General features: G+C 43.4%; 47 protein-coding genes (1 of these 47 cut by a window edge). 21 read left to right on the forward strand and 26 right to left on the reverse strand.

From position 1 onward, the window contains the following. The first annotated feature begins 20 nt into the window (after positions 1–20). On the forward strand, positions 21–1001 hold the full coding sequence (locus tag JMX82_RS05695; protein ID WP_201539815.1) for an Hsp33 family molecular chaperone HslO: 981 nt from the start codon (positions 21–23) through the stop codon (positions 999–1001). A gap of 116 nt (positions 1002–1117) precedes the next feature. On the opposite strand, the gene JMX82_RS05700 is transcribed toward JMX82_RS05695, so the two are convergent. The 11 genes from JMX82_RS05700 to JMX82_RS05750 form a co-directional block, all read right to left on the reverse strand. Beyond that, positions 1118–2587, reverse strand: a complete 1470-nt coding sequence (locus JMX82_RS05700) for an esterase/lipase family protein (protein ID WP_201539816.1) — start codon at positions 2585–2587, stop codon at positions 1118–1120. Positions 2588–2815: 228 nt separating this feature from the next. Continuing rightward, complete coding sequence (locus JMX82_RS05705) at positions 2816–5017, reverse strand: PhoX family protein (protein WP_201539817.1); 2202 nt, start codon at positions 5015–5017, stop codon at positions 2816–2818. Between the two features lie 249 nt (positions 5018–5266). Then, positions 5267–5911, reverse strand: coding sequence for a fumarylacetoacetate hydrolase family protein (locus tag JMX82_RS05710; protein WP_227676394.1), 645 nt, complete (start codon positions 5909–5911; stop codon positions 5267–5269). A gap of 268 nt (positions 5912–6179) precedes the next feature. Further along, positions 6180–6905 carry an ABC transporter permease gene (locus JMX82_RS05715; RefSeq protein WP_045443544.1) on the reverse strand — a complete coding sequence of 242 codons (726 nt, stop codon included), beginning with the start codon at positions 6903–6905 and terminating at the stop codon, positions 6180–6182. Positions 6906–6917: 12 nt separating this feature from the next. After that, positions 6918–7652 carry an ABC transporter permease gene (locus JMX82_RS05720; protein WP_045453595.1) on the reverse strand — a complete coding sequence of 245 codons (735 nt, stop codon included), beginning with the start codon at positions 7650–7652 and terminating at the stop codon, positions 6918–6920. Between the two features lie 24 nt (positions 7653–7676). Then, the gene (locus JMX82_RS05725; RefSeq protein WP_045453591.1) at positions 7677–7877 is read right to left on the reverse strand and encodes a hypothetical protein; all 201 of its coding nucleotides are present in this window, start codon (positions 7875–7877) and stop codon (positions 7677–7679) included. Positions 7878–8110: 233 nt separating this feature from the next. Further along, positions 8111–9022 (reverse strand): ABC transporter substrate-binding protein, encoded by a 912-nt coding sequence (locus JMX82_RS05730; RefSeq protein ID WP_201539819.1) that lies wholly within the window; start codon positions 9020–9022, stop codon positions 8111–8113. A gap of 102 nt (positions 9023–9124) precedes the next feature. Then, the gene (locus JMX82_RS05735) at positions 9125–10051 is read right to left on the reverse strand and encodes a transporter substrate-binding domain-containing protein (protein WP_201539820.1); all 927 of its coding nucleotides are present in this window, start codon (positions 10049–10051) and stop codon (positions 9125–9127) included. Positions 10052–10083: 32 nt separating this feature from the next. Next, a complete protein-coding gene (locus tag JMX82_RS05740) occupies positions 10084–10884 on the reverse strand; it encodes a transporter substrate-binding domain-containing protein (RefSeq protein WP_173936682.1) in 801 nt (266 codons plus the stop codon). Positions 10885–11195: 311 nt separating this feature from the next. Then, a complete protein-coding gene (locus JMX82_RS05745; protein ID WP_045443533.1) occupies positions 11196–11993 on the reverse strand; it encodes an ABC transporter ATP-binding protein in 798 nt (265 codons plus the stop codon). Positions 11994–12559: 566 nt separating this feature from the next. Then, entirely contained in the window at positions 12560–12883 is a 324-nt protein-coding gene (locus tag JMX82_RS05750; RefSeq protein ID WP_201539821.1) for a hypothetical protein, read from the reverse strand. 449 nt (positions 12884–13332) lie between these two features. Here JMX82_RS05750 and JMX82_RS05755 point away from each other — a divergent pair, with 449 nt between their 5' ends. The 5 genes from JMX82_RS05755 (at position 13333) to JMX82_RS05775 (ending at position 17636) form a co-directional block, all read left to right on the forward strand. Next, complete coding sequence (locus JMX82_RS05755) at positions 13333–14634, forward strand: glutamate-5-semialdehyde dehydrogenase (protein WP_201539822.1); 1302 nt, start codon at positions 13333–13335, stop codon at positions 14632–14634. A 181-nt stretch (positions 14635–14815) separates the two neighbouring features. After that, positions 14816–15511, forward strand: a complete 696-nt coding sequence (locus JMX82_RS14350; RefSeq protein WP_201539823.1) for a ribonuclease domain-containing protein — start codon at positions 14816–14818, stop codon at positions 15509–15511. A 1-nt stretch (position 15512) separates the two neighbouring features. Next, complete coding sequence (locus JMX82_RS05765; RefSeq protein ID WP_045453580.1) at positions 15513–15881, forward strand: barstar family protein; 369 nt, start codon at positions 15513–15515, stop codon at positions 15879–15881. A gap of 89 nt (positions 15882–15970) precedes the next feature. Further along, complete coding sequence (gltS, locus tag JMX82_RS05770; RefSeq protein ID WP_045453577.1) at positions 15971–17245, forward strand: sodium/glutamate symporter; 1275 nt, start codon at positions 15971–15973, stop codon at positions 17243–17245. Positions 17246–17387: 142 nt separating this feature from the next. Beyond that, on the forward strand, positions 17388–17636 hold the full coding sequence (locus tag JMX82_RS05775) for a DUF2164 domain-containing protein (RefSeq protein ID WP_055123463.1): 249 nt from the start codon (positions 17388–17390) through the stop codon (positions 17634–17636). A gap of 125 nt (positions 17637–17761) precedes the next feature. Here the strand turns inward: JMX82_RS05775 and JMX82_RS05780 are convergent, their stop codons facing one another. The 5 genes from JMX82_RS05780 to JMX82_RS05800 form a co-directional block, all read right to left on the reverse strand. Continuing rightward, positions 17762–18217, reverse strand: a complete 456-nt coding sequence (locus tag JMX82_RS05780) for a hypothetical protein (protein ID WP_201539824.1) — start codon at positions 18215–18217, stop codon at positions 17762–17764. Positions 18218–18441: 224 nt separating this feature from the next. Further along, positions 18442–19188: a type 1 glutamine amidotransferase gene (locus JMX82_RS05785; RefSeq protein ID WP_201539825.1), complete on the reverse strand. Its 747-nt coding sequence runs from the start codon at positions 19186–19188 to the stop codon at positions 18442–18444. 90 nt (positions 19189–19278) lie between these two features. Continuing rightward, on the reverse strand, positions 19279–20535 hold the full coding sequence (gene glyA, locus JMX82_RS05790) for a serine hydroxymethyltransferase (protein ID WP_055123466.1): 1257 nt from the start codon (positions 20533–20535) through the stop codon (positions 19279–19281). A gap of 458 nt (positions 20536–20993) precedes the next feature. Next, positions 20994–21497 carry a chorismate--pyruvate lyase family protein gene (locus JMX82_RS05795; protein WP_201539826.1) on the reverse strand — a complete coding sequence of 168 codons (504 nt, stop codon included), beginning with the start codon at positions 21495–21497 and terminating at the stop codon, positions 20994–20996. A gap of 61 nt (positions 21498–21558) precedes the next feature. Next, complete coding sequence (locus tag JMX82_RS05800; RefSeq protein WP_201539827.1) at positions 21559–22932, reverse strand: GNAT family N-acetyltransferase; 1374 nt, start codon at positions 22930–22932, stop codon at positions 21559–21561. Between the two features lie 733 nt (positions 22933–23665). On the opposite strand from JMX82_RS05800, the gene JMX82_RS05805 reads away from it, so the two are divergent. Continuing rightward, positions 23666–25885 (forward strand): NADP-dependent isocitrate dehydrogenase, encoded by a 2220-nt coding sequence (locus tag JMX82_RS05805; RefSeq protein ID WP_201539828.1) that lies wholly within the window; start codon positions 23666–23668, stop codon positions 25883–25885. Between the two features lie 325 nt (positions 25886–26210). Here the strand turns inward: JMX82_RS05805 and icd are convergent, their stop codons facing one another. Further along, complete coding sequence (gene icd, locus JMX82_RS05810; protein ID WP_201539829.1) at positions 26211–27470, reverse strand: NADP-dependent isocitrate dehydrogenase; 1260 nt, start codon at positions 27468–27470, stop codon at positions 26211–26213. A gap of 458 nt (positions 27471–27928) precedes the next feature. Between icd and JMX82_RS05815 the strand changes: the two genes are divergently transcribed. Together JMX82_RS05815 and JMX82_RS05820 are read left to right on the forward strand one after the other, a co-directional pair. Beyond that, entirely contained in the window at positions 27929–28555 is a 627-nt protein-coding gene (locus JMX82_RS05815; protein ID WP_201539830.1) for a pseudouridine synthase, read from the forward strand. A gap of 268 nt (positions 28556–28823) precedes the next feature. Further along, on the forward strand, positions 28824–29645 hold the full coding sequence (locus tag JMX82_RS05820) for a DUF305 domain-containing protein (RefSeq protein ID WP_201539831.1): 822 nt from the start codon (positions 28824–28826) through the stop codon (positions 29643–29645). A 179-nt stretch (positions 29646–29824) separates the two neighbouring features. On the opposite strand, the gene JMX82_RS05825 is transcribed toward JMX82_RS05820, so the two are convergent. Further along, positions 29825–31828 carry a M61 family metallopeptidase gene (locus JMX82_RS05825; protein ID WP_201539832.1) on the reverse strand — a complete coding sequence of 668 codons (2004 nt, stop codon included), beginning with the start codon at positions 31826–31828 and terminating at the stop codon, positions 29825–29827. A 333-nt stretch (positions 31829–32161) separates the two neighbouring features. Here JMX82_RS05825 and JMX82_RS05830 point away from each other — a divergent pair, with 333 nt between their 5' ends. Further along, the gene (locus JMX82_RS05830; protein ID WP_060490376.1) at positions 32162–32647 is read left to right on the forward strand and encodes an FKBP-type peptidyl-prolyl cis-trans isomerase; all 486 of its coding nucleotides are present in this window, start codon (positions 32162–32164) and stop codon (positions 32645–32647) included. A 555-nt stretch (positions 32648–33202) separates the two neighbouring features. Here JMX82_RS05830 and JMX82_RS05835 read toward each other — a convergent pair. Further along, complete coding sequence (locus JMX82_RS05835; RefSeq protein WP_045443512.1) at positions 33203–35413, reverse strand: carboxy terminal-processing peptidase; 2211 nt, start codon at positions 35411–35413, stop codon at positions 33203–33205. A 554-nt stretch (positions 35414–35967) separates the two neighbouring features. On the opposite strand from JMX82_RS05835, the gene nagZ reads away from it, so the two are divergent. Beyond that, the gene (gene nagZ, locus JMX82_RS05840) at positions 35968–37053 is read left to right on the forward strand and encodes a beta-N-acetylhexosaminidase (RefSeq protein WP_201539833.1); all 1086 of its coding nucleotides are present in this window, start codon (positions 35968–35970) and stop codon (positions 37051–37053) included. Between the two features lie 123 nt (positions 37054–37176). On the opposite strand, the gene JMX82_RS05845 is transcribed toward nagZ, so the two are convergent. Next, entirely contained in the window at positions 37177–38772 is a 1596-nt protein-coding gene (locus JMX82_RS05845; RefSeq protein ID WP_201539834.1) for an OmpA family protein, read from the reverse strand. Between the two features lie 465 nt (positions 38773–39237). After that, complete coding sequence (locus JMX82_RS05850; protein ID WP_201539835.1) at positions 39238–40860, reverse strand: hypothetical protein; 1623 nt, start codon at positions 40858–40860, stop codon at positions 39238–39240. 374 nt (positions 40861–41234) lie between these two features. Here JMX82_RS05850 and JMX82_RS05855 point away from each other — a divergent pair, with 374 nt between their 5' ends. The 6 genes from JMX82_RS05855 to JMX82_RS05880 all read left to right on the forward strand — a co-directional run bounded on the left by JMX82_RS05855 (position 41235) and on the right by JMX82_RS05880 (position 46430). Beyond that, positions 41235–41843 carry a rhomboid family intramembrane serine protease gene (locus JMX82_RS05855; protein ID WP_045443506.1) on the forward strand — a complete coding sequence of 203 codons (609 nt, stop codon included), beginning with the start codon at positions 41235–41237 and terminating at the stop codon, positions 41841–41843. Between the two features lie 157 nt (positions 41844–42000). Beyond that, positions 42001–42966, forward strand: coding sequence for a metallophosphoesterase (locus tag JMX82_RS05860; protein ID WP_201539836.1), 966 nt, complete (start codon positions 42001–42003; stop codon positions 42964–42966). Positions 42967–43064: 98 nt separating this feature from the next. Beyond that, positions 43065–43625, forward strand: coding sequence for a 5-(carboxyamino)imidazole ribonucleotide mutase (gene purE / locus JMX82_RS05865; RefSeq protein ID WP_201539837.1), 561 nt, complete (start codon positions 43065–43067; stop codon positions 43623–43625). A 190-nt stretch (positions 43626–43815) separates the two neighbouring features. Continuing rightward, positions 43816–45168, forward strand: a complete 1353-nt coding sequence (locus tag JMX82_RS05870) for a 5-(carboxyamino)imidazole ribonucleotide synthase (protein WP_201539838.1) — start codon at positions 43816–43818, stop codon at positions 45166–45168. After that, positions 45168–45617 (forward strand): YaiI/YqxD family protein, encoded by a 450-nt coding sequence (locus JMX82_RS05875; protein ID WP_201539839.1) that lies wholly within the window; start codon positions 45168–45170, stop codon positions 45615–45617. Before JMX82_RS05870 ends, JMX82_RS05875 begins: the two co-directional genes overlap by 1 nt. Before the next feature lie 174 nt (positions 45618–45791). Continuing rightward, complete coding sequence (locus tag JMX82_RS05880; protein WP_201539840.1) at positions 45792–46430, forward strand: NAD(P)H-binding protein; 639 nt, start codon at positions 45792–45794, stop codon at positions 46428–46430. Positions 46431–46546: 116 nt separating this feature from the next. On the opposite strand, the gene epmA is transcribed toward JMX82_RS05880, so the two are convergent. From epmA to JMX82_RS05895, 3 genes are all read right to left on the reverse strand, one after another. After that, positions 46547–47572, reverse strand: coding sequence for an EF-P lysine aminoacylase EpmA (gene epmA, locus JMX82_RS05885; protein WP_201539841.1), 1026 nt, complete (start codon positions 47570–47572; stop codon positions 46547–46549). 72 nt (positions 47573–47644) lie between these two features. Continuing rightward, positions 47645–48757: a 4-phosphoerythronate dehydrogenase gene (locus tag JMX82_RS05890; RefSeq protein WP_201539864.1), complete on the reverse strand. Its 1113-nt coding sequence runs from the start codon at positions 48755–48757 to the stop codon at positions 47645–47647. Between the two features lie 70 nt (positions 48758–48827). Next, positions 48828–49955: an AI-2E family transporter gene (locus JMX82_RS05895; protein ID WP_201539842.1), complete on the reverse strand. Its 1128-nt coding sequence runs from the start codon at positions 49953–49955 to the stop codon at positions 48828–48830. Between the two features lie 807 nt (positions 49956–50762). Between JMX82_RS05895 and JMX82_RS05900 the strand changes: the two genes are divergently transcribed. Together JMX82_RS05900 and JMX82_RS05905 are read left to right on the forward strand one after the other, a co-directional pair. Beyond that, positions 50763–52454, forward strand: a complete 1692-nt coding sequence (locus tag JMX82_RS05900; RefSeq protein WP_201539843.1) for an NAD+ synthase — start codon at positions 50763–50765, stop codon at positions 52452–52454. Between the two features lie 247 nt (positions 52455–52701). Beyond that, the gene (locus JMX82_RS05905) at positions 52702–53976 is read left to right on the forward strand and encodes a hemolysin family protein (protein ID WP_055123481.1); all 1275 of its coding nucleotides are present in this window, start codon (positions 52702–52704) and stop codon (positions 53974–53976) included. 11 nt (positions 53977–53987) lie between these two features. Here the strand turns inward: JMX82_RS05905 and JMX82_RS05910 are convergent, their stop codons facing one another. Next, a complete protein-coding gene (locus JMX82_RS05910; protein ID WP_201539844.1) occupies positions 53988–54704 on the reverse strand; it encodes a YggS family pyridoxal phosphate-dependent enzyme in 717 nt (238 codons plus the stop codon). A 398-nt stretch (positions 54705–55102) separates the two neighbouring features. Here JMX82_RS05910 and JMX82_RS05915 point away from each other — a divergent pair, with 398 nt between their 5' ends. Both JMX82_RS05915 and JMX82_RS05920 read left to right on the forward strand, forming a co-directional pair. Next, positions 55103–56158, forward strand: coding sequence for a type IV pilus twitching motility protein PilT (locus tag JMX82_RS05915; protein WP_045443495.1), 1056 nt, complete (start codon positions 55103–55105; stop codon positions 56156–56158). A gap of 168 nt (positions 56159–56326) precedes the next feature. Beyond that, the gene (locus JMX82_RS05920) at positions 56327–57448 is read left to right on the forward strand and encodes a PilT/PilU family type 4a pilus ATPase (RefSeq protein ID WP_055123483.1); all 1122 of its coding nucleotides are present in this window, start codon (positions 56327–56329) and stop codon (positions 57446–57448) included. A gap of 148 nt (positions 57449–57596) precedes the next feature. Here the strand turns inward: JMX82_RS05920 and fur are convergent, their stop codons facing one another. Further along, a protein-coding gene (fur, locus tag JMX82_RS05925; RefSeq protein ID WP_045443492.1) for a ferric iron uptake transcriptional regulator crosses the window boundary here: on the reverse strand, positions 57597–57671 show its 3' end. Its footprint extends 360 nt past the window's final position; the window shows 75 of its 435 coding nt (coding positions 361–435); the start codon falls outside the window, past its right edge; it ends in the stop codon at positions 57597–57599.

Consider the following 57671-nt stretch of genomic DNA (forward strand, 5'->3'; position numbering starts at 1 on the left):
CTTAATACTATAAATGACCTATGACACAAGATACTCAAGTCCCTAATACGGACAGCCAGAACGCTGGCAACCATAGTGACAATGACGTACGTCAACGTTTCTTTATTGAAGATTCGCCAGTGCGCGGTGATGTGGTGCGCCTATCACGCAGCTATGCCAGTACAATAGCCCAAAAGCCTTATCCTGAAGCGATCAAGCGCTTATTGGGTGAGATGCTGACAGCAGCGAGTTTGCTTATCGGCACGGTCAAAATCAATGGTCACCTGTCCATTCAGTTGCAATCATCAGACAGCGATAGCTTGCTAAACTGGGCAATGGCAGAATGCAATCAAGACGGTATCATCCGTGCCCTTGCTAGCTGGAAGGGTGAGACTGATGAGCAAGTACAGGCTTGGGAAAATATGACTCATGCCAAAGAGGCATTTGCTGAATTGGGTTCGATGGGTCAAGGCGTGTTGTTTATTAACATTCAGCCTGAAGGCGGCGAAGCCTATCAAGGCATCGTCGAGCGCAGCCATGACAATTTGGCAGACTGCTTAGCGCACTACCAAAAGCAATCGGCGCAGATTCCAACCTTGATTAATTTGGCATCTGATGGTCTACAAGCGGGTGGCATGTTGGTACAGATGCTTCCTCGTACTGCTGAAGAAACCTATGAAGTCGAGCAAAACCAAGATGCGGGTATCGACGATGACTTGTGGACGCGTCTGAGCGTTTTGACACGGACAGTGAAAGCTGAAGAGTTGACCACGCTTGATGCCAACGAAATCCTTTATCGCTTGTATCATGAGGAAAATGTCGTCGCGCCCGACCCTGTTGCCTTATCATTTGGTTGTACCTGCTCCCGTGAGAAATGTGAGATGGCCATTGAGCAAATCGGTGAAGCAGAAGCCTTAGACATCATTGATGAGCAAGGCGGTAACTTTGAGATGGATTGCGGTTTTTGTGGCGAGATGTATAAATTTAATAAAGACGATGTGACCGCGATATTTTCTGAGTAATTAGGGTTTAGTGCAGCTCGCTTAGTAATAAAAAAACCCTCAAGTGTGTCGCTTGGGGGTTTTTAACGTCAGGGCTTGAAATTTATGACTGACGATATAAATGGTTTCGAGCACGCTTAATTGGCTACCTCATCCACTTCTGGATAAGAATAGATACGACTATCAAGCCCATACTTTGCATCATGGGCATCGCCTAGCCTGTTATCCAATAGCCAAGCAATAACTTGCTCATGTACTCTATCGCTGTAGATTAAATTCATGTGATTGACTCCATAAAAAATCGCCTTATGTCCCTCTGGTACTGCTAGCGTATGCTCTTCGGTATATTCGCCGAGCGCTGACTCTACTGAGACCAACCCGTCCCCAAGCAAACTTGTGGTCTTAGATTCATAATGAGTTTCAATCAAAGCTGCTGCCACTAAATAGGTATTCACATGCAGGGGCAAACGCGTGGGATGACGAAACTCTGCTGGCAGCACACTGCGCCCTTCGGTAGACTTCCAATCAGCATCGCGAATACTGCCGTAACGTAAATCTATAATACCGGCGCTACGCAAGTCGCCCAATTTAGCCAATGATCCTGCAAAAGGCAGCTTAGCGATTTTATCTTGAACAAAATGTCCAATCTGCTCCAAGCTTGCGCCATGATGCGGTGAGCCTAAGGTGACAAGATTACCCACCCGTTTGACCCAGCTAAAGCCTTGCTCTTTACCGTAAAACAACGCACTACGGCTCAACAAACCGCCCATACTATGACCGATTAAATCTATTTGAGTGACGTCGGGATTACTCTCAACCAAATCTTGCAAGACTTTTGCAAAGCTACGTCCGTTGCTAGAAATACGCCGACCCGTATTATAGTTTAAATACAGAACCGTCGCTTTTGGCAAGTGATTGACCAACGCTTCACCCAAATTGCCTTCTCCAGATACCTGCCAGCTCAAATGACTCATACAAAGCCCATGGCATAAAATAATAATACGCCCGGACAGCGCGCCACTTTGTACACGATTGTATTCATCGTATAGCACCATCGATACTGCCAATGGATTGTGATGAGTGATAAGGTGATCGCCCATGACGCCATTTAGAATATTGACCAAGCGACGTAAGTTTTTGGGTAAAGGTTGTATTTTTTTGGGTTTAGAAACAGTGTTATAAAGACGCAGCCCTGAGGCAAGATTATTGCCCACCAATTGCATCGTATAACGCACCGTGCCATAAATCCGCCCTGTGATACCGCGCTGCCAGTGCTCAATATTGCCTTTATTAAACCGCCCTAAAGGACGCAGCAGAATCTCACGATGGATAGCCTCTACAATATCAGTGACTTCCACCACGCCCATCGTTGCCAACTGAGCCAAGCCTTCAAAAAAATCAACCAACGTAATAGGCTGATGCGGTTTGCTATAGCTGTTGTCCACCGTCTCGGCGCTCAGCTCATCGACATAGATATATTCAAGTTTCGCCAGCTCTTCATAGACATCGCCCTGAAAACCTTCACCAGTATCCGACTCAACAGCAGTTGGACGCCGAGTGGTGGCAAATAAATCATGAATGGTTTCTAAAGGTTTTGGACTGGTCATAGTGTTAACATATCAAGCAGTTGAAGGAATTTTCCATACTATCCTGTAATTGTCATAAACAGAAGAGAATGATTTAACTATCAAGTATCTTTATTGTCAAAGAAAGGCGCTATCCTTTAATACCAATGCTTACATATTAATAACTATCCTCCAAAATAAAAAATCCCAAGCCATGACTTGGGATTTTTTTGTTGAGAAAGACACATCATTACTCATGCAAATGTCTAACTAGACAAACGACTCTGCCAGTATGACGTCGCCATCTTCACGCGTAATCATTACGGTCGCTGAGCGCGGCGTACTGCCTCCAGCAATAGCACCCCAAGTATTACCCGGATGCTGAATATTGATAAATAAGGTTTTAAAGTCAGGAGCCATGGTAATACCTGTGACTTCACAGCCTTCAGGACCGACAAAAAAACGTTTGATATTGTCATTACTAGCAGGCATCCCAACTCGTGTTTGTTGTCCCGCTGAGGTCGTTATGGCTGTCCCATCACTGACTTTACCCGGCAGCGCCGCCAGTAACATACAGCTACTGGTATCGGTATAAGCGCCATCATCGGTCTGAATCCATAATACGCCACGCGGATCGAAGTACAAACCATCGGGAGAAGACAAATCATTGCTATCATTTAACTGTGACAAATTTTCTGCGGCCAGATCATAAGGCGTGGCAAACAAATAAATGTCCCACTCAAAACTCATGGCCGCATGATCGCCACCTGCTTCTGCCCAGCGAATGATATGACCGTTGTCATTACCTGCCGCTTTTTCACCTGCTTGATAGCTACGCGGATTAGAGGCTGACACAGGTTGGTCTTCACGTACGCCGCGATATTTATTATTGGTCAATGTGACGTATACCTCACCCGTCATAGGGCTAACCGATACCCACTCTGGTCGATCCATTTTGGTTGCGCCGACCACATCTGCTGCGGCACGAGCAAAAACCAACACCTCATCTTGTCCATTAAAAGGCAATACCGTATTGGAGGCATCCAGTCCGTTTTGACTATGGACGAGTGCTTTCCATTCACCGCTGCCATCTTCATTAAAGATAGCAACATAGAGCGTGCCGTCATTCAAATACTTATCGCCCGCTTTTAAGCCACCGCCGATATCACTATTTGACCATGTGGCTTTGGAGACAAACTTATAAATATATTCGCCGCGAGCATCATCGCCCATATAAAAGACCACCGGTTTGCCTTGTTCAACGGGGGTATAAGCACAGTTTTCATGGGCAAAACGTCCCAGTGCCGTACGTTTTTGCGGCATAGAGTTTTGGTCAAACGGGTCAATTTCGGTGATATAGCCAAAGGTATTAAAGCCATTACGATAATCGTCAGCAGCACTGGTACCGACGGCGGTCATATCCCAGCGCGAAAATTCATCGGCTATCTTGGCATCTTTGGCTTCAGGTGTGTGCCACAGATACTCCCAGCCTGGGAAATCCTCTGTTGCACCGTAGCGCTCGCGACCATAGTTTTGCCCATCACTTAATTGGCTAGCATCTTGCCCACGGGCGAATACCCCTAAAAAGTTCTCTTCGGTGGTCAGATAGGTGCCCCAAGGTGACAAACCTGCACCGCAGTTATTATTGATGCCGCGCGTCTGAAAGCCTGTCGGATCAAACTTAGTCTTGACCAAATCAGAGCCAGCAACGGGCCCTGTTAACTGCGCCGTACTACTACTCGTGAGACGGCGATTATATTTCGAATCAGTCACCATCTCATAACCCTTACCATCAGTACGTTTGGTCATCTCGACCACTGCTACCCCATGGCAATTGACTTCTCGGCGCACGTCACTCGCGAGTCGACGATTTTTAAAGATGGGCGCGGCGTTGTTATCTTGGATCACATGATAGCCAAACGGACTCAGCTCATTACTGTTTACATATTCATGATTCATCACCAGTAGACCATTCTCTGCCGCTTTGGCATCATAAGCGCCGCCCTTTTTACCGAAGAACCACATGCCGTCATGGTTATCACCCATGCGCCACTCGAATGACTCTGCCGACTGCTCTCGGTTGTCTTTCCAATCGTCGATACCAGATATCAGTGGCGTACCCAGTGGCAATATCATCTCGGCTTTATAGCCTGCTGCCACGCTCATCGTTTCGGCAGTTGAATGCGCCACTGCCGTAAATTTCAAAGTCTCAGGACGTTTGAGATCGCCCTGTGCAGGGATAGCCGCGTTATTATCAGTATTCTTGATAGGACTGCTGTCATCATCATCGCTACAGCCAACCAAAGGTAGCGCCCCAAAAAAAGCCGCCGCCGTCAATCCTGTGCCACCTTTCAGGATACTACGACGATTTAAACGACGACTAATAATGGTTTGAAAATCGATATTGTCAGTCGGATTAGAGTCTTCAACGACTTCATGGGCAAGTGGTTGTTTATTATTCAATAATGTCATTATCAGTCACCTTGCTATTAGGCTGGATTGGCGGAGAGTTGATCGCGGCTTTACAATTATCACCACAAAAATACGAATTACGCCTAAGTCTACCGAGAGTTTATGACAGAACGTTGAAACATAGATGACATTCTCATGACAGCACTTTGTGAGCACCTCATAAAACGAAAAAATCCCAAGCGTTAACTTGGGATTTTTTGATGGCGTCGCTGCATTTGACGACTGATAAAATAGTACTGCTATAAAAACTTATTGAACCTGCGCCTGCCATTCATGGGCACCGAGCTTCAATTTTAACGCATCGCCTGCTTGTAATATGCCAACGCCGCTCGGCGTTCCAGTCATAATCACGTCACCTGCTTGTAAGCTAAAGGCATGGCTAATCTCTGCCAGTAATTCATAAACTGGAAATAGCATCAATGCACTATCACCATCTTGCTTCAACTCATCATTGATATAAAGCTGATATTCGACATGGCTAAAATCACCAAACGCTTGCGGATCAATCCAATCAGCAAGCACACAGGCACCATCGAAACACTTAGCACGCTCCCATGGATGACCTTTTTCTTTGAGCTTACTTTGCAAGTCACGTAAGGTCAAATCCAGCCCCAAAGTCACGCCACCTATCGCTTGCTGTGCTTGTTCAAGCGTGGCTGCCGATAAGTCTGCTGCTAATTGCACACACAGCTCAGCTTCATAATGGGTCTCACCATATATCGCTGGATTGGGACGGACGATATCATGACGCACACTGACCACTGACGATGCTGGTTTCATAAATAAGATGGGTGATTTTGGTATCTCATTGCCAAGCTCGCGGGCGTGTTCCGCATAGTTACGGCCGACACAGACCACTTTGCCGATGGATGCACGTACGCTATCGTTAACCATTGCGATACTCGTGTCATCATTGACGCTGGCAGCAATCGCATTGATTAAAGACATATGGGGTGATTTGCTCATACTAGGCACTCACAGCAGATTATTGATAGGTTGGTCATACATACTGCACTATCTGTCGCTATTTTTCTAGGGCTTATCTTCATTTTAAAAATAGTCATAAAAATGAGATAAATGGCAGTTAAACAAAAGAATAGCGGGTTAATATTAAGATATTAACCCGCTATTATTTTGTTTAGCATTATTTTGAGCCAAACCATTAAGGTATGGTGTTGGTCATTACATCAGGCGGTACATAGCTTGTGTGGCGGTTCATTCTTTTTTCAAACAACCTAAAGCTAAACAGAATCACCCATGATAATAGAAGGTAAATAATACCAGCAGCAAAGAACAGCTCCATCAAGGTATAAGTTCGCGCACTAATGGTTCGAGCGACACCCGTGATATCCATCAAAGCGATGGTTGACGCAAGCGCACTGCCTTTTAGCATAAAGATCACTTCATTGCTATAAGCTGGAATGACAATACCAAAGGCACGGGGTAAGGTAATACGCGTAAGCTTTTGCCATTTCGACATACCGATAGCGTCAGCTGCTTCGAGCTCACCAACAGGAATAGTCTGAATCGCACCGCGAATGATTTCTGCCAAATAAGCACTGGTATTCATGGTAAAGGCAATGATGGCACACCAATACGCTTGACTGAGCACAGGTTCCCATAAGAACGAATTCCGTATAGCCTCAAACTGTCCTAGACCATAATAAATCAAAAATATCTGTACCAGCAGCGGTGTGCCACGGAAGAAGAAGATATAAGAAAAGGGTAGTATCTGTACCAGCCAGTTTTTTGACAAGCGCAACTGGGCTAAAACCAAACCAAAAAATAGGCCGATAATACCTGATATAACCACCAGCTGTACGGTCAATACTGCCCCGTTTAATAAATCAGGAATACTATCAAAAATAACCTGCCAATTCCAATCCATAGTATCTCTCCTCTATCCTATGGTCGATTGACGGTGGGTTGACTGACGGCTCAGCTTTTTAGCGTAGCGTGCCGCTGGATTGGCGCGCCATTCGAGCCACATCATAAAACCAGTAATCAACATGGTTAAACCCAGATAAATAATCGCCGCTGCCATATAAAAAGTGAATGGCTGCTGCGTTGATTGGGCGGCACGTGACGCCTGATACATGATGTCTTTGAGACCCACGACCGATACCAATGCGGTATCTTTGAGCAACACCAAAAACAAATTGCCCAATCCTGGCAACGCAATCTGCCAAACTTGTGGCAAGGTAATGCGATAAAACGTCTGAAAAGGACGCATGCCAATTGCTTGCGCCGCCTCTTTCTGCCCTATCGGAATCTCTTGGATCGACATGCGAAAAATTTCAGTCGCATAAGCGCCAAACGCAATAGACAACGCCATCACGCCACCCCAAAAGGCACTGATCTCAACATATTCGTTATAGCCGAATTTCTTGAGAATCGTCATCAGCAGCATAGAGCCACCGTAATAGATAAACAGTACCAATAGCAACTCTGGAATACCGCGCATTGTCGCTGTATATACAGTCGCAATTTTACGCAGCAGCCAGACATTGGACAGCTTAGCTGTGGCACCGAGCAGCCCTAAAGCCATGCCGATGACTAAACTGGTCATGGCAAGCTTGATGGTGACGGTAGCGCCGCTCAGTAGTAGCGCGCCAAATCCTTGTAAATCAAACACAATTATCCACTCAGTCTCTTTATATTAGCAATTTGCAAAATATGAGTTAAAAGAATCAGCATCAATCGCTGAGCGCTGCTGATAAGCGTATTTTATACCAAATAGACCTTGGTGCTTTGCGTCATAGATGGACGTCAAATCAATACGATTATTGCGGCGGAAATTGACACAGTAGAAATGAGCGCTGATTTTATCATATTCGCTGCCAGCTATGTTAATACTCACACGTAAAAGCAGTGCTTAAATAGACGCTTATCTTCTTAAAAATGCATTAGATTAGTCATATTTTTACAAACCGAACAGTCAATATCACAAGACCAAACTATTTTTTATAAAAAACAAAAAAAGGATATCGCTATTGAAGCAATACCCTTCCTATGAAATGGAATTCAAATTAACCTATTAAAAATCACCATTCTCACGGTTACGATGCAACAGTGCTAAACATATTTTAAGACTTATTCAGCAGGTTTTTCTGTCGGCTCAGTAGTGACCGTCGAGCTTGATGCTGGAATCGCAAAATATTTTTGATTGATTTTATCGTAAGTGCCATCCGCTTTAATATTGACCAATGACTTATTAATTTTTGCTTGCAATGCATCGCCTGGACGCACCGCGATGGCAAAATTATCATTGATGTCAATCTCTTGACCTTTGAGCGCATACTGACTGCCTGAGGTGGAGCCAAGCCATTCTAGCGCTGGCAGCTTATCAGACACCATCGCATCGACACGATTCGAACCCAAATCCAAAAACGCATTACTGAGCGTGTCATAAAGCTTCATGTCAGCATTCGGATAAACCTTTTCTAACCACTGCGAAGAAATGGTCGAGCGCTGAGCGGCAATAGAGTGCGCATTGATATCATCGCTATTGCTAGGATCAAAGCTGCTGTCTTTTTTGGCCAAAAACACCAAAGTATTGCTAAAGTACGGCTCCGTAAAGCTGACTTGTTGCTCACGCTCAGGCGTCACCGACATAGCGGCCACAATCGCATCATACTTACCCGCTTTTAGACCGGGGATAATACCGTCCCAATCTTGCGCCGTGATTTCACATGTTACCTTCATATCGGCACAGATAGCGTTGGCAATATCAACATCAAAACCACCAAGGGTGCCATCCGCATTGGTATAATTAAAGGGAGCATAAGCGCCTTCGGTACCAATACGTAACACATCACCCGTCGCTGCGGTCTCAGCGGCGTCTGGGCTGACATCATCATTTGCATCATTTTGACCATTGCTACATCCTGCTAAGGTTAAAAGCGCCGCCATCGCAAGCAAGGGCGCTGAAAAACGTCGCGCCTTGATGCCATTGATAACGGATGCGTTCGCGATTGCACAGTGTTGGTCAAAATGGTTATTCATGATCATCCTTGGGGTTTGTGAGTAAAATAACACTCATCTCTATGAGTGAATATCGCCATACGTGACAGCCATATCAGCCGAGCACAGAGATGAGCTATGATATTAGTTAGTCGCCGCTTCAGCTGATTCTTCTTTCACTTCAACAGCATCATCACCTTCAACCACCATCACTTCTTTTACGTCGGTGGTTGCCACGGCTTTTTGCGCAGCAGCAGTAGAGCTGGTGCCAAAATAGCTGCCTGTGATTTGGTCATAAGTACCGTTTTCTTTTAATTCAGCCAACGCTTTATTGAACTTAGCGACCAATGGATCGCCTTTACGAAGCGCGATACCCATGGCATCTTCGTCGGTGCTGATTTCTTGTCCTTTCACTTCATAGTCTTTGCCAGCATCCGTTTTTAGCCAATCGATGCCAGTGACTTTATCGGACATCATTGCCCGTACGCGACCTGAAGTCAGATCCAGATACGCATTGTCTTGGGTATCATAAAGCTTGATATCAGCATCTGCATGTTCATCCTGCAAGTACTGTGAAGCGACGGTTGAGCGCTGTGAGGCAATGGGCTGACCTTTTAATGCATCGACGCGAATGTCATCACCTTTTTTACCAATCAAGATAATGCCAGTGTGAAAGTACGGGTCAGTGAATTCAACCACTTCTTTACGCTCAGGCGTGATCGACATACCTGCGATAATTGCATCGAATTTTTGGGCATTTAGACCAGGAATGAGACCATCCCAATCTTGTGAGATGACTTCACATTTCGCTTTCATTTGTGCACACAGAGCGTCGACCAGCTCAATCTCATAACCAATTAACTTGCCATCAGCATCGGTATAACTGAACGGCTTATAGCTTGATTCGGTGGCAATTTTTATGTTCATAGGTGCATCGGCTGTGGTGTCAGCTGCCGCACCATCTTCTGGCGTGGTGCTATTATTACAACCAGCCAGCATAAGCATCGCGGCACTTAATGGCGCAAGCCAAAGCACCTTAGTTTTTAATGATGATGTCATTGATATTGTCATGTTTGCTATTCCTTCATTTTTCAATCAGAAGATTATTGACCAAAGTTCGCTTGCTCAAGACGTGCCAGCTCACCGTTACTACGGATTTCGCTGAGTGCTTTATTAAAGTCGTCTCTGAGTGCGTCACCTTTACGAACAGCAATGGCAATATTGTCGTCATTGTCAATTTCGTCACCAACGATACCAAAGCCTTCAGGGTTGTCTGCCAACCATGATTTGGCAGAGACTTTTTCCGCCAATACTGCATCGCTACGACCAGACTTTAGATCCAGATAAGCATTGTCATAATTGTCATACAACTGCACAGTATTGCCGTCTTTGCCTTCATAGTTATCTTGTAAATAAGCGCCAGGCGTGGTTGAACGTTGACCACCAAGTGTCAAGTTTTTGATCGCCATAGGATCAAAACTGCCTTTGGTATCGGTCAGCCAAACCATCGTATTGGCAAAGTAAGGCTCGGTAAAGTCGACTTTTTCTTGACGCTCAGGTGTAATAGACATACCCGCAATCACTGCATCATATTTTTGTGCTAAAAGACCCGGAATAATACCATCCCAATCTTGAGCGACGATTTCACATTTGGCTTGCATCTGTTTACATAAGGCATTGGCAACGTCAATATCGTAGCCTGCCAAGCTGCCATCAGCATTGGTGTAGTTAAAAGGAGGGTAAGCACCTTCAGTCGCGATACGAATGGTCTTGCCAGCCGTTTCTGCTGCAGTGGCGTCAGTGTTGCTATCAGTAGTTTCATTAGCCGGTTGACTACAGGCGCTCAGCATCAATGCGGCGGTAACGGTCATCGATGACCACAATAGGCGAGAATTCGACATCATACATTCCTTAAATTCTGATGGGTTTTTAATGTAGGGTTCTGATATTTTGTTCTCTGACGTCCCTGCCAGACAAGCAATATAGATAGCAGAATACACAAGCAGCCGTCATTATCGACCACCTGTAAACCTTTTGATAATACCTGAGTAAAATATCAAAAACAAACGTTTTACATACCGACTGTTATTAACGAGTAATAAACGGTCAACGCTGCTTACTAAGCAGTAATTTTATGCTTAAAATAAAATGACGATAGGGTGGTAAGAATATTACCACCCCATTTTTGCATATAAAACGGATACTAAATACGAGGCTAGTTCTGACGATGCGATGCCATAAAGTCTTTGACACGCTCAGAGGTAGGATTATCAAAAACTTGCTCGGGCGTGCCAATCTCTTCAATCACGCCTTGATGCAAGAACACCACTTTGCTTGATACTTCTCTCGCAAAACGCATCTCATGGGTGACGATAAGCATAGTACGCCCCTCTTCTGCCAACTCACGCATGACGGCGAGCACTTCATTGACCAGCTCAGGATCTAAGGCTGAGGTTGGCTCATCGAATAGTAGCACCTGTGGCTGCATGGCAAGCGCACGGGCAATTGCCACACGCTGACGCTGACCACCAGATAAATTCGCTGGATAGGCGTCTTTTTTATCAAGCAAACCGACTTTATCGAGCAGTTTTTCAGCATCGCTAATGGCTTGATCTTTTTTAATCTTTAAAACCTGCGTTGGTCCTTCGATGATGTTTTGCAAAATCGTTTTGTGCGGCCACAAGTTAAAGTTTTGGAAGACAAAACCCACGCGCGCGCGCAAGTTTTCCAATTGCTTGATATCGACCGCTTGCAGCTCACCTGACTTGGCAGGCTTAAGCATCAGCTCATCATTACCGATAATAATACGACCTTGATTGGGTTTTTCGAGCAAATTAATGCAGCGCAGCAAGGTAGATTTACCTGAGCCTGATGAGCCCAAAATAGAGATGACATCACCGTCATATGCGGTAAGGGACACTCCTTTTAGAACTGCCAATGAGCCATAGCTTTTATGGACGTCTTGTAAATCTAAGGCGATAGGCCGAGTCGGATCTTTTGCAATATCAAGCATGGTTCAGCAGACTTCCAATAAATATGAGTGAAAACACGAATAAAAATGAATAAAAAATAGCGGCATAGGCAGCATAAATAGTATCAGCATCAATCATAGCATTATTGTGATAAGGCAATGATTCGTGACACAAATAGAAAAAATGTCACATTGTCTCTTATTACACAGCAAAAAGGCAAATCCTGTATTGAACCAGATGCTCAATCAACGCTGAATCAGTGGTAAATAAATATTAATAAGCCACTAAATAGCTAGGGCGTGTCTTCATTTCAAAAATGGAGATAAAAATGAGATAAATTGCCGTCAAACAAGAAAAATAGCGTAGATAATATCGGGATATTAACAAGCTATTTGACGATGTTTGGCAATATTTATCCATTTTTAGCCCATTTAGATGACTATTGAGTGAATTGAAGACACGCCCTAATATAAAAAAGCCCAGACTGTATTTACAGCGCTGAGCCTTATTTTATCACTTTCGTGTACTGGGCGTAGTTTTATCTGATTATCTAGTTTTATTCGCTTATATCATCAACTAATAATAATCAGTTAATCAAAGTAGCGATTTAATACGTCGAGACATGTTCTTCGCTCTCAGTACCATCCAGCACTTCGGCGTCATCTGCTGTTGCCACCGCCACATCATCATTATTATCCACTGCCATGCCATCATCGGCGCTAGCAACTGCAATATCATCGCCATCACCTGCTGTCGCAACACCAGTAGCTTCATCCTCTACTGCTGTTTGTGCATCAACGGCTGGAGCAGTTTCCATAGGGGCTTCCTCTTTCTTACTGCAAGCGCCCAATGTCAATGCCGCGGCAACCAAACCAACTGTCAGTAAGCTTTTACGCGTGGTGTTGTCGATACTGTCATTTCTAATAGCCATTTTTATTCTCCATCATTATTTCATTTATTGAATTGTATTTGACGAGCAACCATTCGTACATGAATGTCTGCCCTTTAATTGCTTTTTGATGCACCGTTAAGCTCTACTATACGTATGATTAATGCTAGCTACCTTAGTAGTTACAACACAGTTCTGTTAAAACCACGTAACCGAAAGCTTGTGTTTTTGCTTTCTCTAAAACGGTGCTTGTATCATGAAATGGCAAGGACTCAGTAATGGTAAAGTCAGTAAAATGACGCGACGACAATGCTCATAAACGCTATGTAAAGCAGGCACTGTTCACAAAATCATCTTTACTATCGCCTCAATCTCCTCTATGTTAAATAGCATAATACCTGACAGGTATCAAAATCATCTTTTTGCCACATTTTCGCCTTTTTGGGCGCTTTCATTTGCTTAAAACATTTATAACATAAGGGAAATAATTTATGAGTCAATCGAATACCACAGACGTTACTGCCTATATGCAAGCTGTCGGCAAGCAAGCACGAGCGGCTTCTCGTGTGCTGGCTGCGGCAAACACTGGTGACAAAAACTCAGCATTAATGGCGATTCATGATGTGTTAAAAGAGGCCAAATCAGATATTTTGGCCGCCAATAAAATCGATATGGATAATGGACAGAGCAACGATTTAGAGGCAGCCTTACTGGATCGCTTAGAGCTAAATGATGCCCGCTTTGACGGCATGCTCCAAGGGTTAAAAGATGTCGCCTCATTACCAGACCCTATCGGCGAAGTCACTGACATGACCTATCAGCCATCAGGGATTCATTTGGGTAAAATGCGGGTGCCGCTCGGCGTGGTCGGCATGATTTATGAGTCGCGCCCTAACGTGACCTTAGAAGCGGCTTCATTGGCGCTAAAATCAGGCAACGCTATTATCTTGCGCGGCGGCTCTGAAGCGTTTGAATCCAATCAAGCGATTGCCAAGTGTATCTTGGAAGGACTACAAAAAGTCGGGCTGTCTGAGCACAGTGTGCAAGTACTACAAACGACGGATCGTGCTGCTGTCGGCGAGCTGATTACCATGACAGATTATGTCGATGTCATCGTCCCACGCGGTGGCAAAGGATTGATTGAGCGTATCAGCCGCGATGCTCGCGTTCCTGTCATCAAGCATTTAGATGGCAACTGCCATACCTTTATCGATAGTGATGCGAATGCCGAAATCGCCATCAAGGTCAGCGTCAATGCAAAAACCCATCGCTACGGTACGTGTAATACCATGGAGACGCTATTGATCGACGAATCAGTTGCGGGTGAGCTATTACCTAAGATTGCCGAAGCCATCATCGCCGCTGATGATGCGATGCAATTGCGCCTTGATGACAAGTCGCAAGCCATCTTAAATGACAATGCTAAGCTTGCTGGACATCTGTCTGCGGCCACTGCTGAGGATTGGGATACCGAATATTTAGCGCCTATCTTAGCGGTAAAAGTTTTGTCAGGTATTGACGAAGCCATTGAACATATCAACACTCATGGCAGCCATCATACCGACGTTATCATCACCGACAATTATACCAAGTCGCAACGTTTCATCCGTGAAGTCGACTCGGCGAGCGTCATGATTAACGCCTCTAGCCGTTTTGCTGATGGCTTTGAGTATGGATTGGGTGCCGAGATTGGCATCTCGACCGATAAAATCCACGCTCGTGGTCCAGTAGGACTTGAAGGTCTCACCTCACAAAAATGGATCGTGTATGGTCATGGTGAGACTCGCGCCTAACGTCTTGTCGCTTAGCCTATCATCCACTCTCTCATTTAACGTATAATCCACAAAAAAACGCCAGCTCAGTTGCTGGCGTTTTTTAGTAGTGTCAAATATGTTATATATGCGGCATCAGAACCATATGTATGGTAGAAATCATGCGGCACGATAATAAAACAGGCGATAGGAAAGTGGGCTTATGCAGAGTGGTAAAATCAAGCACTGGAATTCAGATAAAGGCTATGGCTTTATCGATGTAGACAACCAAAGTGAAGACGTGTTTTTTCATGTGAGTAAAGTGCGATTATCACAGCCGATAACCGTTGGTCAAAGCGTCTATTTTAATAGTGAGCGTAATGATAAAAACCAACTACGGGCCACTGAAGTCACTTCCGACGAATTGAGTATTTTAGCCACTCCAGACTCAAATATAACCAATCACTATTCAAATACTGGCAGCCGAAACAAGAGAAGCTTAGGATCTACCCTATTTAGTGTGATTGCCCTGATTGCCGTTGCTGTTTATTTTTTTGGTGATTTGTCGTCTGGGTTTTTGACCGATAGTATTGACCCAACGACGGTATCACAAACCTCATCCGAGAGCCAGCCAGCAAAGACAAGCGGCGTCACGGGCGATGCTCAGACAGACAATACCATTGCCCTTATTCAACGAGGCGGGCCATTTCCTTATCCTCATAAAGATGGCACGACATTTTATAATCGTGAGGGCAGATTGCCCACGCAGTCACAAGGCTACTACCGCGAATATACCGTGCCGACCCCTGGCGTGTCACATCGCGGTGCACGGCGTATCGTCACAGGTGGTCATCCGCCGACTGTGTATTACTTAACCGTTGATCACTATGATAGCTTTCGCAGACTGGACGTAAAATAATATGAGTAAAGCCATCCACTATATTAATCTGGGTTTTGACCAAGATATTAACCAAAAAACTACAGCACTAAATGCTAGCATGCCCGCTCAGACTGTTAACATACCGGTAGACGAGATACTCAATAAAACCACATTATTAACAAACTTAGCCAATGCCTGTGATTTTCCCAGCTATTTTTCACATAACTGGGATAGCGCATGGGACTGTTTAACGGACAGCGAAGTGACTCACCTGATGCTGGATCTAACAGCGGTGAAAAAAATAAACACCGAAGATTTTAATGTTTTCAAAAGCATCATCGAAGATGCCTACAGAGATTTTGGCAAGCCGCAATTATGGGTTATTATGCCGTCCGTGGATGATGCCTAGTCGCCTATCACCACACAAACCTGAATTCGAGATAAAACCATATTTATCCCGAATTCAGGTTAATTTATTTTTATAGAAAGGATTAATATATGGAAATTACCCTAAACGGCTATTACACGCTGATACTAGCCACTCTAGTGCTGCTGCTTGGGCGCTTTTTGGTCAAGAAAATTAAATTCTTAGAAGATTTTAACATTCCAGAGCCTGTTGCTGGTGGTTTGGTCGCGGCAATAGTGGTCTATATTCTAAATATCATTTGGGGATATAGTTTTAACTTTCATCAAGGGTTACAGACGGCTACCATGCTGATGTTTTTTGCCTCTATTGGTTTGAGTGCTGATTTTAGTAGACTCAAAGCTGGTGGTACGCCATTGTTGATTTTTACCATCGTTGTGTCCGTTTTTATCGTCTTGCAAGATGTCGTTGGTGTGGCCATGGCAAGCGCGTTGGGACTTGATCCACTGCTTGGATTAGTGACAGGTTCTATCGCCCTGACTGGTGGTCACGGTACGGCAGGCGCTTGGGGTATCACCTTGGAGCAAGATTACGGTGTGGTCGGTGCAACGACGCTTGGTATCGCCGTTGCCACCTATGGCTTAGTCGCTGGTGGTATCATTGGCGGTCCTGTGGCCCGTCGCCTGATTCAAAAGCTGGGGTTAAAACCAACACCTGCCAATCCCAATCCTAGTGACATCGAAAAAGTCGCTGGTGCGCAGTCGCTTTATAGCACCAAACATGACGAAGATTCAGCGAGTAGCAATAAAGAAATTTTCGAAAGACCTGACAGCATGCGCTTTATCACCGCCTCTTCTACTATTGAGACATTGGCATTGTTTGCCGCAGCGTTGGCTTTCGCCGATGTCATGACGCTTGTTGCGCAAGGCACGTGGTTTGAGCTACCTACCTTCGTTTGGGCGTTGGCAGGTGGTGTGATTATTCGTAATGTCTTAACCACTATCTTTAATTTTGATATGTTTGATCGCTCTATCGACGTATTTGGTAACGCTTCTTTGAGTCTGTTCTTAGCCATGGCGCTGCTGTCATTGAAGCTATGGCAGCTGACTGATTTGGCAGGGCCTGTGTTGATTATCTTATTGGTACAGACGGTCATTATGGTCGTTTATGTCTATTTCATAACCTTTAAGGTGATGGGTAAAGACTATGATGCAGCGGTCTTGTCAGCTGGACATTGTGGTTTCGGTATGGGTGCGACACCAACGGCGATTGCCAATATGCAGGCGGTCACGGATCGCTATCTGCCTTCACCTAAGGCATTTTTGATTGTGCCAATGGTTGGTGCATTCTTTGTCGATATCGTCAACGCGACGATCTTGCAGATATTTACTAAACTGCCGTTTATGTAATTTTATAAGCAATAAAGTCGAATTAACCTGAATAAGGCTGGGCTACGCTATCGTAACCCAGCCTTTTTTATTGGTTATTCAACCTTCCTATAAAGGTATGATTGAACTAAGCTAGATCATTACCTAGTATTGAGAGAATGATATGAGTAAAGACAAACTTATCAAGTTATCGAAGGAAGAGGAAGAAGCGCTGTTAGATAATTTGAGAGATTATATGAGCGAAGAGTTTGATTTGGATATCGGTAATTTGCCTGCCAAGTTCTTATTCGATTTTATGGTGGACTTGATCGGCTCTAAAATATATAACCAAGCCATCGATGATGCTGAGCCTTGGTTATATGAGAGATTTATGGGCATATTAGAAGACAGTCATGCGTTGAAGAAGGATTAGCTACTATTTTCTACGACACAAAAAAACCGCCTAGCCATTCAGCTAAGCGGTTTTTCACATCAAACTAAGACGCTCAAGTTTTAAAATACTTCAAGTAACAAATACTTAAAGCAAATTTATATATATTAAAGCATAAACCCAACCACATTGAGCTTGTTCTCTTCTGCAAACTCAAATAACTTATGAACATGATTTAAATTCTCAAGAAACGTATTCAAACCTTCTTGGCTCTCTGCTTCGTGGTAACCGATGTCGTGTACCAATTTTTTTAAGTCTGTCGCGGCAAACGCTTTGACAATCTTAGGCGCGACGGCCACATCATATAATAGCCCGTCATGCTGCTCATGCAGAGGCGTGTTGTCTGCCAAAAATAACAGATCGCACAAGGCGTAATGTCCTTCTCCCAACAGCTCAATCAATTCTTCCGTATAGTGTTCAAAAGATGCTTGTTTCACATCCAAGTATTGGTTGTCACGATTTTCTCTTAGCTCATCAAGTGTAATACTACCATTTAGCATACTTGCTAAATTTTCCTCACGAACACTACAAAAACAAAATGACATAGATGTAGAAATAGGCATCGTACTCCCCTTATCTGTTATTAAAAATAAAAACCACCTAGCAGAAGCTAAATGGTTCTTTCTTCAGTTCAATGAGATTGTATAAAAGATAGGTCGCAGGTTAAGTAATCAATAGCGAGTATTATTATGTAAGTAAGATAAGTAAAACCCACAGTCTTGACTGGTTTGCTCATCTGTCATTTTAGCGCTTTTCTTTATACTGAATTTTCACCTGCTACAGATTATTAATCGCGTTTCACTGAATTATCTAGCATGGTCGAGAGCCATGCATTGTTATCTGCAATATACGTGTCCCCTAGTGCTAGGATCTCATCAGCCGCTTGCACAGAGTCAGGATGATCAATCATCGCTTCTTGTATATACGTCTGTCCATGTGACACCATATCTACCATACTCTTGTTAGTCACTTCAAAATGACATTGCCAACCAAGCACCCACGTACCTAATTCTTTATGCTTTGATGTTTGATAAACAAAACCTTGATTGGCCCAAGTATGTGACGTTGCAATTGGCATCGCGCCTTTGGGACACTCAAAACCATCGCCATGCCAATGAAATACAGTGAATTCATTCTTTGGCAAATCTGCTAGCAGCGGATGCGCAAGCCCCTGTTCGGTCAATTGAATGGGCAGCCAGCCAACCTCTTTTATGCCTGATGGCGCAACTTTCGCCCCCAAGCTATCTGCAATCAGTTGTGCACCCAAGCAAACACCAATCACGGTTTTTCCGTCATTAATACTTTGCTGAATGAAAGATTTTTCATCAGCTAACCACTGAAAGTCACTTTCATCATGAATGCTCATTGGTCCACCCATAACGACTAACCAATCAAAACTGTCTTGCGCGGGTAATGGTTCATTTTTATAAAAACGTGTGACCGTAATACTATGGCCTCGATTATCTGCCCACTGCTTGATATGGCTGAGCTCTTCAAAATCAACATGGTAAAGAGCATGAATTCGTAGCATCATCAAATTATCCTTTTATTAAAAAAATAAAAACCGCCTAGCAAACGCTAAGCGGTTTTTGTTATACAGCTCTCAAAAAGAGTCAGTTAAGACTTACTGATTTTTTTCGTAAACTGGTAGCTCTTTGCAAATCGCTTCTACTTTACCGCGTACTTCAGTAGCGACGGCTTCATCACCGCGACTATCTAGTACATCACAAATCCAACCTGCCAAATCACCCGCTTGCGCTTCGTTGAAGCCGCGAGTAGTGATTGCTGGCGTACCGATACGGATACCAGACGTCACGAACGGAGATTTTGGATCATTTGGTACGGCGTTTTTATTCACAGTAATATGCGCATCGCCAAGCCATTTGTCCGCCTCTTTACCCGTCATTTCTTGCTTAACTAGGCTGATCAGCATGAGATGGTTTTCAGTACCGCCAGAGATGATTTCATAGCCGCGGTCTTGAACCACTTTTGCCATCGCTTTAGCGTTTTTAACCACTTGCTGCTGATAAGTAGAAAAGTTATCTTCTAACGCTTCTTTAAAGCAAACCGCTTTTGCCGCGATGACATGCATCAACGGACCGCCTTGGTTACCTGGGAATACGGCAGAATTGAGCTTTTTAGCAAGTACTTCATCACGCGCCAAAATCATGCCTGAACGTGGGCCACGTAGGGTTTTGTGCGTAGTCGTTGTAACCACATCAGCGAACGGTACTGGGTTTGGATAAACACCACCAGCAACTAGACCAGCAACGTGCGCCATATCTACTAGCAAATAAGCACCAACTTCATCAGCGATTTCACGGAAACGCGCCCAATCGACTACCTGTGAATACGCTGAAAAACCAGCAATAATCATTTTAGGCTTATGCTCTTTTGCCAAACTTTCAACTTGGTCATAATCGATAAGACCAGTGCCTTCGACCAAGCCGTACTGTACAGCATTGTAGTTCAGACCTGAAAAGTTAATGTGTGCGCCGTGAGTCAAGTGACCACCTGCGTCTAAGCTCATGCCTAGTACGGTGTCATTTGCTTCAAGTAACGCTAAAAATACGGCAGAGTTTGCTTGGCTACCAGAATGTGGCTGGACGTTGACGTACTCAGCACCGAACAACTCTTTTGCACGATCAATCGCCAATTGCTCTACAACGTCTACATGCTCACAACCACCATAATAACGCTTGCCAGGATAGCCTTCAGCGTATTTGTTGGTTAGATCTGTGCCTTGCGCTTCCATCACTGCTTGCGAGCAGTAGTTTTCAGACGCAATCAATTCGATATGGTTTTCTTGACGAACGCTTTCTGCAGCCATCGCTTCAGCAAGTACTGGATCAAAATCTTTGATAGAAATATCTTTAAACATAGTGATGTCCTAGGTAGTGACTGTCATTGAAAAATGTCGTTGAAAAGAAGCTTATAGGCTGCCCACAATAAAACAATTACTGTGTCAACGTCGCTCAAAGTACCAGCGGTACTTTTACGCTCAGTTTTATGGTATGACCATTATTGTGAATTGAGTCTATTAGCAAAGATAAGTAGGAGTAAGCAGAGGCAATAGGCCTGTCATTAACTTGTCCAATTCGGCAATAAACTCGATACGCGCTGGCATCAAAATCATCGCTAAACATTAAGTGTAACATGAAAATTTGTGCGGTGAGCGCAAAAAAACCTCACTGTAAGCTGAGTGAATTAAATGGTGATATAACGTAGATAAATAGCCAATAAAATAAATGGTTTACCGCTATCATATTGCTCCTAGCCTGTTGTTGGTCAGCAGATTAGTAGCAATATTTATCTATTGACTGGCTACTTAACGGATATTTAACTGTCAGTAGCGACAAATGCTGGCAAGAAAGTTTCGCTGATCAGCAGCTGGCGACCATACCAATCATAACGTGTTTGCCGTTGCCAGCCCTCACTTGTCTGCTGGATAAAACGCTGATTGGGCAAAGTCCGGCTGCGTTTAAATAACACATAACCGATGGGTGTGCCTTTGAGCTGCTGTAGACGGCGGGCGTGACCTTTGAGACTGGGTAACGGAAAGATACTTTGCGCGGCCACCCACGGGCGCGTGTCATTGCCATACAGTTGCGCTTCACGCACCCATGCTAGCATGGGACGATTCAGCATGGCACCTGTGACATTCAATTGTTTTTTTTGTGCCAATGACAGCAATCGGTAGCCCTCAAAGCTACGCTCCACGCGCAAGGGCTGCCCTGCTTTCACTTCCAACACCGCCGTGAGAGAGCCTGCGACATTGAGCCACGAGAGTAGCTCACTAGGAGGAGACAAATGGGTAAGACAAATAAAAGGAGTACTGGACATAGTTAACGGCTAATAGTGACATAATAATAAAAAAGAAAGCGTTAGGCGTATTAAGCAAAGCCTATTGATTGGTATCAAAGGCTGGCATATTATCCGCATTAAAGGGCAATGCCTCAAACGCTTGCTGACGATACTGCGCCATATGCTCACGGTCTTGGGCGCAAAAATTGGCGATAGCTGGCACAAAACGTGGGTCATAAATACGGTGGATAGAGTGTGTCGTCGTTGGAATAAAACCACGAACCAATTTATGCTCGCCTTGCGTACCGGGGTCAAAGTACGTCAAACCTTGCTCGATAGCAAACTCTAAACCTTGATAATAACACAGCTCAAAGTGCAAGCTGTCGTACTCACCAAGCGCGCCCCAATAACGACCATATAAAGTGGCATTGGTACTATTGGGTTTATCATATAAAAACAGACTACTGGCTATAATTTCACCAGAACTGTCTAGCGCTTGGGCAAGCATCAGATGCTCAGGCATGGTCGCTGCCAATGCCTTAAAAAATTCGATGGTTAAATAAGGCTGTTGCCCACGTATCGCATAGGTCATTACATAACAATGATAAAACGCTTTCCAGTCGTCCTCGGTAATAGCGGCACCGCATTTACGTTGGCAGCTGATACCTTGCTCGGCGACCTTGCGCCGCTCAGCGCGGATGGTTTTACGCTTTTTGGCTTTTAGGGTCATTAAAAAGGCATCAAAATCTGCAAAAGGCTGACTGTCATTGAGCAAGTCTTTATTTTGCCATAAGAACTGGCAGCCTTGACGTTCCAGTATAGGCATGTCAATTGCGGTTGATTCTAAACCATTATCTTGAGCGGCTAGCAAATGCGCTATATCAATATCGGTAGACATAGATGCCGTCGCAATCTTTGCCAGCTCAGGCGTAATGAATAATCCGTGCCAGCTTGAGGCACCTACTTGCTGAGCAATATCATCGACGCCTGCGATAGCTGTCTTTATAATATCGGTGGTTAACGTCTCACCTTTTGCCAACCAAAGCCGCTGACCCGTAATCGGTGTATAGGGCACGCTAGTAACCAGCCTTGGATAATAATCCACCCCATAACGCGCATAGGCTTCTGCCCATGAATGGTCAAACACAAACTCGCCACGATGATGACCTTTGAGGAATACAGGCAACACTGCCACAGGATGCGCAGCTTCGTTAATCGCAGCTTCGTTAATCGCAGAATGGTTTTCGCTATGGTTTTCAGTATTATCAGCGTGGTCTATCGAGCTGTCGCTCTGACTATCTGCGACACGATGTACCAACACAAATATCGGCAACCAGCCTGCCTGCTCACCAATCGCGCCAGTGTCAGCTAACGCTTGCCAAAAAGCAAACGACATAAAAGGGGTATCGGGGGTTTGCCAGTCTGTTTGACTCTGCCAGCTGGTGTCATTGAGTAATGCATATTGTAAACTCATAATACTCACTATTTATTTTTATATGGGCGTAGTTTTTTATACCTTGTTTTGTATATGACTAGCCTAGCAAAATTCTACTCAAACTCTGTCACAATTATGCTCTCATAATTTTCAGATATTACGAATAAAAAAGATAATAATGCTCTCTCGATAATAGAAACTATCCCAATACAGTCATCTCTAAAACATAGATGATTTGGTTTGTCAGCTCATTTCTGACAGAAGAGTAAGAATCACTTAGTCACGACTCATATCTATGATATGACTGGCAGTTTTTTGAATAATGATTGTATTATTCATCGTTTTATGACGAATATTAGCAGGCAGTGTTTGTATAGAAAGGATGAAATTTTTATCGATGACTGGTAGAATAAGGCTCTTAACAGCTTAATGTAATTAAGACATATTAGAAACAACCGAAAACACTACACTTAGTTCATTATGCGATATTGACATCGTATCAGATTTATAATCAGTTAACTATGATGTAGCGTCCGCACTCTATTTTTAAGTCATTCATATGAGCAGGTCGTTCAGACAAGACAGTCAAACTGCCGCTTAACGAAGAAAAATTCTAAGCAGACTTGATGGTCTCCAAGAAATTGGCTACAAAAAACTCGCGACACATTATTTAGTATCGTTGCATGATCCATTATTACATCAGAGCTGTATGGAATTATTAACTTATATTTGAGCCTTATTATTAATTACAACTAAAAGGAATGCCCAACTAATGTCTAAAATTATTTATACAAAAACTGACGAAGCACCAGCGCTAGCAACCTTATCATTTTTGCCAATTGTAAAAGCTTTTACTCAAACAGCAGGCATCGAAGTTGAAACCAGCGATATCTCTGTTGCTGCCCGTGTGTTGGCTGAGTTCCCAGAGTACTTAACGGAAGAGCAGCGCGTTCCTGATAATCTGGCTGAGCTGGGTCGTCTGACTCAAGATCCAGACACCAATATCATTAAACTGCCTAATATCAGTGCTTCTGTTGGACAGCTAAAAGCTTGTATCAAAGAATTACAAAGCAAAGGCTACGCTATCCCTGATTTTCCAGATGATCCTAAGACAGAAGAAGAAGAAGAGATCCGTAAGCGTTACGGCAAAAGCTTGGGCAGTTCTGTCAACCCAGTATTGCGTGAAGGCAACTCAGATCGCCGTGCACCAAAAGCGGTTAAAAACTATGCACGCAAGCATCCACACTCTATGGGTGAATGGAAGCAATGGTCACAGACCCACGTATCGCACATGCACAGTGGCGATTTCTATGCTGGTGAGCAATCTATCACTTTGGATAAAGCACGTACTGTACGTATGGAGCGCGTGGCTGAAGACGGCACTATTCATGTCTTCAAAACAGGTATTGCCTTGCTGGACAAAGAAGTCATCGACTTGATGTTTATGAGCAAAAAATCATTGCTTGAGTTTTATGAGCGTGAAATGGAAGATTGCCGCGAAGCTGGTATCTTGTTTTCACTGCACGTAAAAGCCACGATGATGAAAGTATCGCATCCTATCGTGTTTGGTCATGCGGTCAAAACTTATTATAAAGATGCCTTTAATAAGCATGGCGCTTTCTTTGACGAGCTAGGTATCAACGTCAATAACGGCATGGCAAGTTTGTACGAAAAAATCGCTGAGCTACCAGCCAGTAAACGTGAAGAAATCGAACGCGATTTACATGCTTGCCAAGTGCATCGTCCACGCCTAGCGATGGTTGATTCATCAAAAGGTATCACCAACTTCCATTCACCAAGTGATGTGATTGTTGATGCCTCTATGCCTGCGATGATTCGTTCAGGCGGTAAAATGTGGGGCGCTGATGGCAAAATGTATGACTGTAAAGCGGTCATGCCTGAATCGACCTTTGCTCGTATCTATCAAGAAATGATTAACTTCTGTAAATGGCATGGTAACTTTGATCCAACCACCATGGGTACGGTTCCTAACGTTGGTTTGATGGCACAAAAAGCAGAAGAGTATGGCTCGCATGACAAGACTTTTGAGGCGAGTGGTTCAGGGTTGGCTCGTATTGTCGATGAAGATACTGATGAGGTATTGCTTGAGCAGCAGGTTGAAAACGGCGATATTTGGCGCATGTGTCAGGTTAAAGATGAGCCTATCCAAGATTGGGTAAAACTTGCCGTACGCCGTGCCCGTGAATCAGATACGCCTGTTATCTTTTGGCTAGACCCTTACCGTCCGCACGAAAACGAGCTGATCAAAAAAGTTCAAACTTACTTAAAAGATCATGATACGACAGGCCTGCATATTGAAATCATGTCACAGGTTCGTGCGATGCGTTATACGCTAGAGCGCGTTGCCCGTGGTCTGGATACTATCTCTGCGACCGGTAATATTTTACGTGATTACTTGACTGACTTGTTCCCAATCCTAGAGCTTGGCACAAGTGCGAAAATGCTGTCAGTCGTACCATTAATGAAAGGCGGCGGTTTGTTTGAAACGGGCGCTGGTGGTTCTGCACCTAAACACGTTCAACAGTTGTTAGAAGAGAACCATTTACGTTGGGATTCATTGGGTGAATTCTTAGCCTTGACCGTCTCTCTGGAGCATTTGGCCAGTCACGATAACAATGCTAAAGCGCAAATCTTGGCGGATACATTGGACACGGCGACAGAGAAACTGTTGTTAAACAACAAAGGTCCATCACGTAAAACAGGTGAAATCGATAACCGTGGTAGTCATTTCTATCTGGCGATGTACTGGGCACAGGAGCTTGCGGCACAAGATAAAGATGCTGATCTTAAAGCAAAATTTGCACCACTGGCAGAAAAGCTTGAGAGCAACGAAGCGGCTATCGTCAAGGAGCTGAATGAAGCTCAAGGCAAGCCTGTCGACTTAAAAGGTTACTACTTGGCAGATGAAGCATTGGCTGAACAAGCGATGCGTCCAAGCACGCTATTCAATGCAGCAATCGCCTCATTGTAATGGAGTTGTGTGCTAATACAGCAAACAATTGGGCTTAATTTTCTTTATTTATAAAGACTTTTGAACCCAGTTAGGTAAAATAAAAACACCGCTTAGGTCTCAGACTTAAGCGGTGTTTTTTATGCTTGAACATAAGACAGTACGTTTAAAACGTTACTTTTAAAATATCACTTATAAACAGCAAAAAACTGCCAATAAAAAAGCCACCTACATAACTGTAGGTGGCTTTTTGACATTGATAAGTTCAGCGATACTTTTGTGAATATAGATACTTTTATCAATACTATAAAATTCTAATAACTGCTGACTCAGCTCTATATACTTTTTAAACATCCATGTGCTTGATAACCGCTTTACCAAACTCAGAAGTACTGAGCAAGATAGCATCTGGCATGAGGCGCTCAAAGTCATAAGTGACCGTTTTATTAGCGATAGCACCTTGGATACCACTGATAATGAGATCAGCGGCTTCTGTCCAGCCCATGTCTCGTAACATCATCTCAGCTGATAAAATTAATGAGCCAGGATTTACTTTATTCTGACCCGCATATTTAGGTGCTGTGCCATGAGTTGCCTCATAAACTGCAATTGCGCCGCCTTTGTTAGCGCCCGGTGCGATACCAATACCGCCCACCTCGGCTGCTAGGGCATCTGAGATATAATCACCGTTTAAGTTTAGCGTCGCAACGACTGAATAATCCGCAGGACGCATCAAGATTTGCTGCAAAAAGGCATCAGCAATAACATCCTTGATAATAATATCATTGCCTGTTTTTGGATTTTTCATTGTCATCCAAGGACCACCATCTAATAATTCTGCATCGAAGCGTTCTGCTGCCAGCTCATAGCCCCATTCCTTAAATGCGCCTTCGGTATACTTCATAATATTGCCTTTGTGCACTAAAGTCACACTGGGCAAATCATTATCGATAGCATGTTGAATGGCTTTACGCACCAGACGCTGTGAGCCTTCTTTGGATACTGGCTTGATACCGATACCGCAATCATCATCGAAGCGGATCTTCGTAACGCCCATCTCTTCTTTTAAGAATTTGATGATTTTCTTAGCATCCTCACTGCCCGCTTTCCATTCGATACCTGCATAGATATCTTCTGAGTTTTCACGGAAAATGACCATATCTGTCAGCTCAGGATGCTGAACAGGACTTGGTACACCTTCAAACCAACGAACTGGGCGTTGACAGACATAGAGGTCAAGCTCTTGACGTACCGCCACATTCAATGAGCGAAAGCCACCGCCAACTGGCGTGGTCAATGGGCCTTTGATACTGATAACATAGTCTTTTAAAATCTCTAGCGTCTCGCTTGGCAGATAGTCACCATCGTATATTTTAGCGGCTTTTTCGCCGAGATAAGCCTCCATCCAAATGATGGACTGTTTGCCATGATAAGCTTTCTCCACGGCCGCATTGACCACTTTTATCATGACAGGCGTGATATCGACCCCGATGCCATCGCCTTCAACGAACGGGATGATAGGGTGATTGGGTACATTTAGCGACAGATCAGCATTTACGGTAATTTTTTCGCCGTCTCTTGGGACGATAACCTTCTCATAAGACATAGATAAAACTCCTTGGTTGTATGTTAGATATCGCAAGCATCCTTAGCATTCTGTTATGCTAGCCACTCTATTATGATTATTTATACCGCTTTAAACGCGGGTTAGCCAAACTAAAAACTCTGAGCAACAGGTCTGAGCAATAAGTAAGTTGCGATATGTTGATAAATGGTTTAAAAAATGAATAAGTAAAATAGTGATGCACTGAATAATCATTTATTGACTTAACGATACTGTAAAAATCCCTTTAGTAAAATAGCATCCACACAGACTGTTATAATAACGCGCAAAATAACAAAGATACTTTATATAAAATCAACAAATTTGCAGCTTATAGCGTTGATTTAAAGAAATAACGTTTTATTAGGGTGTGTCCTCGTTTTAAAAATCGTAAATTGAGGACACGCTCTAACCTCAAAATACGCACAAAATAATGATTCAAATTTAGGAAATCCCAAACCATGTCGACCTCTAGTCTGATTTTATTCAACAAACCTTATGGGGTGCAAAGTCAGTTTCGTGATGACAGCAACAATGATCACACCACCCTATCACAGTATTTTACCGATAAGTCTTTACGGATTGCTGGTAGGCTTGATGCCACCTCAGAGGGCTTGCTGATTTTAACGAGTGATGGTCGAGTCAATAAAGCCATTACCCAGCCACCTTCTGCTGCTAATTTTGCAAAAAACCGTCATAAGCAGGGCAAAACTTACTTGGTGCAAGTTGAGGGCACAGCAACGCCAGTGCAGTTGAATGAGCTTGCTTCTGGCGTACATTTAAAAGATGGCAAGACATTACCGGCGACGGCTCTCATGGTAGAAGAGGCAAACTTACCCATTGATTTATGGCAACGTGAGCCGCCTATTCGTGAGCGTAAGAATGTACCGACTTCGTGGCTCATGCTGACAATTTATGAAGGTAAGAATCGCCAAGTCAGACGTATGACAGCACAGGTTGGACTGCCTTGCCTGCGTTTGATACGCTGGTCAGTAGCAGGGTTTGAATTGGGTGACTTAGCCGTTGGTGAGTTTGTGCGCATTCATCTCACTAGCGAACGCTGTCAGCAATTAGGCATTCTTGATTGATTAATTATTACTACTAATCTACTGGTATCTCATTGCTGATTGCTCGTGACTGGCAGCTGCTTATTAGAGCACATCCTCATTTCTATCAGTTTTTTAGATCAGAATACGTCTTAATCGTTGGCTTTGATAGCAATTCAAACCAATTACGACTTGCTAAACATCGCGTCTCGAACGAGCAAGGTTTATCTGCTAAGCTTCAGAACACCATTATTTAGGTATCATAAGTCTCATCCACTTATCATTTGATTTTTTATTATAGGGATATGTTATGTTTGTTTCTCGTCGTTGGATCTTGTTGGCCACTAGCGTTTCTACAGCGCTTATACTGAGCGCCTGTCAGCCGACAAAAGACAACGATGACACAGATTCTAATGCAGCGACCCCACCTGTGACTGATATCGCCGATGCTCCAAATGACGTTGACGCTGATAACGAACTAGTAGCTGGCGAAAACAGCGCAGATGAGAGCCAAATGACCGACATACTTAGAGACTATACAAGGTCGATGACTAGAATGCATGATGAGATGATGATCGGTATGGGTTATAACGACCCTGATACAGCCTTTGCTAAAGCGATGCTTGGACACCACCGCGGTGCCGTAGAAATGGCAAAAATTCAGCTGAAATATGGTACTGACGAAGAGATGCGTCAATTGGCACAAGAGATTATCGCCGCTCAGCAAGTTGAAATCGATATTTTGAATAAATGGCTTGCTAGCCACCCTGATACAGCCAAACCTAAACCCAATACTGAAGCGATGCAGCAAGCGTATGCCAGAAGCATGGATGTCTTAAATGGCGAGATGGTATTGGGTATCGCCGATCCTGTGCCTGACATGTCATTTGCACGTGGTATGCTGCCGCATCACATTGGCGCAGTAGAGATGGCAAACATTCAGCTAAAATATGGCACTGACGAAGAGATGCGTCAATTGGCACAAGATATCATCGATGGTCAGCAGATGGAGATTGCGCGTATGCAACAATGGATTGCAGATGCTAATGCTAATACCGATAACAAGGTTGAAGAGACACAGAGCACAAGTGAAGCGGATAATCATCAGCAATCTGAGCAAGCTGCTTCTTAGGTGCTGAATTACTAAACGCTGACCTAGCCGTTAATTTTTAACAAACCTTAAAAGACTGCCAGTCATTACCCAAAGCCCCTGCCAAATAATATTATTTAGCAGGGGCTTTTACTTTTAACCAATTATTGGACAGAATAGTGAGAACAAATACATTCACATTAATATATTTAGCAATGTATTTAACTTTGATAACGCTCTATAGCGTTAAGCCATGTTTGCCAGCCTGCATCGACTAGAGAAGAGTTATCACTGACTCCTGACGATTGATTTGCTTTTGTTAAGTGCAAGCTCACTTTATGCGGAGATGCTTTGTCAATGGCTTCATTAGCCGCTTTAGGAAGCACGTTAACACGCATCAACTCATCACGGCGAAATAGATGACACTCAATGTCACGCTCCACATTACTTAGCAACGCCAATTGTTTACTGTCAGCCTTGATACCGTCAAGCGCCACAATGACATCGTTCGCTGAAATACCCGCTCTAGCAGCGACACTAGCACGTGTCACGCGATTGACTTTGAGTCCAGCAGGTGTTTCAGTACAGCGCATGCCCCAAGGCACATGCTTGTCAGCCGTCTCTTTGCTATTACTATGCATGCTAATGCCGTTTGCCGCCAGCAGCGCTTCAATTGGCAACTCTTCAACACCATTGACATAACGATACTCAAAGTCTTCCCAATCCTCTATGGGCATGAACTGCCCAATGACTGTACCCATATCAGCACTATTGATGCCAATGCGTTTATTGTCGTTTTGCTTTGCTTGAGTATAAAAAGCCTTGACCACATCAAACAGACGATAGCGACCATTGCTCTTTTGGAGCAGTGTTAAATCCAAGCATAACGCCACCAATGCGCCTTTGTTGTAATAACTGATACCAGCATTGCCTGTATTTTCATCGTTACGGTATAGCTTAATCCACGCATCAAAGCTCGACTCTGCAACGCTTTGATACGCGCGACCCGCGGTTTGATAGTAACGATTAATTTGCTCAGCCAGTAGCTTGAGATAGCTTGGCTTATCAATCACGCCCGACGCTTGCAACATAAAGTCATCGATATACGAAGTAAATCCCTCAAATACCCATAGCAGTGGTGTAAATGCCTCGCGGCGCAAATCAACATTCAACATAACATCTGGGCGTACCGTTTTGACCCACCACGAATGAAAATACTCATGGCTGCATAAGCCCAAAAATCGCTGATAATCGGTGCTTGGTATTTTTGGCTCATCAAGAGTTGGTAAGTCTCGGCGCGGCGTAATGAGACTGGTCGAATTGATATGCTCAAGTCCACCATAATCCTGACCACTGGCAAAGGTCATAAACGTATAATCATTAAATGGCGCATCACCCAACCAATCTAAATAGCACTGACAGATCTGAGTGACATCCTGCTGTAGCCTGCCCATATTGGCACTGTGCTTACCTGAGAGATAAAAACGATGGTGTAGCGTCTGATGCGTACTGTCTTGAATAATAAAGTCAAACTTATCTTGTTCTGCAATCTCAAACGGGTAATCAATAAGGTCGTGATAACTGCCTGCTTGTAGTCCATAGCTATGCTGCTCATCAAGGCGTAGATGCGTAGACTCCAAACCACATGCCAATAGTAGCCGACTCTCGTCTTTACCTGCTAAAAATGCTACTGGCACTGCTAAACTGACTTGTACAGCTCGATGCTCCTGCCCTTCTACAGCCAATGCCAGTGAGGTGAAATTCCCATACAAACGTTGCTGATCGACATAGGCAGTACGTACCGATAAATCATAGCAATAAACTTCATAATGGACACTGACGGCTTGCCCTGCCTTAGCTTTTGGTAATTGCCACGTGTTTTTATCTATTTTGTGCGCGCGATAAACCTTAGTATGAGTATCATCATCCATGATTTGGCTGTCTAATGCTTTACTATCTAGCACCTGGCTGTCTAACACCTTATAATGCACCGCGGTAATGTTGCGCGCGAACTCACGCATCAGATAACTGCCTGGTATCCACGCTGGCATCCAAAGTTGAGGCGCATCATTTACTGCCGTAAAATTGAGCGACACATCAACCAAGTGCTCAGAAAAACGCTCGAAATTGAGTCGATAATTAATATCAGCTTTAGCTTTATGGTGATCATTGATTGTATTGGCATCTGATAGCTGATTGCGTGAATTATTAGCAAATGAAGTCATTGTTTTTTTATCCTTATTTATATCATTATGGTAAAAGCCATTGTCCAAAAACGCAACTGACAAACCCCAAATATCCATTTACGGTCTTCAAACCACAAAAAACTGTGTTTATTTTCATAAAAAACGCCACTTATCAGTATAAAATAGCATTTTTTATTGTTTTTACCTTGAAAGTTATATGAGCCATCTCAATTAAAGATGCTAACTGCTAAAGTTACTTTAATAAACTGATGATAATTGACTAATGACGTGGCTATTTGGCTTGCTGATTGGATTTTTTAGGTTTATTGCAACCGTATTTAATTTTTTACATAGATATATTTAGGATAACTTATGACTATTATTGCAAAAGACACTGCCGTCAAATTCAATTACACACTAAAAGACGACGAAGGCAACATTCTTGACCAATCACCAGAAGGTCAACCACTTGCGTACTTGCATGGCCACAGCAACATCATTCCAGGCCTTGAGCAACAGCTAGAAGGTAAATCTGCTGGCGAACAAGTCAATGCTGTTGTTGAACCTGCTGATGGCTACGGCGAATATCAAGAGCAAGCGGTACAACATGTACCACGTGATAACTTCCAAGGCGTTGACGATATCCAGCCGGGTATGCAGTTTCAGTCAGAAGCTGGCGGCCAAGTAATGCTAGTTACCGTTACTGAAGTAAATGACAAAGAAGTGACCGTTGATGCAAACCATCCATTGGCTGGTAAGCGTTTGACGTTTGATGTTGAAATCCAAGAAGTACGTGCAGCAACTGAAGACGAACTAAACCATGGTCATGTCCATGGCGCTGGTGGCGTTGAGCACTAATCTCTTCTAGAGTATAGTGAAATATTAAATGGTAGTCTTTATTAAGACTGCCATTTGGTCAAAAAAGGTCAGTGACTTTGTCTACTGACCTTTTTTATGCTTATTCTATGATAAGTTCAATATTAATATAAATATACTTATCTATAAGCTGAGCGCTATTTACGTCTACAGTGATATTAAACTTGAGCAATATCTCTCTAAAAAATCTACCATAAAAATTACTAATGTCCAGACGTAATAAAGCCGCATAACGACAAGCGTTATGCGGCTTTTATCACTAACCATCCATGTTATCGTTATATGATACCTAATCCCGGAGTATCCTATAACTGACAGGCATCTAGCCTTATCATCCTTAATCAGCAAACCACCTATCCCTGATGCGACCTTTGAGATACCAATCCCTAGTATCAATGAACCTTTTCGTTCAATCGTGCCGTACAGTTATAATCGCAGATTGCCTCATGGTTAGTAAGAGGTATAAACGTCAATCCATGTAAGCATATGCTTACATGGATTTTAATCACAGCCTTTTTGGCTGACAATAATGACTGTTTATAGCTTTTCTTCAGGGCTTAACAATGCTTTAGGTTCAGCGCTTAGCATAATATAGGCCGCTTCATTGATGAAGGCTTCGTCTTCAGGTAGCTCTGGGCGCTCCTTGGCTTTCATGCGGCTGCGCTCTTCAAATTTTGCATCCATTGCCGCTTGATAGGTGTTCCAATTGGCATAAGGGCGCTCACCCGTTGCAATAAGACGTTTATTTTCAGCCTCTAGTGAACGCTTTTCAATTAACTGCATCTTAGCTCGGCGGCTATTAATATCAAGTGGAATTGGTTTTTTCTCGTCTTCCATATCGCGAATGTTGTTTAGCGCTGAGAGATAAACAAACTGTGGGTTTTGCTCTTGACGAATTTTAGACTGCTGGTTAAGTGTCGCCAGCGTCGTATCAGTGAACTTACCTTCAGGCTTGTAAGGCGCCGTTTTGATGGTATCCCAAGGCAACGCTTTTTTCTGTGCACGTTCGCCAAAAGTGGCATCATCGTAGATATTGACCAACTCTACATCAGGTACCACACCTTTATTCTGTGTGCTACCACCAGTGATGCGATAGAATTTGCGCTGCGTTAAAGTGGCTGAACCCAATGCCAAATTATCGAGTTGAATCTGCGCTGAACCTTTACCCGTTGTCGTACTACCAACCACTAGCCCGCGACCGTAATCTTGGATAGCCGCAGCAAATATCTCACTGGCTGAGGCAGACGCTAGGTTAGTAATAACGACCACTTTGCCATCATAAAGTTGCTCACCGCCATCATCGTCACGGTAGACCTGAATGTTGCCGCGATTGTCACGGATTTGCACCATCGGTCCGCTCTTGATAAAGAAGCCAAGCATTTTTGCTACTTCATCCAATGAACCACCTGGATTATTGCGCAAATCAACCACGAGGCCATCAATATTTTCTTTATTCAATGCTTTCAATGCTTTTTCGGTATCGATACTGACGCTGCGATAATCCTCACCGTTACGGCGTGCCTGATAATTCAGATAAAAGCTCGGTATCTCAAGGACACCGATGCGTTTTGGCGTTTTATCAATATTAGGGCGCTGTACTTCTACCACGCGCTGGGTAACCCCTGACTCTTCTTGTTGAATAATGTCACGAACCACCGTCACGTTACGGGCACTGGCATCAGGGGTATTTGGCTGACGCACTTTAATGGTCACTGATGTGCCACGTTTACCGCGAATCAAGCTCACAATCTCACGCGTTGACCAGCCAACTACATCTGTCATGTTCTCGCCATCTTTGGCAATACCGATAATCAAATCGTTGGGTTTAATCTGACCAGATTTGGCTGCTGGACCACCATCGACCAAGGTCACGATGCGAGTATAATCTGGGTTTTTACGATCAGGGCGAATAGAGACGCCAATGCCTTCTAATTGCAAGCTAGATTGGATTTGCAATTCGTTGGCTTGAATCGGTGCGTAATAATTACTGTGCGGATCGTAAGTCAGCATCGCCGTATTTAAGATGGTTTCCATGATTTCATCGTTTGTGAGACGCTTAAACTGCTCTTGCTGTCGCGATAAACGGTTTTGTAAAATCTCGCTTGGTGTACGTTGGTCGTTGCGCACCAAATCTTGTCCACGAGTAATATCAGGATTGCTCAGAAATACTTTTTCTTTGGCTTTTTCATCTTCTTGACCCAAGGTAATACTCATCAGCTGAAACTTAAGCTGACGCGTCCAATAATCACGCTGCTCTTTTTTGGTTTTAAAATGATTGAGTTTTTCACGGTCAAGCACGATCGTATCATCACTCGTCAAATCAATATCGGTTTTTAGCATCTTGCTCGCCATCGCAAAATACTCATTTGAGCGTTTGCGATAGCGTTCAAAGACCTCTACTCCTGCAGACAAGTCGCCACGCTTGAGGCGAGCACCGAATTCATCGGCGTATTTTTTCTTAAACTCATCCACATCAGACTGCAAAAACAACGTATGGTTTGGGTCAAGGCTATCGATATACATAGACAAGATTTCGCTGCCCGTTTTGCTATCTAGCGGCTGATTCAAATAGTGGCTACGATCCAGCAATGCGGCTACTTGGCGAGTGGTGACTTTTTGTTCAGGGGTTTGTACAAAGCCTTCAGTATTGGTGTCGGCCATTGCCGTCCCGTAGCTCTGGGTAAGAATAATACCGGCGATGCCCACTGACGCTGCACTGAGTAACCACTGTGCTGGTTGTTTTTTCATCATATATACCTAGTTATTTTACGTTAATAATATTATTTGTTTTATAAAAATCAAAAATGACTGAATCAGTCGCTGCCTATAAATGCTTTATCTTTAAGTCACGAAATACTTATCTACCATTATCAATCGAGTATGTATTCAATGATACTTTCTAAAATCTAAAACGATATTTTTTAAAATGCTATTTTCTGAATAATTATGGTCACTAAATGCCATTGCTGTTTGCTAATATTTTGTTAAAAATCACTCAATATTATCATGCACATAGATATCCAACTGTCTCAAACTGTATAAGCAATCTTACACGCTACGCCTGCACATACCAAACTTTCTATTACATTTATTGTTCATCATTATTTGGGTCATTTATTGACGATTCAATGGTCAATGGCGAATTGATTTGAGTCTATTCATCTGCCACATTATGCTCATTTGCTAATAACTGTCATAATAAAGCAGTTTTGATAATAGTGGCACACTGCCAATTATCATCATTAATTTATTTGAAGCTGAACCGATCATATAACAATATATAACACCATAAGGATTACGCAATGTACGGCGTTTTAATGATTGATATCGATAGTACCGCACTGACAGCAGAAGATGTCAGCTTAATCAAACAGGCACAAGTGGGCGGGGTGATTTTATTTGCCCGAAACGTTGCAGATGCGGCACAAGTACGGGCGTTGTGTGACGACATACGTTATCACAACCCGGATATATTAATCGGTGTCGACCAAGAAGGTGGACGAGTCGCACGCCTGCGCAATGGCTTTACCCCACTACCTGCCATGGGCAAGCTTGGGGAGCTCTTCAATCAAGAGCCTAACCATGCGCTGAGCTGTGCTTACGATTGTGGCTATCTAATGGCAACAGAAGTATTGGCAGTGGGCATTGATCTTAGTTTTGCCCCAGTACTTGACAGAGATGGCATCAGCCAAGTCATCGGGGATCGTAGCTTTCATCAAGAGCCGCAAGCGATCACTGCGCTGGCGACTCAGTTCATGCGCGGTATGAAAGCCGCTGGCATGGCAACCACAGGCAAGCATTTCCCCGGTCATGGCGCGATTGCCCCTGATTCCCATGTGGCTGAGGCCATCGATACGCGTAGCTTGGATGAGATTATGCATAGCGATATGCAGCCTTTTGCCCAAACCTTACCGTGGCTTGACGCCTTAATGCCTGCCCATGTTATTTTTTCGCAAGTCGATGATAAGCCAGCAGGTTTTTCTAAAATTTGGCTCAAGGACATCATACGGGATCAGCTAAAGTTTGATGGGGTCTTATTCTCTGATGATCTATGTATGGCAGGTGCTCAAGCCGCGGGCGATGTCAGCGCACGTGTGAAAGCCGCGATTGAAGCGGGTTGTGATATTGCGCTGGTTTGTAATGATCGCGTCGCCGCCCATGAAGCCGCAGAGACCGCACAAGAGCTGCCTTATCCCAATCAAAACCGTATTAAAACAATGTGCGGACAGATACCAACATGGCAAGGTGATCTGGAATCAACTTGTCAACAATTTGATTATTGGCAACAGGCAAAGAAAAACGTAACTCAAACCTTTTTTAATCCTCAATCTGAGGCACAAGCGACTCGCAGCGCTACTGAATCAAAAGATCCGACCGCTTATAAATAATCGCTTATCATTAGATACTTATCATTAGCCACCTATAAACAACAGCCTTAACAAAATAAAAAACCGCACCTTTATAAGATGCGGTTTTTTAAATTAGTAATGACTCAATCAATTTTCTGTGCATTAATTGGCTGGATCTACTGCCGTACCTTGAGTAGCATCATCACCATCAGGCAATAAGTCATCGTTATTGCTATCTAGAGGATTTAAGTCTGGGTCAAGCGCGTTATTACTAATAATCATACCATCGTTCGCACTGGCCATCTCGTCATTGACTATAAATTCAATACGGCGATTACGGAAGCGACCCTGCTCAGTTGAGTTATCAGCGATAGGCTCTGATTCACCCATGCCTTTCGTCATCAATTTACTAGCATCAACACCTTGAGATACCAAATACTCTTTCACTGCCTCAGCGCGATCACGAGACAATTCTACATTGTAAGAATCTGATGCCTGACTGTCAGTATGACCGATAATCGTCAGCTTCATATTCGGTACTTCGTTGATAATCTTAGCAGCGCGGTCAAGCAGCTCTTTATTGACATCAGGAATGACCGCTTCATCCACTTCAAAGTTGATCACCTGAATACTCAATGCACGAGCCACATCACGTGGATCGGGGTTCTTACCAAGATTGGTCATAGCAACATCCGCAGCTGCCAAACTATTATCAATCTCACCCTGCAAATCTAATGGCCCTTCGGCTTGTATGGTCATCGCAGGAACAGCCGCTTGTAAGTCAGCCACTAGCTTATCTAATGCCGCTGCATCAGGCGCATTGACAGTGATGACATCGCCTTTGATGATCATGCTCGCATTTGGTACATTTTTGACGATAGGCAAGATAGTAGCTAGCTGAGCCGCCGCTGGCATATCTACTGCAAAATTATCATCGACATCAGCACGGCATTTATTGGCTTCTTCACCAAATGCACGGGTTAACGCATTCATTACATTGGTCTGCAAGGTCTCGTCGCCCACATTCATACGGCAAGCATACAGCTCACTATTTTCACCAGTCGCAATGCGCAATGATGCAGGCTCAATATCACCTGCCACTGCCAACTGACCCTCTCCCTGCGCTGCTTTTTGGGCAGTAGCCACCGGTGTAGCGACAGGCTCAGGGTTCTCTTGGCAACCACGAAGTAAAGCCCAAGCCAATGCGCCTAAAATAATCAAGCCAATAATGGGAAGCAATGCTTTCATAAAGCTGCCTTGCTGCTCTTCTTCGCGTTGTAATGGAGCGGTGCTCACCGTATCAGAGATACGCGCGCCAGCAGCAGGCGTCGCTGCCAACATACCGACTGGCAGAACGGCGCTTGCCCAGGCAGGAATATAACGCTGATAACTGTCGAGATTATCATTTAAGAACTGCGGCACTGGTGTGGTACCTGCCAAGCTTTTGATTTCGTGAAAAGCCAGTGGCGCTGCCATCGCTATCAGTCCACGCGAAGACGTCGCATCAACATTATGCTTGCCTGCCAGCTCACGAGCGATTTGATCACGTTGCGAATCATCGCTCCATACACGGTCATAAAACCCTTGGTCATCACGAGTGATATTCTCATTTGCAAAACGATTATAAGTATCATTATCCGCCAAGCGAGCCGCAAAAATAGCGTAGAACTGCTCCAGTAGCCCCTTTTTAGCGGGACTATGATCATCTTCAAGCACGGCTGGGCTGACTGTGCGCGTCAAATGACTGATAATATCCATAATACAATTCTCCTATTAATGCCTATATTAGTATCGATTTATATAATTAAAATATTCAAAAAACGCCAGATAAAATAATGATTTGAAATAAGAACCATGACAGCTAAAACCATCTTAACCCTGTTCAATTTTCATCATTATAAAAGTATTAAGTCAGTGTTAACAATCAACAGGTTGTTGTACAAATGATACGTTAGGTAATATTTCAAGTGTCACACGTAACCAAAAACATGGCAAATAACCAATCATTAGCCCAGTGAGAACCCATAAAAGAATCAGTAAAACTTATGTATAAATGGAGAAAATACATCCTTTTTTCAGATACTTTGTGGTCTTTTACATAATTCTGACTGGGTATCAACAGAAAAAATGGCGGTATAAGCAACTTATACCGCCATCTTTACTTGATAACTTGTTTCAATGGATAAATTGATCAAACAATCGTTAAACACCTCTATTATCCAATCATTTATTCCTTACTTGCGCAGGTTCAGCGATGATGAGTGTGCTTGCCATATCATCTACCTCCGATTCTGAAATAGAACCTGACGGTCTGTTATTCATCGGTGTATTGTTAGGAATGTTGCTGGGAATACTGTTGGCATTGTTACTATAATTGTTGGGTGCAGGAGTAGGTACGATACGATCACCTGCATCGTCATCTGCTGCTTGGAACTCTCCAGACCCACTGTTGTTATAGTCATTAGCATACTGATTGTTGGCAGCTCCCTCATTTTCAAACTGATTATTCGTATTATTCATTGCATTGGCATCAGCATCGTTATTTTCAGGCAATGGTAATGGTGCAGTACTATCGATGACCATGGCAGGTATCAAAGTACGCATATCCGTAACCAGTCGTTGCAATAGCATACTATCTGGCGCTTCTAACATAAGACGATCATTCTGCAAATGTAGGCGTGCAAATGGCGTAGACCTCATCATCGTCAAGACATTGGGTAGTACTTCCTCAGGTAAATTGGCAATACTACTGGCAACTCCAGCCTGTACTGTTAATTCGCAAATACTCGCTTGCTCACCAAAGCTGGTATTGAGCGCTTGTTGCAAGGTGCTTTGTAACGCTGCATCGCCAATGGTAGCACTACAGGCATACAGACTACCGCTGTTATCTACGCCAACGATGAGCTCAATGGGAGTCATTACCTGCGCTACTGGTGCAGGCGTTGGTGCTACCACAACAGGCACTGTCGCAGCGGCTTCTACAGGCGGCGCGTTGTTCGGTCTGACTAATATTGCCCAAGCAGCAAGCCCTATCGCGGCAATGGCTACTATTAATAAACCCACCCGTACCAGTAAATCATTACGTTGATTGCGAGTACGCACTTTTTCTTGCTTCATACTGCTATTTTCTGCCAAATGATGCGCGGATGGATTGGCATGAATGGCGCCAGTATGAGCACTAAAATGACCATCGGTATTACCTATCCTCATACTTTCTACATCAGTATTTCCAATATCTTTTTTATCTGCTGTATCAGCATTTTGTCTATAAGCGACTGGCGCTGCGGCGATCGTACTGGTATCTATATGAGAATTTTGCCGTCCATCCAAAGAAGTGTCACGCACTGGTACGCTATCAATATCTGCGGCGATGTATGGGTGTGTTTCTGATGCGCTATTGACGTTTTGAGGAGCAGTAATAATAGGTGCTGACCACATTGGTAAATACTGACGCAATGCTGCCTGCTCTCCCTGCAAAAACGCTGGCAAAAACTGTCCGTTTGCCAATACTGTCAGCTCACGATAGGCCAGTGGCGCGGCATTGATAAGCAGCTGTAACGTAGCAGACTCATCAATATGATGCATGGTAGACAGCTCTCGGATCATAAGCTGTTGTACACTTTTATCTTGCCACAGTTGTTCGAACAGTGGGCTTTCTGTGACTCTATCAACCATCCCTTGCTCGGCGCGGATAAATTGTGAGTACACTTGCGGCAAGGCGAGACGTGATGCCAAGATGGCATAAAACTGCTCCAATAAGCTGATGTAAGCCACACTATCATGACTATTGCGCTCACCTATGACAGCTGGCGTTACGGTCTTTTCTAATTGGTCGATAATACTCATAGATTACTGCCTCTTTCGGCGCTTATTTTAAATTCACCAACGCATGAAACGTTTACTTTACTTGTCGTTAGCGTCTGTATTCTTGGATACCGCTCTCATTTAACCCACCATTACCGTCAAGATACGAAGCATTACTCAATTTGCCTGACAGCCTGCTATATTATTCACTATAAAAGCATATAAATGCACTATTTTGTCACATAATAAGTTTTTGCATTGCCATAACTACTGTTAGTATTACTTTATTATAAATAGCTCATGCTTAATAATTGCTTGTCAGTCCTATTTAGTTTGCACTCAGCCATAATGCGTAGGCTTTGAACATTGTTATTCATCACCTTGTCACATATCAGGCGCAGCCTAAGGATTTTCCTTTGTTCAATCATACGACCCTTATTATTATTATCACGGTTATTGTCAGCTTAGTGGCATGGCAAAACAAAACAGTATTTAATCGGCTTATTTTTTATCCGCCAGCGGTAAATAATGGGCAGTGGGACCGTTTTGTCACGCATGGCTTTATTCATGCCGATAGCATGCACCTGCTCTTTAATATGTTTACTTTATACTTTTTTGGTCGTGCTATTGAAGGACTGTATCAGCCGTTCTTATTTGGTTATGGTTTTGTGGTCTTTTACGTATTGGCCATTATCATTGCGATGATTCCAAGCTATCTCAAGAATAAAAACAATGCGAGCTATTTAAGCCTTGGCGCGTCAGGCGGTGTATCAGCCGTATTGTTTGCTTTTATTTTGCTGGCACCGTGGGAAAAAATCTACCTATTCGCGATTGTTCCTATACCTGCGATATTATTCGCCGTCGCTTATATCGCTTATAGTATCTATGCAGACAAACGGGGCGGCTCTAATATCAATCATATGGCGCATATGTGGGGCGGCGCGTTTGGGGTTATTGCCACGATTATTTTAGAACCGCAAGTCCTACCGCATTTTATCAATGCGCTATTATCACCTGGGCTTTAAATTTAGTAATGAAGTTTATTAATGAAGCTCAATGATAAAAATTGAAATGAGCACTTGGGTTATGATGACAGTTTAAGTAATTAAGCGATAATTAACGTCGCGTTATGTTTTGCACAAACTTATACTTAACAAACTATTTAAGAATTTGATAATTATTATGATGATAGATGTTATCGGTGATATTCACGGCTACGCATACAAGTTAATTGGCTTATTAAAGCAGTTAGGTTACGTTCATAATGGTACGTACTTTGTACCGCCAGTAGGGCATCGGGCGTTATTTATCGGTGACTTGATTGACCGAGGACCACAGCAATTGGCTACCTTAGAGATTGTTTTTGCGATGTTAGATGCTAACGTAGCAGATGCGATAATGGGTAATCATGAATATAACGCCCTCGCCTTTGGCACACTTGACCCTGATAACTCCAGCCAATATCTGCGCTCGCACAATGACATACATACGCGCCAACATGCGGCATTTTTAGCCGAAATAGCTTTTGGCTCAGAGCGTCATCAATATTGGCTTAATCGGTTGTATGAGCTGCCTTTATGGATTGAAACAGACGACGCTTGTTTTGTTCATGCCTGCTGGGATGTCGATAGTATGGCGGTATTGCAGCCACTATTGACTGACGACAATTGCTTAACGCCGCACGGGCTAGTCGCCACTGCCAAAGAAAACACGGCGCCATTTGACGCGCTAGAGCGGGTATTAAAAGGTGTAGAAACAGCATTACCCGACGGCATGGTCATGGTCGATAAAGAAGGCACTGAACGCAAGCGCGTGCGAGTATGCTGGTGGCTTGACGGGCTGAATAAGCGCCGTCTTTATGAGGTGGCGCGTGCGCCTGCATCAGCATTGGCGCAGATTCCAAAAGAGGTGTTGGCTGAAAGTATTGATTTCGCCCTGAAAACGGATAAAGCAGTATTTGTCGGTCATTATTGGCTAACTGGCACGCCTGAGCCACTGAGTTCACAAGTTGCCTGTACTGATTATTCAGCGGCGGTAGACAGCGGATATCTGACTTGTTATCAGCTCAATACTGAGCAACCATTGCCACTAAAAGCCAGTAACTTTGTCCAATATCGCCATGATAAATCGGTAAACCCCAATCCATAAAATTGGTGCTATTGCCCCGCTTTCTTATTAAAAATCAAACTTGGCTTTACGAGAGCAACAAAACTTTTGTATGATGGTCTTTTTGAGGATATCAAAGCATGAGCACCACAATAGCTACTGTTAACACGATGGATCAAAACAGCCCTATCGCCTCCCCTGCTGGTCAGCCGAAAGTTGGCATTATTATGGGATCACAATCTGATTGGGCAACCATGAGTGCGGCAGCGCAATTGCTCGCAGACTTTGATATCGCTTTTGATTGTGAAGTGGTTTCAGCACACCGCACCCCTGATAGACTGTTTGACTATGCAAAAAGTGCAAAAGATAACGGTCTACAAGTTATCATCGCTGGCGCTGGCGGTGCTGCTCATCTGCCTGGCATGTGTGCCAGTCAAACGCCATTACCTGTGTTTGGTGTTCCTGTAAAGTCTTCTATGCTCAGCGGTTGGGATAGCTTGTTGTCCATCGTACAGATGCCGAAAGGCGTTGCCGTTGGCACATTGGCGATTGGCTCAGCAGGCGCTTACAACGCTGCCCTGCTTGCGATTCAAGTGTTAGCATTGAATGATGAGACCATTGCGGCTAAGCTGGACAATCTGCGCCAAATGCAAACTGATACCATCCTTGCCAGCCCAACGCCAGGCATTATCCATACCTAATTACCTGTCTTTGATAACGGTTCTTGAATCCCATTATTGAGATATAGCCGCTATTTACTTGATATTTATTTTTAGATGGGTTTTACTTAATACAAGGTGCATGTAATGCACCTTTTCCGATTTTAATAGATGACTTTTTGCCTTTTATTACACCCAAAATATTATTCATTTTTAACTCAAAGAGCCTGCCATGACTACAGCGAACGCTTACCCTGTTACCCAAACCATTCGTACCATCGGTATTTTAGGCGGTGGTCAGCTTGGTATGATGCTTGCCGAAGCAGCGATGCCACTTGGCTACCAATGTGTGTTTTTAGAAGACAGCGCTGACTGCCCTGCTAGCCTATACGGTCGTGTCTTTCATAGTGATCAGTTAGCAGACTTCATCGCAGCAGCAGACGTTTTCACTTTAGAGTTTGAAAACACACCGACTGCGACTGTAGAACAGCTGACCGATCTGTCAAAATCAGGTAGTAAACAAGGTATGTTTCCGCCATTGATTGCGCTTGATATCGCTCAAGACCGCTTGAAAGAAAAGCAAATGTTCAATGCACTTGAGATCGCCACTGTACCCTTTATGGCTGTCAACTCTGAAGCGGATTTACAGCAAGCCTGTCATGAATTAGGACTGCCTATCGTCCTAAAAACCAGCCGTGGTGGTTATGATGGCAAAGGTCAGTTTGTGATTAGACAAGACAGTGATATCAAGGCGGCATGGCAAGATCTTAAAGATGCGGTTACGGGGAAGGGTTCACTAACGCCAACGCCTGCACCTTTGATTGCAGAAGGTTTTATTAACTTTAGCCGCGAGCTTTCTATTATCGCCGCACGCGCACAAAATGGTCAGGTTCGTTGCTACGATTTGGTCGAAAACCATCATCATAATGGTATTTTAGCCAAGACCCAAGCGCCTGCCGTTGGCACCAGTCATTTATTCAAACAAGCAACTGATGCCATCACCAAGATCATGAATCATTTAGATTATGTTGGTGTGATGGCACTTGAGCTCTTTGTGACCAAAGATGCGCGTGGTCATGACACACTACTCGCTAATGAAATTGCGCCGCGCGTACATAACTCTGGGCACTGGAGCATTGAAGGCGCTGTCACCAGCCAATTTGAAAACCACATTCGTGCCGTCGTCAATCTGCCATTAGGTGATACCGACAACGTGCATCCAGCGATTATGCTCAATGTCTTGGGGCAATATCCAGGTATCAGCGCCGTACTAAATATCGATGGCGCACACTATCATAGCTACCACAAAGCAGAACGCGATGACCGCAAAATTGCGCATATTACCTTGATGCCAAACGACGTTGCCGACTTAGAACCTGCTTTGGCCAAGCTCGTCGCTACGCTACCCAATAAAATGGGACTTGAGAAAAAACCATCTGCGATTGATAGCCAGCCAGAAGCGGCAGATAGTCTAACCACTACTGACAATGACAATATTTTAGAGAGTACAGAAATCCATATTGATGACAGCCAAACAACTCAGGCTATCGACGCTAAGGCAAAAACAGAAAAGGTTAAGAAATAATGCAGATTTGGGTAGATGCCGATTCGGTGCCATTGATTGCCAAAGATTTGATTATCAAAACCGCTGAACGCACACAAACCATGGCAATATTCGTCGCCAATCAGCCGATCAAACTGCGTAAGTCACCACTGCTTGTCATGACAGTGGTGCCATCAGGGTTTGATAAAGCCGATGATTATATCGTTGAGCAAATACAGCCAGGCGATTTGGCTATTACCAGCGACATTCCTTTGGCTAATGACATTTTGGACAAAGGTGGTATGGTCTTGAGCTCTCGCGGCATGGTCTACGACAAAAATAATATCAAGCAAAAGCTCAATATGCGTGATTTCATGGATACCATGCGCGGTACTGGCGTGCTCGAGCTACAAGAAATGAGCGGTCAAAAACCTTATGGCGATCGTGACAAAAAAGCTTTTGCTGATGGATTAAACAAGTTGGTACGCTAGTTTTCACACGCTTTGTCTTTGGTTTTTTGATCTTATCCACTTTGCAAACCGTATACACGCCATAACCAAACACTATGCAATCGGCACGCTTCATAACGAAGTGTGCCGTTTTTTCTTGATACGCTATATCCAGTTTTTACAACAACGATAACGTACATAAGAATAGGAATGACAATGAAAATTTTAGTAATTGGGGCAAGTGGTCGAGTGGGAACGGATTTGGCCAAGCAGCTATTAGCGGATAACCATCAAGTTATTGGCACGACACGCCAAGAAGAAAAACTGTTTACCGATGACAATTATAGCCAACTCGATTTAGATATCACTGCCGAAAAAGAGGCTATACAAAAGCAAATTGATCAAGACATTGACGCTATCTATTTCGTTGCAGGGTCTGGCGGCAAAGATGTCTTAGAAGTAGATTTACATGGGGCGGTCAAAACAATGCAAGCCGCAGAGAATAAAGGTATTAAGCGCTATATCATGCTCAGTACCGTCTTTTCATTAGACACCAGCAAATGGGACAATGCTGGTATTGCTGACCTAAAAGAATATTATATCTGCAAGCATTATGCGGATCAGTGGTTGATTAATAATAGTAGCCTTGACTACACCATCGTTCAAGCAGGGGCGCTAAAAGAGCGCGAAGCAACTGGTAAAGTCACTGTCAACGATGATAATGCTGGTGAAAACTCAATTGCCGATGTGGCGACTACTTTGGCAGCCGTCTTAAATGCCAATAATACCATCAAGAAAGTCTTTAGTATGCATAACGGTGAGACTGCGATTGATGAAGCGATTGCAAAATTATAAGAATCAACTTTACAGCGATTAAAACGAAAAAAGCGAGTAAGCCTAATGGGTTACTCGCTTTTTTCTAATAGGCTTGTCAAATAAGTGGTAACTATATTAAGTCTATCGATGATCGACTAGGCCAAACCGCTCGGAAAAGAAATCACATCTTCTAAGCTATTCGCGCCTGTGATTACCATGAGTAATCTATCGATACCAACGGCGATACCGCTACAGGGAATTAAAGCATCAGATGCTGCTAATAAATGCTCATCGATTGGCATTTGTGGTAGGTTATGACGCTTACGAAGTTGATTGTCTCGCTCAAACCGTTCTCTTAACGCTTGTCCATCTGCTAGCTCATCATAAGCGTTGGCAATCTCAATGCCATTGATATACAGCTCGAAACGTTTAGCAACTGTATTGCCCTCTTTATCAACCGCTGTTTTTGCCAGTGCAGCCGTGGCAGGTGGATATTCTATAATCAAGGTCGGTAAGTCGTGACCTAAGTTTGGCTCGACCGCATTACTAAACAGCAAATCCAGCCAGCTTTGACGAATATCTGCTTCGCCATCTTCTGTGTTATCCAAATCACTATTGAAATCAAAACCTGTCAAACCCTTGTCTTCTGCTACCGCTTGCAGGGCATCAAGGCTAGCTGTCAGCGGATGTATGCCGACGAAATCCATAAACGCATCAACATAGCGGTAATGACTCATTACCACTGAATGTCCATAAAGCGCCGCTAATAATTTACCTAATTCAGCCGCCATATCATCCAGACTATAATTCGGCTGATACCACTCAAGCATGGTAAATTCGATATTATGGCGTACGCCTATTTCGTTATCTCGAAATACGGAGCAAATTTGATATATAGGCACTTGCCAGCTGGCAAGTAAACGCTTCATGGCAAACTCAGGTGAAGTATGCAGATAATAAGTACAGGGGTTATCTTGGTAAGTCACTTGTGCGGCGACTGATTGTAAGAAAGTATCGGTATTACCAGCCTGCGATAGTAGCGGTGTTTGCACTTCAAGCACTTGATGCGTGGCGAAAAACTGACGAACGGTGCTCATCAATTGCGCACGCTGCTGAGCCATTGCCAATGTCATGGTCGGCGCATAGCTGGATTTAGAAGAAGAGTTACTTGCTTGGGTCATTATTATTTGCTGCAATTTAAGGATAAGAGTAAGTTTTCAGATGCTACTTTAGGGTTGAAGGCTGCCTAACTTTTACCACTGCCACTCACGGCGTAAGTGATAATCTCGGCGCAACTGATCAAAGTCAGCACCCTTTACTTGACCGTCAGCCAGCTTGCTTCTTAGTGCAGCATCATCGTACATGATGTCGTAAAACTTCTGTAATCTGTCTGGATGTGCTTTTAATTCAGACCAGAGATAAGTATTAAGCGGTAGCAAACTATGCATCGACAATACAGGCAAGACTGCTAAATTTTCACATAAAGCGTCATAGATAATTTGCGTACCACGCAGCTTACCTTCGACCGTATAGCCTGCGATATGAGGGGTGGCGATAGCCAGTTTGGACAATAAGCACTCAGAAATCTCTGGTTCAAATTCAAACACATCGAGCACTACTTGGCGATCTGTGCGCTCAATATCTGCTTCTAAATCACGCGCATTAATGACTGGTCCGCGCGCACTATTAATCAACAAGGTATGCGCAGGCATCACTGCCAGCGTAGTTGCGTCAATCAGATGCTTTGTTGGATAATCACTGCCACTAAGGTTTGTACTATCTTTTTTATCGGTTAAAGGCACATGTAAGCTCACTACATCACTTTGGCTAAGCACTTGCTCAAGGCTTGCGTTATTCGTATTCGATGTAGGCAGTAATGGATCATAGCCTAGTACCTGCCAGCCTAAATCAATGGCATACTGAGCGAGCGTACTACCAATATTACCAAGTCCGATGATGCCCAATATTAATGGCTTCGTGGATTGCTGCCAACAATGCGGACGCAACGTCAAAATCGCCGTCAATACATACTGCGCAACAGAATGTTTACTACATCCAGCCGCATTGGCGAAAGTGATATTTCGCGCCGCCAAATAATCTTGATCGACATGATCGGTACCGATAGTCGCCGAACCGACAAATTTTACGCTGTTATTATTGGCTAGCAATGCCTCGCCTACTGGTGTCACCGAGCGTATCAACAGCACATCAGGCTGAACGTCTGCGAGCAACTGCGCATTGATATCACGTCCAGCGACGGTGATTATATTGATCGTCTGCTCAGACGCCTGTCCAAGCATCGAAGCATTAAAAAACGCATCTAAGCTTGCGATATTGCTATCGGCCACGATAGTAATGCTGTCAATAGAGTTCGCTCTATTTTGCATAACGTTTGCAGTATTCTTATTTAACATGACTATGTGCCTCTACGTGCCTCTACTTTGATTCATTGACTGGTGGCAACGTTTGGTTGTCAGACAACACCAAATCCTGCGGAGCAAATATCTCATTTTTATGCTGCGATATCCATTCTCGCCATACCGCCAATCCGATGGCTAGCACTACAGGACCGATAAACAAACCAACAAAGCCAAAAGCCGTTAGACCACCTAATACACCAATAAAAATAATAATAAAAGGGATTTTGGTCGCGCCACTAATCACAATAGGACGGATGAGATTGTCAACCCAGCTGATAACCAAAGTGCCCCATAGTGCCAAGCCAATCCCTTCTACAGTATGACCTTGGCTTAACAACCAAATGGATACACCGCCCCAAACAAATGGCGTGCCAAACGGAATCAGGGCGATAATAAAGGTTACGATAGTAAGTAAGATAGGACTTGGTGCACCAGCGAAGTAGTAACCCACACCTGCGAGCAGTGCTTGTGCCAATGCCGTCAGACCAATGCCATACACCACCGCACGCGTGGTCGTACCCACAGAATCAATATAACCATCAATGCGATTGCCAATGATATTACGCAGTGCTTGACGAATTTGACGCACCAAACTGGTACCATCACGATAAAAGAAAAACAACGTCATCAGCGCCATACCTAACTTGGCAAGACCGCTAAACACCACATCAAACGCTACTTTGCCATAATATAAATGTGACTGTACCCAGATACGAAACGCCTCTAACGTCCCTTCTGGGTTTTTATTGATTCTCCACAGCACATCTTTCACTTGCTGACCGATGATAGGCATATCTTTAATAGAATCAGGCACATCTAAATAGCCCACTTTTATACGATAAATCAAGTTACTGATTAGGCTCAAGGCTTCTTGCTGTAGAATAAAAACACCGATAACCAGTGGCACACCTATCATTAAGGAGATACTCACCGTCATAATAGCAGCGCTAAAATTAGGACTCAGCTTTACTTTTTCGTAAAAAAAGTTATAAATAGGAAAGGTAACATACGCTAAAATCGCCGCCCATAATGCGGGTACAATAAAAAACTGTACCACTTGAAAACACAGTACGAACAGCACCACCAACAGAGTAATAGCCAATAGGCGCTGAATAATAAATTCTTTTGTCCAATTTTCAATCATAGCGTATAAACCAAGAGCAGACAGCGAAGATCTATCGCGACCTTGCTGGCAAGTTTATAAATGTGTGATGAATATCAACTCACAGACGGTGCCCATAAAAAGACCCTGTCCATTAGCGGTATCCATTAGCGAGGGGTGTAAACAATCCGTACCAGTAAATCTGCTTTGAGAGCATCAAATCGTAGCATACCGTAACATACTTACGGACGATAGTTTTAACTAACGCAAGATAAATATTAAGGGATTATCACGGCTTATTATGCCGCAAAATACGATAATGATATAACGATATGTTGTAATCTTTACTTACAACTTTCTCTGTATAAGCTTACTAGATAGTGACATTAATAGATAGAAGTTGACACATAGATTTAACATGTAAAAACAATGCACTAAAAGGATATTTTACATTCATACTGTAAACTGACCTATTGAAAGGTAATTCACTGGCGCGTTCTATTTGCAACGATAATTGATGCTATACTAAAGCAATTATTTTAAGCTTTTTAATAGCATTAAATTCGTTTGTTCTTATTTATTTGGATCATTCTACATATATAACATTTTTCAGACGATGCGCTACAGCCCTCTTTTATCGTCCTTCTATAGACTATCATAAGATCAAACCTGTAGAGGGGCGTTACAACGTTGGACACTGTGCGTAAGCAAGCTCATCATATCCGTTCACTATTAGAATTCGATATGACAGAGTGCTATTTTGAGTGAATTTCGGACTTACTTTGATTTTATTTTAAATCAACAACGACCCAACAAATTTTAAACCATATATCGATAGGAACAATAACAATGTCAAAAGACAATGATAATCCCAATATAACTCCCTCAACTGAGGTCAGCAAGACCAATAAAACCCAAGAAACCGTTACTTTTGCATTGGCTCAGTCGCATTTCTTGGTTGGTGATATCACTGCCAATGCTGAAAAAATGCGTGCACTCGCATTGCAAGCTCGCGAGCAAGGTGCAGATGTCATTATTTTCCCAGAACTTGCTTTATTAGGTTACCCACCGCAAGATTTATTACTACGCCCAAGCTTATCTGGTCGCATCAAAAGCGCCTTGTCTACTTTAAGTGATATCGATGACATCGTGATGATTGTCGGTTATCCACATGTCGACCATCATGGTACTTTCAACTCTGCTGCTATCTTGCATAATGGTCATCAAAAAGGCTTTTATCATAAGCAAATCTTGCCAAATTATGGCGTATTTGATGAGCGTCGTTATTTTGATAAAGGTCGTAACCAAGTTTTATTTGACTATAAAGGCATCACAATCGGTCTGCTCATCTGTGAAGACTTGTGGGAAAAAGGCCCTATTGCCGAGCTTAAAAAGCAAGGTGCTGATCTGATTATTAGCTTGAACGCCTCACCTTTTGAGATCGAAAAACAAGCCAATCGTAAAACGATGCTGGCCAAGCGTAGCCGTGAAAATAATTTGCCTATCGTCTATGTCAATGCCGTTGGTGGTCAAGACGACTTGGTATTTGACGGTGGTTCTATGGCGGTGCAAGCTGATGGTAGCGTTGCCCACGAAGCACCACGTTTTATGAATCAGTTACTTCTTGCCACTTTAGACGTCAAAACTGCCAAGTTTAATAGTCAAACTAAGGCGCCATTAACACTGAGCCGTGAGTCAGAGATGTATCAAGCACTGGTCGTTGGCCTGCGCGATTATGTCAACCATTCAGGATTCACTGGTATTATCCTTGGGCTATCAGGTGGTATTGATTCTGCCTTAACGCTATGTATCGCTGTTGATGCTTTGGGTGCTGACAAGGTATATGCGGTGATGATGCCTTATGAATATACTTCTCAGATTAGTCTAGAAGATGCTCAAGCACAGGCTCGCCGCTTAAATGTATCTTATACGGTTTGTCCTATTTTTGATGCGGTTGAAGGCATCCGTCATACCTTAGCCCCACTATTTAACAAATCGCCAGCAGACACCACTGAAGAAAATATCCAAGCGCGTGCGCGCGGTGTGGTACTGATGGCGCTGTCCAATAAGTTTGGGCACTTGGTCATCACCACTGGTAATAAGTCTGAGTTAGCAGTCGGCTATTCGACATTATATGGTGATATGGCAGGCGGCTTTGATGTGCTAAAAGACGTTTATAAGTCGCAGGTTTATAAATTGGCCAGTTATCGCAACCGCTTGGAAGACACCCCAGTCATCCCTGAGCGTGTCATCACTCGCCCGCCATCTGCTGAGTTACGCCCAGACCAAAAAGACCAAGACAGCTTGCCTGACTATGATGTATTAGATGGCATCTTAATGTCATACATCGATGAAGATATGGGCTATCAAGACATTATTAATAAAGGGTTTGACGCTGAACTGGTCGCAAAAGTCATCCAGATGGTAGACAATAGCGAATATAAGCGTTTACAAGCGCCAATCGGTACCAAAATTAGCCATAAAGCCTTTGGACGTGAACGCCGTTATCCATTAGTGAATAAATGGTCCGTAAAAGGCTAAATTAGATTAGCCATTGTTGCTTGCCCTACTTTTATTATGTAGAACGCGAGCAACATGGCTAATTTAATACTTTTATAAAAAATCAAGTTTATTATAATTAGCTGGGTGCTTACCCAGCTTTTTTAGTTTCTATAAACCGACTTTTAATGCCAAGCTGTTATAAACAATACTTTCTTTTTGTACTTCTAATCCATTCATTCTTTAACTTCAATTATTTTAATCCCTATATTTTTTTACCGAGTATGTCATGAGTTTGCTAACCGCTAGTATCTTTCTTCTTTTATTGCTTGCCCTAAGTGCCTTTGTATCCGCTGCCGAAATTGCCATCGCTGCTGGTCGCAAAATTAAGCTACAAATCATGGCAAAAGAAGGGGATGTCCGCGCATTTGACGTCCTTAAAATGCAAGAGCACCCTGGCAGTTTTATTACTGTCGTACAAGTGGTTTTGAATGCCGTCGCTATCTCAGCTGGTGCGGTCGGTGAGTCAGCTATTAGCCCTTATCTAGAGCTTTTGGTGAAGAATGAAGCAGTGTCATCTGTCATATCATTTGTGCTGATCACCAGTTTGTTTTCTCTACTCGCTGATTTAATGCCCAGACGATTGGCGATGTCAAACACTGAAGCTATCGCTGTACGTCTCGTACGACCAATGATGCTATTGATTTTTATATTCAAACCCGTGATTTGGATATTTGATGGTGCAGCAAATGTCATCTTTGAATTACTGGGTATTTCAACCATACGACAAGACGATATGACGCCAGAAGATATTTATGCTGTCATGGATGCTGGTGCTGAAGCTGGTGTGCTCAAAAAACAAGAACATCATCTGATAGAAAATATCTTTGACATGCAAGAGCGCACCGTAACGTCGGTGATGAATCCACGTGAAAATATTGTTTATTTTGATACCAAAACGAGCACTGAAAAAGTCGTTGAAGTGATGATTGAACAACCACATAACAAGTTTTTGGTCTGTCAGGAAGATGACCTAGAGCACATTATTGGTTATGTAGAGTCGCGCAGCTTTTTGGCATTGGTTCTTAACCAGCAGGAGGTCAGCTTAACTGACAAAGCGCTATTAAAACCTGCACTCTTCGTTCCTGATACCTTGTCCTTGTTTGAAGTATTAGAGATGTTTAAATCTACAGGCGCTGACTTTGCCGTCATCGTGAATGAGTATGGATTGGTAGTGGGTGTCATCACGCTTAAGGATGTGATGAGTATCGTCATGGGGGAGCTTGTCACCTTGGAGGAGCAGCCCATTGTTCAACGTACTGACAACTCGTGGCTAATCGATGGTATGACTCCTATCGAAGACGTCGTACGCGCTTTAGATATCGTTGATCTGCCACGCAGTCAGAACTATGAAACCATTAGTGGCTTTATGATGTACATGCTACGCAAGATTCCAAAGAAAACCGATACTATCGAATATGCCAATTATCGATTTGAGATTATCGCAACGGACAATCTCAAAATCACTCAGATGCTGGTTACCAGAATGGATGAGACTGTCTGATAAATAAAAATTTAAGCTCGTGCGCCAAATATGGCGCTACCAACGCGCACCATTGTCGAACCACTGGCTATCGCCTCTGTCATATCACCGCTCATGCCCATGCTCAGTGTATCCCAAGCATTTAGCTCTGCATGAGTCTCTTTAATCTCATCAAATAACTGCTTGGTACGGGTAAAAGCATCCGTACCTCCCTTAGCAGGAATAATCATCAAACCACGCAGCTGTAACCTGTCATACCCCTTGATAGCAGTTATCAAATCAGGTAGCTGTGCTGGCAGGCAGCCTGATTTGCTTTCTTCGTTATCGATATTGACTTGGATTAGCACATTAAGCGGTGGCAGCTCAGCTGGGCGCTGGTCGTTTAGACGCTGAGCAATAATGTCACGCTCAACCGTTTGTACCCAATCGAAATGCTCAGCAATATCACGGGTCTTATTGCGCTGGATACTACCAATATAATGCCAAATAATGCCTTTAGTTTCTGGCTGTCGTTTTAGCGTATCGATTTTTTCGATGGCTTCTTGCAGATAATTTTCACCAAAGTGCTGCTGTCCTTGCTGAGCCAAAGTAGCAATCATATCAGCTGGTTTAGTCTTGGAAACTGCCAGCAACGTCACACTATCTGCTTGTCGTGCCGCATGCTCACACGCTTGAGTCATTTGCTTACTCACTTGCTGCCAGCTCGCAATAAGATTTTGGCTATCAATGTTATTTTCTATTTCTTTCATATATTACTCACGAGAATAATTTAATCCATTTTTTAATCAGTCACTTTTAATGACTTATATTTTTACTCACTTATATAATGAACTTTTATTAGCTATGGTTAAACTTTTTATAAATGTCTTCTAATATAAAAAACTCAATAAGCATCAATCTATAAATCGACACTCATAATGACTAATTTTACATTTTATTGGTGTAGTAGATGGTTAATTGTTGGTAGTCTTGTTATTATATTGTTACATGGTTTAACATATGCTACTGAATATAATAGTAATGGTAAAGACCATCGCTACTCCTTTATTAACGTGACCGACTTTAATCAGATCGTTTATCGATTGATAATCACTCCCCTTTTTTGCTCTTTTGTCCTACCCTTATTGATTGATAGGAATATCCGATTATGGCTGAAAAAAACAATTTAAGCATCGAAGACTTGCTGCGCTTTACGGTTAAGCATAAAGCATCAGATTTACATATTTCAGCCGGTATGCCAGCAATGATACGTGTTGATGGTGAAATGACCCGTATTAATATGCCAGAGATGACTCATCAGGTTGTGCACCAGCTTATCTATGACATCATGAACGATAAGCAGCGTGCTGATTTTGAAGAATTTTATGAAACGGATTTCTCTTTTGAGATTCCCAATCTAGCACGTTTTCGGGTAAACGCATTCAATCAAAACCGTGGGGCGGGTGCTGTCTTTCGTACCATTCCGTCCAAAGTCTTAACGATGGAAGACCTCGGTATGGGTGATGTATTCAAGCGCGTGTCAGACTTTAAACGTGGTGTGGTTTTGGTCACAGGTCCGACAGGTTCTGGTAAGTCCACAACGCTAGCTGCCATGATTGACTATATTAATGAGTCCCGTAAAGAGCATATCTTGACCATTGAAGATCCGATCGAATTTGTCCACGACTCCAAAAAGAGCTTGATTAATCAGCGTGAGGTGCACCGCGATACCTTAGGTTTCGAGCCTGCATTGCGCTCGGCCCTACGTGAGGATCCCGATGTAATTCTGGTTGGTGAGCTACGTGACCTTGAGACTATCCGCCTCGCATTGACAGCAGCAGAGACTGGTCACTTAGTATTTGGTACCCTACACACCAGTTCAGCCGCTAAAACCATTGACCGTGTCATTGATGTATTCCCCGCAGCAGAAAAAGACATGATTCGGGCGATGCTATCAGAGTCACTACAAGCCGTTATTTCACAAACGCTTTTGCGTCGTCAAGCAGGCGGACGTGTAGCAGCACATGAAATCATGCTCGGCACACCTGCTATCCGTAACTTGATACGTGAGAATAAAATCGCTCAAATGTACTCTGCTATCCAAACAGGTGCAGGTGAAGGTATGATTACGCTGGATCAAACACTCAAAAATCTAGTAGCGAAAGGCACCATTAGTAAAGACGTAGCCCGTCCTTATGCCAAACAGCCTGAGGCATTTTTGTAATATTATTAATCGTGCGTCACTGGCTTATAATGATTGACGATTGATATGTGAGTCAACAATACAAGCATTCATAAGCCATGATATGCCTTACTTCTATTGCTACTGGCGATTTTTAAAACATGATTTCAAATACTTTTTTAATCGATTTACATCGAATGCAGGTACGATATGGACATTGATAAACTATTGCAGTTAATGATCAATAAAAATGGCTCGGACCTTTTTATTACCGCTGATGTAGCGCCTTCCATGAAAGTGAATGGCAAAATTTTGCCTGTTGGTAAAACGCCTTTAACCGCTGAGCAAACCATGCGATTGGTCAAAGGCGTCATGACACCCAACCAGCAAAAAGAGTTTGAAGAGACCAACGAGTGCCAATTTGCCATTGCTGATGAAGCACAGCAAGCACGTTTTCGGGTCAGTGCCTTTATACAGCGTGATATGGCAGGGATGATTTTACGGAAAATTGAGAATAAAATTCCGACTGTCGAAGAGTTGCGTTTGCCGCCCGCGTTAAAAGAGTTGGCAATGAAAAAACGCGGTATCATTCTGCTTGTGGGTGCAACGGGTACAGGTAAATCAACGACCCTTGCTTCTATGATCGGACACCGTAATCAAAACTCGCATGGTCACATCATTACCATCGAAGATCCTATCGAGTTTGTCCACAAACATCGTGGTTGTATTATTACCCAGCGTGAAGTTGGTATCGATACCCATTCATTTGAGGCAGGGCTAAAAAACACGTTACGCCAAGCACCTGATGTTATTTTGATTGGTGAGATTCGTAACCGTGAAGTCATGAGCTACGCGATCCAATACGCTGAGACAGGGCATTTGGTGTTTGCAACCTTACACGCCAACAACGCCAACCAAGCGATTGACCGTATCATTCACTTTTTTGAAACCAGTCGCCACAATCAGTTATTTATGGATTTGTCGCTCAACTTGCAAGCCATTATTGCGCAGCAGCTCATCCCAACTCCTGATGGTAAAGGACGCCGTGCGGCTATTGAGATTTTATTGAACTCACAGCTGATTAGTGACTATATCCGTAAAGGCGAGGTTCATGAAATCAAAGATGTCATGACACGATCGCGGGATAGCGGCATGCAAACCTTTGATCAGGCTCTTTTTGACTTATATGAGCAAGGAGAAATCACCTATAAAGAAGCCATTCTTCATGCTGACTCTCCTAATGATTTACGCCTAAAAATCAAACTCAGTAGTAAGAATGGCACCGCCAATCTGGATGAAGGTGCGGATAACTTATCATTAGATATTAGTTAAGCATGGCTTTTGAGCGTTGTTATTCGTTTTTGCCATAAAAACTTATAAGAAAGCCCTCATATTATTATGAGGGCTTTTCCTATTTTATACATAGCGATAACGCAATAAAAACGATATCAAATGTAGATCATGCTCACCTATTAAAAAATTACTTGATGCTATCCCGACACTCTTGGTCATTACAAATACCGTATAGCACCAATGAATGACCTGATAACTTAAA

This window comes from Psychrobacter sp. 1044 (assembly GCF_904846525.1).
Taxonomy (GTDB): domain Bacteria; phylum Pseudomonadota; class Gammaproteobacteria; order Pseudomonadales; family Moraxellaceae; genus Psychrobacter.

What these genes read in the sequence shown, in the direction of transcription:
- JMX82_RS05695 (WP_201539815.1), top strand. Translation starts at nt 21, where the DNA reads ATGACACAAGATACTCAAGTCCCTAATACGGACAGCCAGAACGCTGGC.
- JMX82_RS05700 (WP_201539816.1), bottom strand. Translation starts at nt 2,587, where the DNA reads ATGACCAGTCCAAAACCTTTAGAAACCATTCATGATTTATTTGCCACC.
- JMX82_RS05705 (WP_201539817.1), bottom strand. Translation starts at nt 5,017, where the DNA reads ATGACATTATTGAATAATAAACAACCACTTGCCCATGAAGTCGTTGAA.
- JMX82_RS05710 (WP_227676394.1), bottom strand. Translation starts at nt 5,911, where the DNA reads ATGGTTAACGATAGCGTACGTGCATCCATCGGCAAAGTGGTCTGTGTC.
- JMX82_RS05715 (WP_045443544.1), bottom strand. Translation starts at nt 6,905, where the DNA reads ATGGATTGGAATTGGCAGGTTATTTTTGATAGTATTCCTGATTTATTA.
- JMX82_RS05730 (WP_201539819.1), bottom strand. Translation starts at nt 9,022, where the DNA reads ATGAATAACCATTTTGACCAACACTGTGCAATCGCGAACGCATCCGTT.
- JMX82_RS05735 (WP_201539820.1), bottom strand. Translation starts at nt 10,051, where the DNA reads ATGACAATATCAATGACATCATCATTAAAAACTAAGGTGCTTTGGCTT.
- JMX82_RS05740 (WP_173936682.1), bottom strand. Translation starts at nt 10,884, where the DNA reads ATGATGTCGAATTCTCGCCTATTGTGGTCATCGATGACCGTTACCGCC.
- JMX82_RS05745 (WP_045443533.1), bottom strand. Translation starts at nt 11,993, where the DNA reads ATGCTTGATATTGCAAAAGATCCGACTCGGCCTATCGCCTTAGATTTA.
- JMX82_RS05750 (WP_201539821.1), bottom strand. Translation starts at nt 12,883, where the DNA reads ATGGCTATTAGAAATGACAGTATCGACAACACCACGCGTAAAAGCTTA.
- JMX82_RS05755 (WP_201539822.1), top strand. Translation starts at nt 13,333, where the DNA reads ATGAGTCAATCGAATACCACAGACGTTACTGCCTATATGCAAGCTGTC.
- JMX82_RS14350 (WP_201539823.1), top strand. Translation starts at nt 14,816, where the DNA reads ATGCAGAGTGGTAAAATCAAGCACTGGAATTCAGATAAAGGCTATGGC.
- JMX82_RS05765 (WP_045453580.1), top strand. Translation starts at nt 15,513, where the DNA reads ATGAGTAAAGCCATCCACTATATTAATCTGGGTTTTGACCAAGATATT.
- gltS (WP_045453577.1), top strand. Translation starts at nt 15,971, where the DNA reads ATGGAAATTACCCTAAACGGCTATTACACGCTGATACTAGCCACTCTA.
- JMX82_RS05775 (WP_055123463.1), top strand. Translation starts at nt 17,388, where the DNA reads ATGAGTAAAGACAAACTTATCAAGTTATCGAAGGAAGAGGAAGAAGCG.
- JMX82_RS05780 (WP_201539824.1), bottom strand. Translation starts at nt 18,217, where the DNA reads ATGCCTATTTCTACATCTATGTCATTTTGTTTTTGTAGTGTTCGTGAG.
- JMX82_RS05785 (WP_201539825.1), bottom strand. Translation starts at nt 19,188, where the DNA reads ATGATGCTACGAATTCATGCTCTTTACCATGTTGATTTTGAAGAGCTC.
- glyA (WP_055123466.1), bottom strand. Translation starts at nt 20,535, where the DNA reads ATGTTTAAAGATATTTCTATCAAAGATTTTGATCCAGTACTTGCTGAA.
- JMX82_RS05795 (WP_201539826.1), bottom strand. Translation starts at nt 21,497, where the DNA reads ATGTCCAGTACTCCTTTTATTTGTCTTACCCATTTGTCTCCTCCTAGT.
- JMX82_RS05800 (WP_201539827.1), bottom strand. Translation starts at nt 22,932, where the DNA reads ATGAGTTTACAATATGCATTACTCAATGACACCAGCTGGCAGAGTCAA.
- JMX82_RS05805 (WP_201539828.1), top strand. Translation starts at nt 23,666, where the DNA reads ATGTCTAAAATTATTTATACAAAAACTGACGAAGCACCAGCGCTAGCA.
- icd (WP_201539829.1), bottom strand. Translation starts at nt 27,470, where the DNA reads ATGTCTTATGAGAAGGTTATCGTCCCAAGAGACGGCGAAAAAATTACC.
- JMX82_RS05815 (WP_201539830.1), top strand. Translation starts at nt 27,929, where the DNA reads ATGTCGACCTCTAGTCTGATTTTATTCAACAAACCTTATGGGGTGCAA.
- JMX82_RS05820 (WP_201539831.1), top strand. Translation starts at nt 28,824, where the DNA reads ATGTTTGTTTCTCGTCGTTGGATCTTGTTGGCCACTAGCGTTTCTACA.
- JMX82_RS05825 (WP_201539832.1), bottom strand. Translation starts at nt 31,828, where the DNA reads ATGACTTCATTTGCTAATAATTCACGCAATCAGCTATCAGATGCCAAT.
- JMX82_RS05830 (WP_060490376.1), top strand. Translation starts at nt 32,162, where the DNA reads ATGACTATTATTGCAAAAGACACTGCCGTCAAATTCAATTACACACTA.
- JMX82_RS05835 (WP_045443512.1), bottom strand. Translation starts at nt 35,413, where the DNA reads ATGAAAAAACAACCAGCACAGTGGTTACTCAGTGCAGCGTCAGTGGGC.
- nagZ (WP_201539833.1), top strand. Translation starts at nt 35,968, where the DNA reads ATGTACGGCGTTTTAATGATTGATATCGATAGTACCGCACTGACAGCA.
- JMX82_RS05845 (WP_201539834.1), bottom strand. Translation starts at nt 38,772, where the DNA reads ATGGATATTATCAGTCATTTGACGCGCACAGTCAGCCCAGCCGTGCTT.
- JMX82_RS05850 (WP_201539835.1), bottom strand. Translation starts at nt 40,860, where the DNA reads ATGAGTATTATCGACCAATTAGAAAAGACCGTAACGCCAGCTGTCATA.
- JMX82_RS05860 (WP_201539836.1), top strand. Translation starts at nt 42,001, where the DNA reads ATGATGATAGATGTTATCGGTGATATTCACGGCTACGCATACAAGTTA.
- purE (WP_201539837.1), top strand. Translation starts at nt 43,065, where the DNA reads ATGAGCACCACAATAGCTACTGTTAACACGATGGATCAAAACAGCCCT.
- JMX82_RS05870 (WP_201539838.1), top strand. Translation starts at nt 43,816, where the DNA reads ATGACTACAGCGAACGCTTACCCTGTTACCCAAACCATTCGTACCATC.
- JMX82_RS05875 (WP_201539839.1), top strand. Translation starts at nt 45,168, where the DNA reads ATGCAGATTTGGGTAGATGCCGATTCGGTGCCATTGATTGCCAAAGAT.
- JMX82_RS05880 (WP_201539840.1), top strand. Translation starts at nt 45,792, where the DNA reads ATGAAAATTTTAGTAATTGGGGCAAGTGGTCGAGTGGGAACGGATTTG.
- epmA (WP_201539841.1), bottom strand. Translation starts at nt 47,572, where the DNA reads ATGACCCAAGCAAGTAACTCTTCTTCTAAATCCAGCTATGCGCCGACC.
- JMX82_RS05895 (WP_201539842.1), bottom strand. Translation starts at nt 49,955, where the DNA reads ATGATTGAAAATTGGACAAAAGAATTTATTATTCAGCGCCTATTGGCT.
- JMX82_RS05900 (WP_201539843.1), top strand. Translation starts at nt 50,763, where the DNA reads ATGTCAAAAGACAATGATAATCCCAATATAACTCCCTCAACTGAGGTC.
- JMX82_RS05905 (WP_055123481.1), top strand. Translation starts at nt 52,702, where the DNA reads ATGAGTTTGCTAACCGCTAGTATCTTTCTTCTTTTATTGCTTGCCCTA.
- JMX82_RS05910 (WP_201539844.1), bottom strand. Translation starts at nt 54,704, where the DNA reads ATGAAAGAAATAGAAAATAACATTGATAGCCAAAATCTTATTGCGAGC.
- JMX82_RS05915 (WP_045443495.1), top strand. Translation starts at nt 55,103, where the DNA reads ATGGCTGAAAAAAACAATTTAAGCATCGAAGACTTGCTGCGCTTTACG.
- JMX82_RS05920 (WP_055123483.1), top strand. Translation starts at nt 56,327, where the DNA reads ATGGACATTGATAAACTATTGCAGTTAATGATCAATAAAAATGGCTCG.